Genomic DNA, 57,671 nt, shown 5'->3' on the forward strand with positions numbered 1-57,671 from the left:
CGCTTCACCCTCCGCCACCGGCAATCGCCTAAGTGCCCGAGGGAGCCGCTCATCATACAGCAGTTTTCAGGGCCGTCAACACCTTTTCACACCCCGTTTCCTGCCTCCCCGCCACCGTTCAGCTCGCACCTCACCGCCAGCGGGCCGCGCATCTTACAGCAACTCCCCAGACCGTCAACCGCCCGCTGAAAACCGCCTCCAATACGCCCCCACAACCACTCACATCCCGATGCGGGGCGCGCATTGTGCACAGCCATTCCGGCTTTGGGAAGAGGCTCAATGCGGCAGTCTCTTCTGCAGGACACGGGCGTCTTGACCTCGCCGCGACACTGGCGGATGGTCGGGCTCCATTCCCCCCCTTGAAACCGTCATGCCCATGCGCCGCGACCGATCCAACCCCCTCCCATTGCTGGCCGTTGCCGCTGTCCTTGCGGCGGGCCTGGCATTGCCCGGTTGCGCGACCGAGAACGGTGCATGGGTCGAGCTCGGCGGGGCACGCTATGAGGTCGAGATCGCCAACGACGATCAGGAGCGCGCCCGGGGATTGATGTTCCGGGACAGGCTGGCAGAAGGCAGCGGGATGCTGTTCATCCACGAGCGCGAGGAGATGCAGTCGTACTGGATGAAGAACACGCGGATCCCGCTCGACATCCTCTATTTCGACAGCGCTCGCCGGCTGGTTTCGCAGCAGCGCGACGTGCCGCCATGTTCGCTGGGCAACGGCTGCCCGCCGTATCCGAGCAGCGCGCCGGCGCGTTACGTCCTCGAGCTCAACGCGGGCGAAGCGGCGCGGCTGAAACTGGAGGATGGGGCGACGTTGCTGTTCGGACCTGCCGTCGAGCAGGAAGCCGGCGCAGACGACTGATCGGATCCGCTTGAGCGGATACGTTCCGTCGCTGCTGCAACTGCCGGCTCAGGCCGGCACCATCTCGAAGTCGTCCTTGGTGACGCCGCAGTCCGGGCAGGTCCAGGTGTCGGGCACGTCCTCCCAGCGCGTGCCGGGCGCGATGCCTTCCTCGGGGAGTCCCTCGGACTCGTCGTAGATGAAGCCGCAGACAACGCACATCCACGTGCGGTAGGGCGCGGTGACTTCGGAAACGGACATGAGCGGATAATGTATGGATGACAGAGCCGCATTGTCCCACGGATGCGGCCATGAAGAAGCCGAGCCATGAATTCGACTCCGCCAGCCTCCGTCCGCCCCCGCCGCGGCGTCTACGCAATCACGCCCGACTGCACGGACACCGTACAGCTGCTGCAGCGCGTCGAGCCCGTGCTCGATGCTGGCATCGTCTGGCTGCAGTACCGAAACAAGACGGCGTCGCCGGCGCTGCGGCGCATGCAGGCTTCGGCGTTGCAGCCCGCATGCCGCGCCCGCGGCGTCGCGCTGATCGTCAACGACGACTGGCGACTCGCAACGGAGATCGGAGCCGACGGCGTACACCTGGGCGAGGACGACGGCGACATCGCGCAGGCGCGCGCGGCACTCGGTCGCCATGCCCTGATCGGCGCGTCCTGCTACGACGATGCCGGCCGCGCGATCGCCGCGGTGAATGCCGGTGCTTCCTATGTGGCTTTCGGCGCATTCTTCCCCTCGCCGACCAAGCCCCGGGCGCGTCGCGCCGATCCGGCACTGCTGGGCCATGTCGCCGCGCTGGGCGTAGCGCGGGTGGCGATCGGTGGCATCACTCCGGACAATGCGCGCTCGATCGTCGCCGCCGGCGCCGATCTCATCGCGGTGATCAGCGGCGTGTTCGACGCTCCCGATCCCGCCCGCGCGGTGAACGCCTACCGCGCCTGCTTCGATTGAGTCACGCATTTCCCTTCGTTATTCCACGCGGACACCCCACACCATGAACCACGAACGCTCACACGCCCTGTTCACCCGCGCCCAGGCGCTGATACCCGGCGGCGTCAACTCGCCGGTACGCGCGTTCAAGTCGGTCGGCGGCGAGCCCTTCTTCGCACAACGCGCGGAGGGAGCCTACCTGTTCGACGTCGACGGCAACCGCTATGTCGACTACGTCGGCTCGTGGGGGCCGATGATCGCCGGTCACGCCCATCCCGAAGTGCTGGCGGCGGTCGAAGGCGCGATGCGCAACGGCCTGAGTTTCGGCGTGCCAAACGCGCTCGAGGTCGAGATGGCCGAGGCGATCACCCGGATCGTGCCGAGCTGCGAGATGGTGCGCATGGTCAACTCCGGTACCGAGGCGACGCTGTCGGCGATCCGGGTCGCCCGCGGTGCGACCGGGCGCAGTCGCATCGTCAAGTTCGAAGGCTGTTATCACGGCCATGGCGACAGCTTCCTGGTGAAGGCCGGCAGCGGAGTGATGACGCTTGGCCTGCCGAACTCGCCCGGGGTGCCCGACGCGCTCGCCGACCTGACGATGACGATCCCGTACAACGACTTCGATGCGGCGACGAGGCTGTTCGACGAGATCGGCGACGAGATCGCCGGCCTGATCATCGAACCGATCGTCGGCAACGCGAATTGCATCCTGCCGCGCGAAGGCTATCTGCAGCACCTGCGCGCACTGTGCACGAAGCATGGCGCCGTGCTTATCTTCGACGAGGTGATGACCGGCTTCCGCGTCGCGCTGGGCGGGGCGCAGCAGCGTTACGAGGTCACGCCCGATCTGAGCACCTTCGGCAAGATCATCGGCGGCGGCATGCCGGTCGGCGCCTACGGCGGCCGCCGCGAGCTGATGGCACAGGTCGCGCCGAGCGGGCCGATCTACCAGGCCGGAACGCTCAGCGGCAATCCGGTCGCGATGGCCGCGGGGCTGGCGACGCTCGAGCTGATCCAGGCGCCGGGCTTCCACGATGCGCTTGAACGCCGTACCCACCAGCTCTGCGACGGCCTGGAGGCAGCGGCGCGCGAGGCCGGAGTCGCCTTCCACACCACCCGCGCACCGGGCATGTTCGGCCTGTATTTCCGCGAGGGACCGGTGGAGACGTTCGAAGACGCGAAGGCGTCGGATGCCGGCAAGTTCGGACAGTTCTTCCACGCGATGCTGGAGCGCGGGGTGTACCTGGCGCCGTCGGCGTTCGAGGCCGGCTTCATGTCGGCGGCGCATGGCGACGCCGAGATCGCGCACACGATCCTGGCCGCGCGCTCGGCATTCGCCGAGGTCGCGCAGGCGGCCCGGTAACGCGGCGCGACCCGCCGACATTCGCGACGGATCTCAGCTCGCGCCACGCCCTCAAGAGTCGTCCACGCCGGCGCGTGATGCGACAAGAGCGGACTAAACCGCGAGGAACCCTCCGGCGAGAGTCCGATTGCGGCTTGCTCCACTGCTACGGCCGCTGTAGCTAAGGGGTTCAGCCGGCGGCGAAGTCGCGCAGCGCGGCGTGCAGGCGGGCCATGCCATCGGCGACATCGGCATCGCCGATGTTCAACGCCGGCACGAAGCGCAGCACGTCCGGGCCGGCCTGCAGCAGCAGCAGGCCATGGCCGACACAGCGGTCGAGAATCTCGGCCGCCCTTCCCGTGTGCTCGGCCCGCAGCTGCGCCCCGATCATCAATCCACGTCCGCGGATCTCGGCGAACAGGCCGAGTTCGGCATCGATGTCCGCCAGCGACGCGCGGATCGCCGCAGCCTGACGCCCGACATTGGCCTGCAGGGCCGTGGACGACAGTTCCCGCAGGACTGCGCGGGCGACCGCGGCCGCCATCGGATTGCCGCCGAAGGTGGTGCCATGGGCGCCGAACTGCAGTGTCTCGCTGGCCTTCGGGCCGGCCAGCATCGCGCCGATCGGCATGCCCCCGCCGAGCGCCTTGGCCAGGGTGACCACATCGGGTACCACGCCGTAGCCCTCGCACGCGAACAGATGGCCGGTACGGCCCATCCCGCACTGGATCTCGTCGAGCATCAGCAGCGCGCCGTGGCGATCGCACAGCGCACGCAGACCCTGAAGGAACGCATCCGTCGCCGGCGTCACCCCGCCCTCACCCTGGACCGGCTCGACCAGCACGGCACAGACGTCGCCGGCCGCCATCGCCGCCTCGGCCGCGGCCAGATCATTGAAGTCGCTGTAGCGGAAGCCGGCCGGCAGCGGCTCGAAACCTTCCTGGTATTTGGGCTGCGCGGTCGCGGTCACGGTCGCCAGGGTGCGGCCGTGGAAACTGCCGCGGAAGGTGAGGATCACGCGCTGTTCCGGTGGACGGCCCTGCGCCGCGGCCCAGCGACGGGCCAGCTTGATCGCCGCCTCGTTGGCTTCGGCGCCGGAGTTGCACAGGAACACGCGGCGGGCGAAGCCGCTGGCCTCGACCAGTTCCTGCGCCAGCCGCAGCGGCGGTTCGCTGACGAACACGTTGCTGGTGTGCCAGAGCCGTTGCGCCTGCGCGGTCAGCGCCTCGATCAGGACCGGATTGGCATGACCGAGCGCGTTGACCGCGATGCCGCCGCCGAAGTCGATGTACTCGCGGCCGTCGATGTCGAAGATGCGCGAACCCTGACCGTGGTCGAGGACGATCCGACGCGGCCGGTAGACCGGCACGTAGTAGTCGTCGGCGAGGGCGCAGAGGGCATCGTTGGAGGCGGACATGGGCGTGGACGGCAGGGACGGAATGCGCATTCTCGCCGATCGCGCGACCGGATGCGGCACGAGACGCCCCTCGATATGCGTCACAATCACGTGACCGGAGGATGCCGATGCGCCTGTTACTCGCCCCGCAGCTGAACCCCGCCACCGAAACCGGCTGGCGACGGACCTGGTTCGACATCATCTACCGCCACGATACGCCGCCGTCGCGGAACTTCGACTTGATCCTCGTCGTCGCGATCCTCGCCAGCGTGCTGGTGATCATGTTCGACAGTGTGCCTCGGTTCCACGAACGCCACGCCCGGGCGCTGTATCTGGTCGAATGGGCATTCACCGCGCTGTTCACCCTCGAGTACGCGCTGCGGCTGGTGGTGGTGCGCAGACCGCTGCGCTACGCGCTGAGCGCCTGGGGGCTGATCGACCTGCTGTCGATCCTGCCGACCTACCTTTCTCTGCTGCTGCCGGGCAGTCAGAGCCTGCTGGTGGTGCGGATCCTGCGCATCCTGCGGCTTTTCCGCATCCTCAAGCTGACCCAGTACGTCGAGGAAAGCGGCATCCTGATCCGGGCGCTGTGGCGCAGCCGCCGCAAGATCTTCGTTTTCCTGTGCGCGATCATGACCGTGGTCGTGATCTTCGGCGCATTGATGTACCTGATCGAGGGACCTGAGCACGGTTTCACCAGCATTCCGACCGGGATGTACTGGGCGATCGTGACGATGGCGACGGTCGGCTACGGCGACATTTCGCCGGCGACGGTCCCCGGCCGCTTCTTCGCGTCGATCCTGATCCTGATCGGCTACAGCGTGATCGCGGTTCCGACCGGCATCTACACCGCCGAGCTCGCCAGCAGCCTGCGCGAGGCCTCCGGCATGCCCGGCCACCACGACGCGCGCGGCTGCCCCGAATGCGGCCTGGAAGGCCACGACCCCGACGCACTGCACTGCCGGGGCTGCGGCGTCAGACTTCCAGCACCGATGGGGTGAGTCGGAGGCGTTCGCGAACCACCGGCTCGCAGTTTGGTGAACGCCCCGGTCGCGACGCGACTCCGGCCGCACAACGACCACGCGGCCCAGGCGAACGCCCAGCGGCGCGGCACCAGGCCCTGAATCCACTACCAGCTTCCGGTGTTCGGCATCGACGCCCACGGCTCGGCCGGCGTCAGCGGCTCGCCCTTCTGCAGCAGTTCGATCGAAATGCCATCGGGCGAGCGCACGAAGGCCATGTGGCCGTCGCGCGGCGGGCGGTTGATGGTGACGTCCATACCCTGCAGGTGCGCGCACAACGCATAGATGTCGTCGACCGCGAAGGCCAGATGGCCGAAGTTGCGCGCGTCGCCGTAGTCCTCATCGTCATAGTTCCAGGTCAGCTCGACCTCGGCCTCCGGGTTCTCGGGTGCACCGAGATAGACCAGGGTGAAGCGGCCCTGCGGCACGTCCTTGCGCCGGGTCTCGCGCAAGCCCAGGCCGTCGCGGAAGAACTTCAGGGAGGCGTCGAGGTCGCGGACGCGGACCATCGCGTGCAGATATTTCATCGTGTCGTCCGGAATCGTGGGAAATGTTGATGCGTTGATCAGAGGAACAGATCGGGCAGCAGCGGATGCCCTGGTTCGACCGCGTAGGCGTCGAGATCGGCGCCCCCGGCCTCGCCCAGCACCTCGTCGTCGATCAGGAAGCGGCCGAAGAAGCCCGCCGCCGGTCGAACCAGTACCGCGTGCGCCGCGTCGCCCATGATCTCGGGGCGTCGGCAGGCCCTGGGCTCTACGCCGGGAATCATCCGGATTGCATCGGTGGCGATCACCGTGCGCGGCCACAGTGCGTTGATCGCGATGCCCTGTGGACCGAACTCGGCGGCCAGGCCGATCGTCAGCAGGCTCATGCCCATCTTCGCGTAGGTGTAGGCCACGTGCGGCCCCCACCACTTCGGATCCAGGCTCGGTGGCGGCGACAGCGTCAGCACGTGGGGGTTGGCCGCTTCGCGCAGGTGCGGCAGGCAGGTCTGGGTGCACAGGAAGGTGCCGCGCGCGTTGACCTCCTGCATCAGGTCGTAGCGCTTCATCGGCGTGTCCAGCGCGCCGCGCAGCCAGATCGCGCTGGCATTGTTCACCAGGATGTCGAGGCCGCCAAAGGCATCGACGGTCGCGGCCACCGCCGCGCGGACCTGCTCCTCGTCGCGGATGTCGCACTGCACCGGCAGCGCGCGACCGCCGGCGGCCTCGACCTCGGCCGCGACACTGTGGATGGTGCCCGGCAGCTTGGGATTGGGCACGCCTGACTTGGCGACGATCGCGACGTTGGCGCCGTCGCGGGCGGCGCGCAGGGCGATTGCGCGGCCGATCCCGCGCGAGGCGCCGGTGATGAACAGGGTCTTGCCTTGAAGGGAGGACATCGGACACCAGACGGTGGGGGACCGCCAAGAGCCTAACGCGTCAACGCGTCCGCGGCAGCCGTCTATCCCGGATCCTCAAGGCTTGGGCCCCTGCCCCTCGTTGTCCTCCCACTTCAGCAGGCGCCGGGTGACGAAGCGGTAGACCGGCTTGCCGGTCGCGAACCAGGCCTCGCGGACCCAGGAGTGCCGCTTGAGTACGCGCCGCTCGACCGGGGTCAGTGCCTCGGGACAATAGGTGCGCTTGTGCTTGAGCAGATGGCGCAGGTCCTCGCGGGCAAGCAGGCGCATCCAGCGCGAACGCGGATCGCCGCGCACCGCAAGCTGGAAATCGATGATGCCGGGGCGACCATCGGCCAGCACCAGCCAGTTGGCCTCCTTGGCCAGATCGTTGTGGGCGACGCCCCGCCGGTGCAGCGCCTGCAACAGGCGCCGCGCCTCGCGGAAATAGGCGAGGTCGCCCCGCGGCGGGCGCTGGTACATCGCCGCGCCATCCATGTAGCTGCGATCGAGCCGGCGCCCGTCCCAACCCAACAGCTGCGGCACCGCCTCGAGCCCGGTCACGGCCTGCAGGCCGCGCGCCTCGCGCCGGGCCAGCCACCAGGCAGGCAGCCGCAGCCACAGCGGCACGTGAGCCAGGTCGCGGCGGACGAACAGCCCACGTTCGCCGCGCATCAGGGCGATGCGGCCGAAACTGTCGGACTTGAGCGCGGAAACTTCGATCGACATGACCAAAGTCTAAGCCCGGCGGCGCCCGGCCGGAGCCTGCCGCGGTCATCCGGGCGCGAGCGACCACTTTCCGCCGCCCCTTCCGGCGGGCCCGGCGCGTCGCAGCGCCGCTTCAGGTCCTGCGGCCGCATGCATCGGCATTCCGTGGCGTCCGCCGGCTGCGCACGGTATCAAGTGTGGCGCGGCGTGCCTCGATCGGATCGAAGACCCTAGGGCATTGCCAGGTCCGTCCCCCATAATCCGTAGATGGACTCGGCCTGGATCGAAAGCGCGACCGCCTGGATCGCGGCACACCCCATTGCAGCGGGCGCGGTGATCTTCCTGATCGCGTTCTGCGACGCCCTGGTGATCCTGGGCATCTTCGTGCCGGCGCTGCCGCTGCTGTTCGCGGTCGGCGCCCTGGTCGGACTGGGTCACATCAATGGACCGTATGCGCTGGCTGCCGCCTCTGCCGGCGCCTTTCTCGGCGATGCGCTGAGCTACTGGATCGGCCGCAACTGGGGGCCGCAACTGCGGCAGACCTGGCCGTTCTCGCGCTATCCGCAGTGGCTGGATCGCGGCGAAGGCATGTTCCGCCGGCGCGGCGCGATGAGCATCGTGATCGCCCGCTTCGTTGGCGCGGTACGGCCGTTCGTGCCGGCGATCGCGGGGATGCTGCGGATGCCCTTCCCACGCTACCTGGTTCCCAGCCTCGCCGCTTCGATCGCCTGGGCGGCGCTGTTCCTGGCGCCCGGCTGGGTGCTGGGCGCGTCCTACGACGCGGTGGCGGCGGTCGCGGACCGGCTCGCGATCGTGCTCGGCACCCTGGCGATCGTGCTGGCGCTGGTCTGGGCGGCGGTGCTCTACACCTGGCGATGGTTCGCGGCCCACGCCGACAACCTGCTCGCCCGCGGCCTGTCCTGGACCCGCACGCACCCGCGACTGGGCCGCTATGCGGCAGCACTGGTCGACCCCAATCGCCCGGAGTCGCCATCCCTGGTGATGTTGGCGGTATGCCTGTTGGCGATCAGCTGGGCGTGGTTCACGTTCCTCGCGGCCCTGCTCGCCAGCGGCGGCCCGCTGGCGCTGGACCAGGCCGTACATGGGCTGATGTGGAGCCTGCGCAACCCGCTCGCCGATCATCTGATGGCGGGCCTGGCCAGCCTTGGCGACACGCCGGTGCTGGGCACCGCGGCCGCGGTCACCCTGGTCTACCTGCTGTGGCGGCGACGCTGGATGGCGGCGGCGCACTGGATCGCGGCGATCGTCTTCGGCCTGGTGCTGACCGCGCTGCTGGAGACCGCGATCGAGATGCCGCGCCCGCCGACCGCGCCGGCAGGCTTCGGCTTCCCGTCGGTCGCGGTGACGATGACGACGGTGGTGTTCGGCTTCTTCGCGGTGCTGATCTCACGCGAGCTGCCCGGGCGCAAGCGGGTCTGGCCGTATCTGGTCGCCGGCGTCGCCACCACCCTGGTCGGCTTCGCCCGTCTGTACCTGGGGGCGCACTGGCTCAGCGACCTGATCGGCGGCAGCCTGTTCGGCATTCTCTGGCTGCTGGCGCTGGGGCTGGCCTACCGCAGCCACGTCGCGCGCTCGTTCTGGATGCGGCCGCTGGCGTGGATGTTCTATGGCAGCTTCCTCGCCGCCGCGTTGTGGCACGCGCCGCGCGCGGCGGACGGCCTGCTGGCGAAATTCGAGACCGCCGCACCGCTGCGGATCATCGATGCCCGGCAATGGTGGAACGACGGCTGGAGCGAACTGCCCGGCCGTCGCGACGAAAGCGACGCCCGCCGGCGCTGGCTGCTCGACCTGCAGGTCGCCGGTCCGCTGGAACCGCTGCGGGCGGCGCTGGAGGCCGAGGGCTGGCGTGTGCAGCCGCAGGCGGACTGGACCGCGACGATCGGCCTGCTCGACGACGACATTCCACCGATCCGGCAACCGGTGCTGCCGGCGACCCTGGATGCGCGGGCCGAGACGCTGCTGATGCTGCGCGACGCGCCGCCCGGTCCGGACGGCACCGAACGCCTGTACGCGCTGCGCCTGTGGCCGGCGCCGGCCGCACTCGACGACGGCTCGCCGCTGTGGCTGGGTTCGACGCAGCGGCTGCACCTGGCGCGGCCGCTCGACGCGGCCGCGCTGTGGCGCCCCGAACCCGACGACGGCGAATCCTTCACGCAGGTGCGCGAGGCGCTGTCGGGCTTCTCGCCGGTCGAGGAAGCGCATCCCGCCACCGGCCTGCCGGTGCTGCGGCTGCGGACGGCGCCGGACCCGCGGTAACGCCAGCCGCGCCAGCACGGCGTTCGCACGGATCGGGGCCGCGACGTCAGGGCAGCAGCGACAGCACCTGCTGCAGGCGCTCGTGCGGATCTTCCATCTGCAGCAGGGCCTGGCGCTGGGTGTTGTGCAGCGGCAACATCTCGGCCAACCGCCAACCGACCCAGGCCGCGTCGTCGAAACGGTCCTCCGGAGCTGCGGCGTGCTCGCCACCGAACTTGTCGATCACCTCGTGCAGGAGGGTCGCAAGCAGTCCGTGCTCCGGGCGCAGCGGCTCGACCGCGTCGGCGCCGCACCAGCTGACCTCGGCGACCTGCAGGCCGCTGTCGCGCACCCGCACCCGGTGTACGTGGAAACGTCGCCGGCCGCGCACCTGCAGGGTCAGCAGGCCGTCGTCGCCGGTGCCGAAGTCCTCGATCGCCGCCTCGGTGCCGTAGGCCGCGGCCGAGGTGACGGTGCCGACCTCCTCGCCTTCCAGGATCATGCAGATGCCGAAGCCCTTGCCGGTCCGGCTGCAGTCGCGAACCAGGTCGAGATAACGCGGTTCGAACACGCGCAGACCCAGCGCCGCCCCCGGCAGCAGCACCGCGTGCAGGGGGAACAATCCGATCGTCTCGACGGGCGGGCCGGTCTCCGACATCGGCTCCAGTGTACGCGCGATGTCCGCCGCGTCACCTCCTGGCACGGTCATCCGCCACGCGCAGCGGCGGCGCATCCCGCGCCACCGGCCGCATCGCCATTCGGCTCAGCCGGTCTCCCGCAACGCCGCCAGGAAGCGCCGCGGCGCGCCGTCGAAACCGCCGTTGGACATGAACACCACGTGGTCGCCGTCGCGTACCCGCTCGCACAGGCGCGCGATCAACGCATCGACGTCCGGCACTGCGATACCCTCGCCGCGCAGCGCGGCCACAACCCCGCCCGCATCCCAGGCCAGTTCCGGACGATGCAGGAACACCACCGCGTCGGCCGCGTCCAGCGACGGCGCCAGCGCCTCGGCATGCGCGCCCAGGCGCATCGAATTGCTGCGCGGTTCCATCGCCACCACGACGCGCGCATCGCCTACCCTGGCGCGCAAGCCGGCCAGGGTGGTGCGGATCGCGGTCGGATGATGGGCAAAGTCGTCGTAGACGGTCACGCCACGCGCCTCGCCGAGCAACTCCATCCGCCGTTTGACGCTGCGGAACCGCGCCAGCGCCGGCAGCACGTCCTCCACGTCGACGCCGACCGCCGCGCAGGCGGCGAGCGCGGCCAGTGCGTTCATCACGTTGTGTCGGCCGAGCAGGGGCCAGCGCACCTCGCCAAGTTCGACGCCGCGGTGCACGACCACGAACGCGCTGCCATCCTCGCGCAGCAGGCGCGCGGTCCAGTCGAACACGGCGCGCGCGGCGGCCGCCGGGTCGGCGCGGTCGCCGTGCGGCGGCGGCACCGCCAGCGCGGCATCGAGCCCGAACGTTTCCACCGGCGTCCAGCAGCCCATCGCCAGCACCTCGGCCAGGCGCGCGTCCTCGCCGTTGACGATCAACCGGCCGCGCCGCGGCACGGTACGCACCAGATGGTGGAACTGGCGCTGGATCGCGGCCACGTCGGGAAAGATGTCGGCGTGGTCGTACTCCAGATTGTTGAGAATCGCGACCAGTGGCCGGTAGTGGACGAACTTGCTGCGCTTGTCGAAGAACGCGGTGTCGTATTCGTCCGCCTCGACCACGAACTCGCGTCCGGTCCCGATCCGCGCCGACACTCCGAAGTCCTCGGCGACGCCGCCGATCAGGAAGCCCGGCTCGCGCCCGGCCGCCTGCAGCAGCCAGGTCAGGATGGTGGTGGTCGTGGTCTTGCCGTGGGTACCGGCCACCGCAAGGGTGTCGCGTCCGGGCAGGACCCGCTCGCTGAGCCACTGCGCACCGGAGATGTAGCGCCGGCCTTCGTCGAGCACCTGTTCGACCGCGGCGTTGCCGCGCGAGAGCGCGTTGCCGATCACGACTTCGTCGCAGTCGGCCGAGATGTTCTCCGGCAGGTAGCCCTGCCTCAACGCGATGCCGAGCCGCTCGAGCTGGGTCGACATCGGCGGGTAGACGGCCTGGTCGCTGCCTTCGACCTGGTGCCCGAGTTCGCGTGCCAGCGCGGCGACACCGCCCATGAACGTGCCGGCGATGCCGAGGATGTGGAGTTTCAAGCGAAGGGTTCCCGATCAATGGAGACAGAACCGCTCTAGGGTACCCCCGAAGTCCGTTCCCGGCCGCGTCGCGACGCTCCCGGCTGACGGTCGTGCCGACCGCCTTCGTCACCGGGGTGGATCGACGGCGGAACCACAACGGCAAACGCCCCGGACCTGCCAGGGCGTTTGCCGTCGGAATCCCGGGCGCCGCAGCGACCGCGTCAGCCGACCTCGCGGACCGGCTCGATCGCCTCGACGATGCGGGTGAACACCTCGTCCATCGTGCCGACGCCGTCGACCACGGTCAGCTGGCCATGCTGGCGGTAGAACTCGATCACCGGCGCGGTCGAGGTCTCGTAGACGTGCAGACGCTTGCGCACCGACTCGGGATTGTCATCGGCGCGGCCTTCGGCCTGGGCACGGCCGGCGATGCGCTCGACCAGCAGTTCGGTCGCGACTTCCAGCTGTACCGCGAAGTCCATCGGCTGGCCGATGCGGTTCAACAGTGCGTCAAGCGCATCGGCCTGGGCCAGGTTGCGCGGATAGCCGTCGAGGATGAACCCGCCGGCCGTGTCCGGGCGAGAGAAACGGTCCTCGAGCATGCCCAGCAGGATCGCGTCGCTGACCAGCTCGCCGCGCGCCATCACTTCCTTGGCCTCCAGCCCCAGCTTCGAACCCGCCGCCACCTCCGCCCGCAGCAGATCGCCGGTGGAGATGTGGGGTACCTGCAGGTGATCCTTGAGGCGGGCGGCCTGGGTTCCCTTGCCGGAACCCGGCGCGCCTAGAAGTACCAATCGCATCGACATCGCTCCACAAAGAAGAAAACCGGGCCCGCATGTCCCGGCACGGCGGCGCTACACTGGCGCAGACCGTGGCCCGACGGGCGAAACGGCGTCCAGCTTACCCTATCGACGGCCCGTCCACGGCCATCTGCGGCATGATCGGACGCCATTTCCGGGCAAACGCCCGCGAATGTCGACCATCGGACCGGTACAACCCCCATTCACGACCTCCGAGAGGAGCCGACATGGCCCAGGGAACCCTGCTCTACGCCCAGTCCGGCGGCGTCACCGCCGTCATCAACGCCACCGCCTCGGCAGTCGTCCAGGCGGCCCGCGCGAAAAAGGTCCGGGTGCTGGCGGCGCGCAACGGCATTCTGGGCGCACTGCGCGAGGAGCTGATCGACACCTCCAGGGAAAGCATCGCCGCGATCCGGGCGCTGGCGCACACCCCGGGCGGCGCGTTCGGCTCGTGCCGGGTCAAGCTGAAGTCGCTGCAGGAGGACCGCGCCCGCTACGAGCGGCTGCTCGACGTGCTGCGCGCCCACGACGTGCGCTATTTCCTCTACAACGGCGGCAACGATTCCGCCGACACCGCGCTCAAGGTATCGCGGCTCGCGGCCGAGTTCGGCTATCCGCTGACCTGCGTCGGCGTGCCGAAGACGGTCGACAACGACCTCGCCGTCACCGACTGTTGCCCCGGCTTCGGCTCGGCGGCCAAGTACACCGCGGTGTCGGTGCGCGAAGCCGCGCTGGATGTCGCCGCGATGGCGGATACCTCGACCAAGGTGTTCGTCTACGAAGCGATGGGCCGCCACGCCGGCTGGCTGGCCGCGGCCGCGGGCCTGGCCGGCGACGGCCGCGATGCCGCCCCGCACCTGATCCTGTTTCCCGAGCGTCCGTACGTGGAGGCCGATTTCTTCGAGAAGGTGAAGGCGACCGTCGAGCGCGTCGGCTGGTGCGTCGTCGTCGCCAGCGAGGGCATCCAGACCCCGGACGGTCGCTTTGTCGCCGACGCAGGCGGCGGCAAGGACTCGTTCGGCCATACCCAGCTGGGCGGCGTCGCATCCCACCTCGCCGGGCGGGTCAAGGACGCGCTCGGCTACAAGGTCCACTGGACCCTGCCCGACTACCTGCAACGTTCGGCCCGCCACATCGCCAGCAAGACCGACCTCGACCAGGCCCAGGCGGTCGGCCGCAAGGCGGTCGAGTACGCGCTTGCGGGCATGAACGCGGTGATGCCGGTGATCGTGCGCACCGCCGACACGCCCTACCGCTGGAAGATCGAGCCGGCCCCGCTGGAAAAGATCGCCAACCACGAGAAGAAGATGCCGTCCGGCTTCATCCGCCGCGACGGCTACGGCATCACCCCGGCCGCGCGGCGCTACCTCGAACCGCTGATCCGCGGCGAGACCCCGCCTCCGTACGGCCGCGATGGGCTGCCGAAGTACGTCGCGCTGAAGAACGTGATGGTGCGGAAGAAGCTGGCGCCCGGCCACGGCTGATGTGATCCGGTTTCCGGGAACCTGACAGGCGGCCTTCCCATGAGTCGGACGAACGACGAGTGCGGGGCCGCTTCGCTCCATCCAGTTACTGGTTCCCCTGTCGCACGGTCGATCCTGCCCTCATAATGGGCCATGGACACGGAGCTGGGGAGCTCCTGTCCGTCGCCGGTCGTCCCCGACCTGTCGCCTCCATCACCAGAACTGCATGGGGAATTGCGAATGAAGCGAGCCGCGCTCCTGTGCGCAGCGTTGCTGTGTGCCTCGACGGCCATGGCCAGGAACAAGATGACTCCGCTGTCGGAAGACGATGCCGCGCTTCTGCAGGGGAAGAAGGTGGCGGTAGCGCTGCACCAACGCCCGTCCTTCGGTGCGATGACTGCCGGCAAGGCGTCGTTCGGGCTGATCGGCGCGGGTGCGATGTACGCGGCGGGCAACAAGCTGGTTGACGAGAACAATGTCGCCGACCCGGCCACGCTGATTCGTGAACAACTGGCAAGCAGCCTGCGGACATCCTTTGGAGCCGAGGTTCTGAATGTCGATGCCGAGCCCACGGACGCCAAGAAGCCGCGTCAAATCGCGGCCACGCATCCCGAGGCGGATTACGTCCTCGACGTTCGCTCCACCGGCTGGGGGTACGCCTACTACCCGATGGACTGGAACTCCTACTGGGTCAACTACGGCGTCCAGGTGCAGTTGGTGGAGACCGCCACTGCCCGTCAGGTCTCGAACATGGCCTGCAATGCGAGCACCCGCGATCATGCCAACCGCCCGTCGCGCGATCAGATGCATGCGAACGGCGCTCAGCTGCTCAAGGACGTCACCGCCCACCTGGGGTGGACCTGCGTCCAGCTGCTTTCGCGCGAGCAGTTCAAACTGCCTGAAGAGAACATCGCGACGATACCGGGGGCCTACGCGGATCCGCTTGCCCTCGCATCGTCAGGGACAGATGCCGGCGAACGGATGACCACCGCCGCTTCCGTGAACGCGCAGAGCGATTCCTCTACCGAAGTACGCCATACCCCGGAAGGAGACGATGCCTCACCAGCTCCGGAAGATGTCACGGAAACCGCTCCGGAGATCATCCCGGATGCCATGGTTCCCGAGACCGGCGGGACTGCAACCAGCGACGCGGGATCTCGGCAGGCCTGAGCAGGAAAGGACCGCGCCCGCGGCCCTTTTCGTTCGTGGATTTCAGCGGCAGGCTTCGCCCTCGACCGTCATCACCGCGGCGAACATCGGTACCCGGTTCATTGCCGAGCCCGCGGCCTGCCTGGAATCCTGCAGGTAGATCCGCGAGCGGCCCTGGGCATCGAGGTCCGGCGGTGCGCTCGCCGCCGGCTTGCGCCACACCCGCACCACTGCCTGCCGGCGCGGGCAGGCGGCGCTGGGCACCCGGATGAGGTCGTTGAAGATCCAGCCCTTGGTCGTGTCCGGATCGGCCTTGGCGGCATCGACGAAACGCGCGCGCGGCTGGCAGTTCGCGCTGGTGCGGACGACCGCGAACCGGTATGGCTCGGCCGCATCGCCGGTGAACGCCCCTTCGATGCGGGCGCAGGCCTCGGGGATCGTGCGCAGCGAATGCACCACGCCCGTCTCCTGTGGCGGCGCAACCGGACGCTCGATCTCCGGCGTCGGGCCGGTGGCCCGGGCCCCGAGGGCGACGGCCAGCATCGGTGGCAGAACCAGGATCGGCATCGAAATCGAACGCATCACAACGCTCCGGCGACAGTGGACTGCCGGGAGGCTGGCATGGCGTGGCTGAACCCCGGGCCACGCCGGCCGCCCGCCTGCGCCGCCGCCCGAGCCGCGCGAAACCCGGGCGCGGCACCCAGCAGAACGGCCGCATCCTGTGCGATAGTCAGGCCCGTTGCCCCCACCGGCCGCCGCGAGGCGCTCCCGCAACGCATACAAACGAGAAGGCTCGAAATCCGAAATTCCACGTAGTCCACTCCTGGGAGGGGTTCATGCTGGAGCAGTACGGTTTGACCATGGCGCTGGTCTGCGCCGTCATCGCGATCCTGTACGGGATCATCTCGGCGCGCTGGATCGGCGCGCAGCCCGCCGGCAACGAACGCATGCAGCAGATCGCAGCGGCGATCCAGGAAGGCGCGCGCGCCTACCTCAACCGGCAGTACCTGACGATCGCCATCGCCGGCGCGGCGTTGTTCCTGGTGATCGGCCTGTTCCTGAACTGGCATACGGCGATCGGCTTCCTGATCGGCGCGGTGCTGTCGGGCGCGGCCGGCTACATCGGCATGAACGTCTCGGTCCGCGCGAACGTGCGCACCGCCGAGGCCGCGCGCCAGGGCATCGGCCCGGCGATGGACGTCGCGTTCCGTGGTGGCGCGATCACCGGCATGCTGGTGGTCGGACTCGGCCTGCTCGGGGTGGCCGGCTATTGGGCGGTGCTGAACATCGGCTTCAAGCTGCCGACCGAGGACGTGCTGCACGCGCTGGTCGGGGTAGCGTTCGGTTCGTCGCTGATCTCGATCTTCGCCCGCCTCGGCGGCGGTATATTCACCAAGGGCGCGGACGTCGGCGCCGACCTGGTCGGCAAGGTCGAGGCCGGCATTCCCGAGGACGATCCGCGCAACCCGGCGGTGATCGCCGACAACGTCGGCGACAACGTCGGCGACTGCGCCGGCATGGCGGCCGACCTGTTCGAGACCTATGCGGTCACGGTGATAGCAACGATGCTGCTGGGCTTCCTGATGGTGTCGGAGGTCGGCAGCAACGGCGTGCTGTACCCGCTGGTGCTGGGCGGCGCGTCGATCATCGCCTCGATCATCGGCGCGTTCTTCGTCAAGGTGAAGGCGGGCGGCTCGATCATGGGCGCGCTGTACAAGGGCGTGATCGTGTCGGCCGTGCTGGCGGCGATCGCGTTCTACCCGATCACCATCGAACTGATGGCCGATGCCAGCCACGGCGCGATGAACATCTACTTCTGCGCGTTGATCGGCCTGGTGCTGACCGGGGCCATCGTCTGGATCACCGAGTACTACACCGGCACCCAGTACGGTCCGGTCAGGCACGTCGCGTCGGCCTCGACCACCGGCCACGGCACCAACATCATCGCCGGCCTCGGCGTATCGATGAAGTCGACCGCGCTGCCGGTGATCGCGGTATGCGCGGCGATCTGGACCTGCCATGCGCTCGGCGGCCTGTACGGCATCGCGATCGCGGCGACCGCGATGCTTTCGATGGCCGGCATGATCGTCGCGCTGGACGCGTACGGGCCGATCACCGACAACGCCGGCGGCATCGCCGAGATGGCCGAACTGCCGCCCGAGGTCCGCGACGTCACCGATCCGCTCGACGCCGTCGGCAACACCACCAAGGCGGTCACCAAGGGCTACGCGATCGGATCGGCCGCACTGGCCGCGCTGGTGCTGTTCGCCGACTACACCCACAACCTGTCGGCCAACAACGATGGCGCGACGCTCGCATTCGACCTCAGCGACCATGTGGTGCTGATCGGTCTGCTCATCGGCGGCCTGATCCCGTACCTGTTCGGTGCGATGGCGATGGAAGCGGTCGGCCGCGCGGCCGGTGCGGTGGTCGAGGAGGTGCGCCGCCAGTTCCGCGAGATCCCCGGCATCATGGAGGGCACCGGCAAGCCGGACTACAGCAAGGCGGTCGACATGCTGACCAAGTCGGCGATCAAGGAGATGATCGTGCCGTCGCTGCTGCCGGTCGCGGTTCCCGTCGTCGTTGGCCTGCTGCTGGGTCCGAAGGCGCTGGGCGGCCTGCTGATCGGCACGATCGTGACCGGCCTGTTCGTCGCGATCTCGATGACCACCGGCGGCGGCGCCTGGGACAACGCAAAGAAGTACATCGAGGACGGCAACTTCGGCGGCAAGGGCAGCGAGGCGCACAAGGCCGCGGTCACCGGCGACACCGTCGGCGATCCGTACAAGGACACGGCCGGCCCCGCGATCAATCCGCTGATCAAGATCATCAACATCGTCGCGTTGCTGATGGTGCCGCTGCTGTAGCGATCCGCCGCGACGCCCGTTGGAATGGCACAGACGCCTTCCCTCCTGCAACGGGGGGGGAAGGACTGCAAATGAGCTGCGACCAGACCCCGCCTCGGCGGGGTCTTTCCGTTGTCCGCTCCGGATCGTGCAGCCGCCGACAGCAACGCCGCGTAGACGGATCGTTTACATCCGCCCGGTATGGTGATTGCAGTGAATGCAGAACTGTGACGCGGTTCGCTTCCACCTTTCTCGATACCAAAGGGGGAATCTCATGGACTCGATGACCTGGCTGTCCTCGTTGCAAGACTCACTGGGCGGGTACCTGCCTTCGATACTCGGCGCGCTCGCGATCCTGCTGGTCGGATGGATCGTCGCGCTTGCCGCCAGTGCCGCGACCCGCAAGGGACTCGGCAGGCTCGGGACCAACCGGCGGCTGTCGGCGCAGACCGAGAGCACGCTCGATTTCGAGCGCATCGCGGGCCGCATCGTGTTCTGGACGATCCTGCTGCTGGCCGTGATCGGCATGTTCGGCGTGCTGCACGTCGACGGCGTATCCGGCCCGCTGTCGACGCTCGCCAACACGGTGATGATGTACCTGCCGCGCCTGCTGCTGGCGATCGCGCTGGCAGTGATCGCGTGGCTGGTCGCGACCATCGTGCGCACCGTCGTCAACAAGGCGCTGGGCGCGACGCGGGTCGACGAGAAGCTGTCCGAAGGCGCGGACATGCGTCCGATCTCCGACACCATGGGCAACGTCGCGTACTGGCTGGTGCTGCTGCTGTTCCTGCCCGCGATCGTCGGCGCCCTGCAGATCGAAGGGCTGATGGTGCCGCTGTCGTCGATGACCACCGAACTGGTCGGAATGCTGCCGAACCTGTTCGCCGCCGCGATGATCGGCCTGGCCGGCTGGATCATCGCCAAGGCGCTGCGCGGGCTGGTCAGCAACCTGCTGGCCGCGACCGGGGTCGACCGCTTCAGCCAGCAGACCGAGGCCACCCGCGACCTCAAGCTGTCGCAGCTCGGCGGCACCCTGGTGTTCATCCTGGTGATCGTGCCGACCCTGATTGCCGCGCTCGACGCGCTGCGCATCGAGGCGATCTCCGGGCCGCTGACCGACATGCTCGACATGTTCCTGGCCGCGGTGCCGCACATCATCGCCGCCGCCGCGATCCTGATCATCGCGTGGTTCGTCGGCCGCTTCGTCGCCGACCTGGCGACCCGCCTGCTCGCCAACCTCGGCTTCGATCGCCTGCCCGAGCGCCTCGGCCTCGGCCATGCGCTGGCACCGGCACCGCGCGAAGGCGAGTTCGAGCCCGCGGCCGGAGCCCCGGCCGCCGAAGACGACACCCGGTGGACCCTCTCCGAGTTCGGCGGCCAGGTGGTGCTGTTCTTCATCATGCTGTTCGCGACGGTCGAGGCGGCCCACCAGGTCGGCTTCACCGGCGTGCGGGAGCTGCTGGAGACCTTCATCGCGTTCGGCGCCAACGTCCTGCTGGGACTGGTGATCTTCGTGGTCGGCTACTGGCTCGCCAACCTGGCCGCGACCGCGATCGAACGCGCCAATCCCGACAAGGGCGTCGGGCTGTCGCGGATCGCGCGGGTCGCGATCCTCGGCCTGGTGCTGGCGATGGGCCTGCGCGCGATGGGCATCGCCGACGAAATCGTCAACCTGGCGTTCGGGCTGGTGCTGGGTGCGGTCGCGGTTGCGATCGCGCTGGCCTTCGGCCTCGGCGGCCGCGAGGCGGCCGGCAGGATCGCCAACGACTGGGCCGAGAAGCATCTGCGCAGGTAGAAGCGCCGGCGCAAGGATCGGAAACGAAAGGGCCCCGCAATCGCGGGGCCTAACGCGGGGAGGAGGTCAGGGATCTTTTTTGAGTAGCTAGTTCCTACGCAGGCCGAACAAGGCTCCCCTTTGAAAGGAGGCTTACCCTCTACATAAATGGGTTCCGGAGAAATGTGCTCTTTATAGCCGCTCTGAATAACAACCTAATATCGATACGGTGTTGCGGCACAGAAACCCATCCCACCACCTAGCCCAAACAGCAAGCCCACCGAATGGAGGCTTATGCGTATGAAATTAGCTGAATTGCCTCCCACCGTCGATTCTTACCTTATCCAGGGAGATGTAAGAAACTTCTCTAAGATGACGTTACGCGAATCCAAGACATACACGACACCAACATCATCTACGTACAGGAGATCAAAAACAAAGTATTGTCTTCCGCTACCCTCTCCGTCTCTAAAGACGCGCAACAGGGTCAGTTCTGAGTAGTCGCTGTCCTTAGGGGCCTTCTTGTAATCCTCGATCAGCCGATCGACGAGTATTTGATCCACCGAACTCGCGCTCACAGCATGGAGCTTCGTAGCGTCAAAAGTACTTACCCGCCATTCGCCACTAATATCTGCAGACACTGATTGACATCCAGTCAAAACAAGAGCCGAAATCAACATCGCAAGGCTAACACTGCGAGTGACAATTGCGCCTAGATTCGCCAACCGCATCCTTGTACTCATTCTCTGCACCCATAGCCCTTTCTTCACTTTTACGCTCCCCTGTTTCTGGATTTATGCTCCGATCCATAACGCCTTTATCTTTGTCCCCACCATGCCCAAGGAGCTCATGAGCCAACACTGTTTCACCGCTAGAAATTACCGGTGTCCCGTCACTGTTGACCGTTGTTATCGACGCCGTAGGATCAACAATTGTCTCACTTCCAGTACCGACACCATTGCTTTCGTTGGCTCTGATACCGGTTGTCTTATTCTCCGGAATTTCTCCCGGCTGCGGATATCTAATCGTGTGCACGTTCGCCGAAGCCCGCATTGCTTGCATTCTTGCCTTTGAAGCCGGATTCGATCTCTCAATTCTTTTCAAGGCACGCTTTATCGCCCTGATTTCAGCCCTAGTCCCAACTGGCTTTATTTCGCGCCCATCTGGATCTGTAAAGGTGTAGGGCGCATTCGTAGCATAGCTGTAGCGATTGAAGAACCGCAGGTCGCCATCGTCGTATGCGGTAACCGGATCGGCACTCAGGAACCGCCCAATATCATCGTCGTAGTAGCGCTGCTGAGCGTAGATCAGCCCGGTCGCCGCATCCTCGACGTGTCCGGTATAGCCAAGCCCGTCCTTCAGCGGGCGATTCAACACCTTGCCGTAGGGCTCGTATTCGCTGCGCTCGATCACGTTGCGGCTGGCATCGGTCACCACCACCGGACTGCCCAGCGCGTCGGTATGCTGGTACTTGGTCGTATAGGTGTTGGTGGGCGTATAACGCTCGCGGGTCGCAATCAGGCTGCCGGCCAGGTAGATGTACTCGCTGATCACGCTCTTGCGCTGGTCGACGGTCATCGCCAGTTCGCCCGATTGCGTGTACTGGCTGTACTTGTTGTGACTGGTGTAGTCCCAGACCCGGCGGCCCAGCCCGTCATACGCGTATTGGCTGGTCACCGCGCCCACCGTGGCGCTGCGCAGGCGGTTGCCATAGTCGAACTCGAATGTCTGGCCGCTCTTGTCGCTCAGGTTGCCCTGCACATCCCAAGTCAGGGCCTGCACCGCGGGGCTGGCCGAGCTGCCGGTGCAGACTGGACCGCTGCGAATGAACGCCAATCGGTTGGCGCTGCCATAGCAATAGTAGTGATCGCGCGCGGCCGTGCCGCCGCTGAGCTTGACCCGGGTCAGGTTGTCCAGCACGTCGTAGGCATAGGTCGCGGTGCCGAACATCGGCGAGGTCGTGCCGGTCAGCCGGTCGAGACCGTCATACGTCATCGTCCGGTTGCCGCGCTGGTTGCGACCGGTGGCGCCGTCGGTGATCGCCGCCACGTTGCCGTTCTGGTCGTAGTCGTAACCGTCGCTCAGGAACTTCGTGCTGCCGTAGGCATCGGTACTGGTGTCCGGCAAGCCGCGTGCGTTCTGGGTCAGCGTGTGGACGATGCCGTTGCCGTAGGTGAACTGCTTGATCGCCCCGTTCGGGAAGTAGCTGACGTTGCTGGCGTAACCCCCTGCCCTGGTCGGCTGGCCGAGCGCATTGGGCGCGTAGTCGACGGTGATGCCGTGCCAGGACTGGGCCGAGCGGTGGCCGTTGGCGTTGTAGGAATGGCTGATCGCCCAGTCGATGCTGTTCCACTGCATCCGTTCCCGGACCGGCAGGCGGCGATGGTTGTAGCCGTAGCTGGTCGTGACCAGATTGCCGTCGCCATTGTCGGCGGTGATCGTGTGCGGCTGCCCGTCCGGCCAATAGGTGTGGGTGGTATTGCCGCGCCCATCCGGGAAGGTCAACGTGATGATCCGGTTGCGGGCGTCGTAGCTGCGAGCCACCACGCGCCCGGACGACAGCGCCTGGGCTTTCGCATCCGCACAGGAGGTCCCGGCGGCGACGTTCAGCCCCGCCGCCGAGCGGATCAGGTTGTCTGCACCGTCGTACCACACCACCTCCGATCCCGTTTCAGGTTCGGTCACCATGCACAGGCGCTGTGCACCGCCGTACAGGTAGTGCCGATCGAGAATCGTCGTGCCGCCCGTCGGACTGGTACTGTTGCTGCGTCGGATCCGGGTCGGTTTGCCGAACACGTCGCGGGTGATATAGGTCACCGCACCTTCGCCATGCCAGATGGCGACCGGATTGTCATAGCTGGGCTGGTCGAACGCCTGATACCAGGTATGGGTAATCTTCTGGCGCGGATTGGTGACTTTGGTGTAGTAGCCGCTGGCATTGCTCAGGTACTCGGTGCGCGTGAGCAACTGGTCCGGCGTCCCGTTCTGGTCCAGGTCCAGTTCCGAGTCCTGCCTGACATGGGTCGTGCGCCCCAGAGCATCGTAGGTCGTACGGATGCCAGTGACCGGATTGCTGCCCGTGGCAGGATACGAGGCGAATGTGGTGCGACCCTCGTGATCGTAGGCGAAGCGGGTGAAACGCTCGGTCGCGGCAACATTACCGGCATCGTATTCGCGCACGAGCAACGGTCGCCATAGCGCATCGAAGTAGGTCTTCCTGCGCCCGTTGCCGGTGGCAACATCCTGGCGCCAGTGGCCTGCGGGAATACCGTACTCACTGACACCGATCGGGACGAACGACTGGGTGGTCGCGTTCCACGTCGTATCGCAGATACCGGTAGAGGTCTCCGACGGATAGGTGATCTTGCTCAGCCGTCCCATCGCATCGTAGGCGTAGCAGGTCTTGTAGCCGTTCTCGTCGATGACCGATGCGATCGTGCCGTCGGCGTTGACCACTGCCGACTGGCTGGTCGCGTCCGCATAAGCGATCGCCTGCGGGATGCCACGCTTCCAACTGCTCAACGTCGTCGTATTGCCGGCCCCATCCTTGACGTAGGACACGGTGCCGTCACTGGTGTTGTAGCCGATTTCCTGAACCAGCCGCCCGAAGCTGTAGCGCTTGCGGGGCATGCTGTTCCAGCCATAGTCGGTCTGCGAGACCACTCCGCCGGTTTCGACGTTGGTGACCGACTTGATCTGTCCCAGCACCCACAGCGTGGTGTCGTCGTGATAGGCGCTGACGTCTGTGCGCGAGTTGCCCTGGGTGTTGGAGCGGCTGACGCTCAGTGGCCGGGCATAGGTGTCGAAGCTGTTGTTGATCAGGCTGAAAGTGACACCATCCTGCACTACCGTACTGCTGACCACCGGACGCACCTTGTTGACGCTGGGATCGCTGCCGTCATAGCCAATACCGTAGCGCGGGGCGAAGCTCTGGTTGGCCGCCTCCGCGTCGCTCATATAGGTCGTTGTTTCGCTGCGCAGCACGCCGCCCTGCGCGTCGAGCACCGAGCTGCCCAACAGCTTTCCCTCGTTCGCGGCGTAGAGAAAGCCGTAGCGATACCGGGTCTTGGTGTTGTCGGGGTTGGTGACGACGACGGTTTTCTCGACATCGCACTGTGTGCACGGGTAGATGGCCGCGGAACCTCGCGTTCCCCACAGCGGCTGATAACCGCCACCGTATGAGTAGCTCCACACCTGCGGCGCAAGGCCCACCCCCTCGATACGCTTGCCATACAGCGTCATCACATCGAAGAAGTTGGGCGTATTCAGCTCGTAGTAGTAGGTCCCGCTGGATATCCGCTGCAGGCACGCACTCATATGCACGCCACTGCGGTAGTGGCGCGCATTCGAGAAGTTGAACGTGCCCTGCGCGCCACTGGGGTGCTTGGCGGTCAGGATGAAGGAAGCGGTGACCTCCGGCGGCTGTTCCGCGCAGTTCGAGGTCGAGTTGCCATCCCACGCGACGTACGACGGCATCAGCGCGTTGGAGTACGTATAGGCCCACTGGCTGTTGTCGGGGCGCGTCACCGTTGAGAGCCGCATCTGCCCTTCTACCGTTGTGTACCCATAATTCCAGGTCCGTCCGGCGGCAGTAGCCGTCTGCAGCTGTCCGCCGCTATAGGTCAGCCATATTTCGCGGCCATCGGACGACCATACCCGGGTCGGATGGCCGTTCGCGTCATACTGGTATTGGACGGTATTGCCGAAACGATCGACGACCTTGCTGGCCAATAGGAAAACGCGGGAGCGATTGGCCTTGTAACCAACCAGTGGCGGCTGAAGCGGTTTGTTCATCCAGCCTGCATATCGGGTCGTGGCGATATCGAAGTGGTACTGGACGCCTTCCGTGGTGGTGATTCGGAACCCTTCTCCACTTAGTCCGGACTGCATCGGGATGCAGTCGATCGCATCGCGCGACGCCGTCGTCCACAGACGGTTCACGCCATCGGACGGACGCGGGGTATTCGCCTCCAGCCTGAGCATCGTCCGATCCCCGCCACCCGGGATATGAATGGTGTTGCCCTGCCAGATTTCGTTGACGCTGAAGCCATTGGTCACCGTCGGCATCATCGATACCGAGCAGCGCTGATCGCTCCATCCCGAGACGGGCGAGAACATGCCCGAGATGTACGGCACCTCCACATCCCAGCCACCGGCGCCCCCTAGATTGGAGTTGAAGCCGGTGCTTGATCCGGACAAGTGGATTTCGACATTGAAGCGACGCTGCAATTGCACCGGCAGAGCACTGTTGCCCGGGATGTCGATGTCGGTGACAACGAATTCGGTCTTGCCGTTGTAGAGGCTGACGCTGTCGCCGAACAGGTCGCTCTTCAGCGCCGTGAGGTTCTGCGCCGCCTCGACGCGCTTGCGGTACTCCTGGTACGGCTCGATCGCAAGTGCCGAACCGCTGACGGCAACAAGTGCTGCCACCGCACCCAGCCGGGCCATCCAGCCCTGACCAATCCCTTCTGCCATTCCTTTACCCCTGTCGACTTCATGCCCGGCAAGACTGCCGTCATCCCTAAAAAAAGACGAAAAACCACCACGCCGAAACGGCTTGCAGCATAGCACTGCAACTGACTGTTACAGCTGTCCTTCTTTGCCTTTTTCTCGCCCATACCTGCTGCCAGATCATGCTTCGCCTCATGCCGGCGCAGGCCAGTCGATGTCCTGACGGACGGCGTCAGCAGCGCTGGCCATTTTCCTCCGCCACCCCCGCTGCAACACAACAGCAACCCGGGTAAAATGCGCGCCTTCCCTCACCTCCCCCGCCACGGCCTGCCCGCGGCGGGGCCTGCAGTCGGAGCATCAGCATGGGTCTGGACCTCGTCTCCACCGGCAAGAACCCGCCGGACGAGATCAATGTCGTCATCGAAATCCCGAAGGACGCCGAACCGGTCAAGTACGAGGTCGACAAGGCCTCCGGCGCGATCTTCGTCGACCGCATCCTGTCCACGCCGATGCGCTACCCGTGCAACTACGGCTACGTCCCGCACACCCTGTGCGGCGACGGCGACCCGGCCGACGTGCTGGTGATCCTGCCGCTGCCGCTGGTGCCGGGTTCGGTGATCCGCTGCAAGCCGGTCGGCGTGCTGAAGATGAGCGACGAGGCCGGCAGCGACGAGAAGCTGCTCGCGATCCCGGTGCCGAAGATCTTCGGCGGCTATGCCCACATCGAGGACATCGACCAGGTCTCCCAGCACTGGCTCGAGCGCATCGGCCACTTCTTCGAGCACTACAAGGACCTGGAGAAGGGCAAGTGGGTCAAGCTCGAGGGCTGGGGCAACGCCACCGAGGCCAAGGCGATCCTGAACGACGCGATCAAGCGCTACAACGACACCGCCGAGGCCGACAAGCCGAAGTTCTGATCGGGGCCGACAGCCACGATTCTCACTGTCGAAGGTCGCCCCCGGGCGGCCTTCGCCGTTTGGCTCCCGGCGCTCGCGAGCTTCGGCTCAGGCGTTGTCGCCCATCGCCCGCTGGCGGACCGCGTCGGCCTGCACCGGTTCGGGCGCGGCCACCGCGACCCGCCCGATCATCATCGTCATCGCGCCGTACCAGTCCAGGTGGTTGTTCATCCGGATCGCCTGCGCAGGCATCCGCACCTCCTCCAGGTATTGCTGCAGCCGCGCCCGATAGGCATCCAAGCTGGGGTCGGCGTCGCCGAAACGGGCCCACAGCGCGCGCCAGGCGCGGATGAAGCGCAACGTGATCTGCTGCACCTGGGCCACCGCCGGACCCGGTGCCGCATCGGCGAACAGGATGCCGAACAGCGCATTGAGTTCCCATGGGCTCATCACCCGCGGCACGTTCAGCTGTTCGCAGGCGATCTCGTCCACCTCGTCGCCACCGACGGCGACGTGCCGTGGCTGCCAGGGCGCCGATGACGGATGTCCCGGCGCCCGCCCGCGCGCGACCAGCTCCCAGAACCCCTCCCCGCCGACGGTATCGACGACCAGGTGGATCCGCGATGCGGTTGCATCGTTGAGCACGCGGTGCTGGCGCCAGGTATCGAAGATCCAGCATTCGCCGGCGGCCATGTTGACCACGGCATCGCCGCATTCGAAGCGGACGGTCGGCTGGGTCACGATCGGCACGTGCACGCGCACGCGCTCGGCCCAGTAATAGCCCTGGTCGACATGACGGGTGACCTCGGCATTGCCGGCCAGCCGCATCAGCCGGGAACGGCCGACGGTGGCTCCCAGGCTCGCGATCACCTGCTTCAGGTGGCCGCAGGCCTGCAGCGCCGGGGTCGGCCGCATCGGACCGGCGAAGGCCTCGTTGGCCGGATCGCCGTCGGCCGCGACCAGCGGCAGCATCGAATTGCCGGGGAAGCCCTGCGGATGCGGCCGCCACGGCGTCTCGCCCAGTGCGGCGACCTCCTCCGCGAGCGCGGCGGCATCGAAGCTGATCGGCAACTGGATGAAGGGAACCTGCAGTTTCATGGCGGCGACGACGGCATCTGGACCGCGTCATGCTACCGGCTGTCGCGTCCCGCTCCCAGCGCCCAAAAAAACTACGGCCCCTTGCGGGGCCGTAGGTGCTGCACAGCGTTCGGGGGTGATCAGAAGCGCTGCTGGTAACGCACGTACATCATGCGACCGATGTCGAACCCGCCGTAGTAGGCGAAGTTGCTGCTCGGCTGGCTGAACATCACCGGACCACGATGGTCGAACACGTTGCTCGCGCCGATGCCGATGGTCGCGTTCCACGGCGCCTTCCAGCTGAACTGCACGTCGTGGAAGGTGTTGCTGCCGACGCGGCGGACCGCATCCGGCTCGCCGTTGGCGTAGCGGTCCGGATCGGTGCACGGACGGTTCGGGATGCAGCCTTCCTTCATGCCCGAGTAGTAACGGGCCAGGTAGGAGACGGTGAAGTCGCCGAAGCTGTAGTCCACGCCGATGTTCGAACGCAGGCGGAAGAAGCCCGGCTCGCCGACGCGGCCGACAGTGATGCTGTCGCCATTACGGTTCTGTCCCTCTTCGTCGTACCTGCTGACGTAGGTGCTCTGCCAGTCGATGACGAATTGGCCGAACGAGAACTCCGGCAGGCGGTACTTGACGCCCAGGTCGTAGCCCTCGGTCTCCATCGAGCCCAGGTTGGCGAGGCCGAAGAACATGTTGGTGATATGGCCATCGGCGGCGCGCTCAATGCCCTCGCAGCGGCTGGCGTTGCCCAGGACATAGCAGTCGCGCAGGATGCGGTCGACGCTGTCCTCGATGATCATGTTCTCCAGCTCGTACTTGTACCAGTCGAGCGAGATGTCCAGGCCTTCCACCCAACGCGGGCTCCAGACCAGGCCGACGGTCTGGCTCTCGGAAGTCTCGGGCACCAGGTTCGCGTTGGAACCGGTGATGAACTGGTCCGGGGTCTGGCACGGGTATTGGGTGCAGGGCACCAGGCCCTGGCCGAGCTGCACGTATCCGATCGGCACGCCGGCAGCGTTACAGGCGGCATTGCCGTTCACGCTGTTCCGCGCGCCCACGCCGCACGGATCGATGTAGTCCTCGAAGCTGCTGCCGATGCCGCCGTACAGGTCGTCGATGGTCGGCGCGCGGAAGCCCTCGGCCCAGGTGCCGCGGACCAACAGGTCATCGACCGGACGCCAGGTGAAGCCGAACTTGCTGTTGGTGGTGTCGCCGAAGTTGCTGTAGTCCGAGTAGCGGCTGGCGACGTTGAAGGTCAGTTCCTTCGCGAGCGCCATGTCGGCCAGCACCGGGATGTTCAGCTCGGCGTAGAACTCGTCGAGATCGTACTCGCCCTCGGTGGTGCTCGCGGCGAGGCCGGTGCTGTTGCCGGTCTGGCGGAACGCGTCCGGCACGAAGCGGCCCGACTCCTTGCGGTGCTCGTAGCCGACCGCCAGGCCGACCTCGCCCGCCGGCAGCTCGAACAGCGAGCCGGTCAGGTTGGCGGTGTAGCTGGTGGTCTTGGTCTCGCCGGTGTCGGTGTAGTACGGGAACATCAGCGCCTGCAGGGCCGGGTCGGCCAGCGAGCCCTGGCCGTCGACGCCGTAGGGCAGCAGCGGGTTCCACGGACGGCAGACGTCCAGGCCGATCGGATTGGCAGCGGAGCCGCACTGGGCAATGCCGTCGGCGTTGATGAACGACGGGCCCAGCGCGTCGGCAGCGGCGAACAGGTTGGCATCGCCGTGGCCGACCTTGGTCACGCGGTTGGTGTTCAGCAGCGCGCCGACGTCCCAGTCCCACGGCTTGCCGGCCAGCTCGAAGTAGCCGTTGAAGCCACCGGCGAAGCGGTAGGTCTCCAGATCGCTCTTGGTGGTGCGCGGCACCTCCCACAGGCGGCGACGGAACTGGACGTCGGTGCCCGGGGTCGGATTGAACACGCTGTCGCCCGACAGCGGGGTACCGAACCTGTCCGACCCGTACGGGTAACCGGCGATCAGCTGGTCGGTCGAGCGGTGGTTGTACAGGACATCGGCGTTGAAGAAGATCTTGTCGCTGATGTCGTAGTTGGCATTGGCGAAGACGCTCTTGCGCTCGATGCCGGTCTGCACCAGCATCTGCTGGTTGGCATTGGTGTACTCGGCCGGAGTGATCGGATGGTAGTCGGCGCGGTTGGTCGGGTCGCCGCCGTCGTTCAGTGTCCACCACACGGCATCCTGGGTCGGCACGCACGGGTCGCAGAACGAGCCACGGTGGGTGATCGGGCTCCAACCGGCGCCCGGGTAGTCCGGACCGGCGCTGCCGTCCTTCGCGAACCAGCGGTCGGTGCTGAGCACCGGCTCTTCCTTGTCGTACTGCACCGACAGGGTCACGCCACCGCGGTCACCGGCCGAGCCGATGGTGAACGAGTACTGCTGCACCTCGCCGTCGCCTTCGCTGTACTGGCCGATGCGGGCCTCGGCCTCGGCGCCGTCGAAGCGCTTGCGGGTGATGACGTTGACCACACCGGCGATCGCGTCGGAACCGTAGATGGCCGAGGCGCCGTCCTTCAGGATCTCGATGCGATCGATCGCCGAGGTCGGGATCTGGCTCAGGTCCTGGTAGCCGGAGGTGGTCGCACCCAGGCGCTTGCCGTTGACCAGGATCAGGGTGCGCTGGGCGCCGAGGTTGCGCAGGTCGATGTAGTAGCCGCCGACGGCCTCGCCCGAGGACAGGGCGCTGGCGCGGGAGATGGCCGGAGAGCCCGCCGAGGTCAGGTTCTGCAGGATGTCGGCGACCGAGGTCTTGCCCTGCAGCTCGATCTCTTCACGACCGATGGTGATGATCGGCTGCTGGGTCTCCATGTCCGCGCCACGGATGCGCGAACCGGTCACTTCGATGCGGTCGAGCGTGGTGGCCTCGGAGCCGGTCTCGGCTTCCTGGGCACCGGCGATGACCGGGGTCAGTGCGAGAGCAATGCTGGCCGGCAGCAGGCCGACGCGCACCGCGGAACGCAAGTGGTTCATCTATCTCTCTCCAAAAATATCGTTATGGGCGTGTTAAAACGCCCAGCCACGTTACGTCCCGGTCCGCCAGCTTGCTTTGCCTGCAACGACGGGAGAGTTTGCCGAATCGGGCCGCGCGGCCTCGGCGCGGTAGCGGCTCGCGGAGATGCCGTAGCGCGCGCGGAATGCGCGGGCGAAGCTGCAGCAGTTGTCGAAGCCGCAGGCGGCGGCCACCTCGCCCACCATCATTTCGGTGCCGACCAGCAGCTCGGCGGCCTGCTCCAGTCGCATGCGCGCGGCCGCGGCCTGCGGGCTTTCGTCGTACAGGCCGTGGAAGGTCTTGGAGAAGTACCAGCTGGAGAAGCTGGTCAGCTCGGCGAGCTCGCTGATGCGGACGACGCGGTCGCAGTTGCCTTCCAGATAGAGATGGGCGCGCTGCAGACGGCTGAACACCTGGCGCTTGCGCACGCGGGAGCGGCCCGGGCAGCGGGCGGCGCGGGCGGCGATGTCGCGCTGGAAGCCGACCAGCTGCAGCAGCATCGGACGCAGCACGGCCATGTCGATGCCGTGGCCGTCACCGGCGCGCAGGCAGATCTCGCGCCACAGGCGCAGCGCGGTGCGGGCGTCGCGCAGGGAAATCTGGCCACGGCCCGCGTACAGACCGCAGTCGGTGAAGCGGATGATCGCCTGCAGCGCCTCGGCGGACAGGCTCAGGCCGATGCACAGGCCATGGTGATCGGCCTGGACGTTCGGGCGGGAGTCCTTCTCGAACGCAATCCAGCGGCCGCGACGCAACCGGAACTTGCCTTCCTTCGCCTCGACCCAGGAGCTGCCGCGCAGCTGGATCCAGATCGAGAACTGGTTGCCGGCCAACTGCACGCTGCCCAGCCGGGACACGCCTACGCAGCTGCTGGAAGTGCCCTCGAGGGCTTCCGGTTGCACGGACTGTTGCAGGGACTGGCCACGATCGGCCCAAAGTACTTGCTCCATTGGCTCATCTCGATTGCAGGGGATGGCCAATGGATTTGCCTGAAGCGGGCGGATCCCGCCTGACGAACGGCGTAGAACTATGCGAATTCTGTCCGGCAGCGCAGCCGAAAGAGTTCCGAAAGACTTTTTTTCTTATGGATCATTCACTTGATCCACCCCGGCACCTCGACCCGGATCTCCTCCGAAGGCCCCGGCTGGATTGCCATCAGGCCTATGTCGGTGCCGTCGTCGACCGCCTGTGCGGTGAACACCGCGTCCAGTTGCGAGGAACTGCTGAACGAGGTCGTCGCGCTGAGCCGATCCGGATTCAGACAGCGCGTCGCCACTGGCGTGGACGGCGACCCGGCTGACCGCCGCCCGAGTGGACGCAGGCTGCTGAGGCAGTCCGGGCGCGGCTCCAGGTAATCGATGCTGCCATCTTCGGCGACCGTCCAGGTCTGGTAGCGCCAGCGGGTCGGCCTGTCCGGGTCGACGATCCGGATGCTGTCCGGCGCCAGCGACAGGTCGGCCTCCCAGAGCCCGTCCGCGGACAGCCGGGTGAACAGCACGCGATCGTTCGCGGAATCCACCCGCGCATGCGAGACATCCTCGATCCTGCCCAGCACCTTCCACGGCATCCGGCTGCGGTCGAGCAGAGCCAGGCACAGCATGCCGTCCGGGTCGCGGACCGTCATGAGAACGCGGTCAGGAGCCGGCGTGTACATCGCCTGCAGCGTCCTGAAACGGGGGCCGGGCATCGGCAGGAACGTGACCTGCCCGCTCGCCGGCACGACCTCGAACACGCCCGAACGTCCCTCGTCGTCGTGCCCGACCACCAGCATCCGGCGGCTGTCCGGCGACCACTCCGGGCGACTGTGCGTGTCCGGGTGCACGTCCTCGATCTGGCGCAGGCTCTGCGGATCCTCCAGGTCGGTCCACCACAGGTGGAAATGTCCGGAGCGGTCCGAACTGAAGACCAGCTGGCGACCATCCGGTGCCAGTGACGGCATCGTATCGCGCCCCGACGAGGCGAACAGATGTTCGCGCCGCACCGGCCCGGAGGCCTCGCTGCGGTTGACCCGGAACAGTCCGAACTGCGGCCGCCGGCGCACGAATGCGAGCACGCCGGCACGGGCGGCGACCGCCGGGGCCTGGGCGTCGTCCAGACCGAGATCGTGGATGCGCCGGGTGGACAGGTCGAGCTGGTAGAGCCGGGTCTCGCTGTCGATCCGGCGTGCGAACACGATGCCACGGCCGTCCGGCAACCAGTCCCAGCCACGGAATTCGCCGCCGATGCTGGTGAGCCGCTCGGGCGTGCCGCCCGCGGCCGGAATCCGCCACAGGTCGCCGAGCTGCGGATTGCGTACGAACCCGACCCACTTTCCATCCGGCGAGAACCGCGGCGCGTGGTCGAGCGCGGTGCCGCGGCTGGGATAGTCCAGATCGCGCCACTGGCCGCTCTGCAGGTCGAGCACCCGCAGGCCGGTCGCATCCTGATCGCTGCTCATGCTGCCGAACACCAGCGCGCGATTGTCGGGCGCCCAGCCGAAGCTGAGCAGATCGTCGCCGTTGCAACTGGCGACGCTGCGCTCGCCGCCGCTGCCGCTCGCCGCCATCACCAGCACCTCGCAGGCTTGGCCCGGACCGTAACGGATCCATGCGATCTCGCGCCCGTCCGGCGACCACGACGGAACCCGGTCGGAGACGCCGTTGTCCGGAAAGCTGATCTGGCGCGGCTGCGACGAGTTGGTCGTCTGCATCATGATCACCGTGCCGCGGCGATCGGGCAAGGTCGCGGCATAGGCGATCATCGAGGCATCGGGCGACAGGGTCGGCGACAGCTCGAACCCGGGCGCCGAGGTCAGCAGGCGGTACGGACGATCCGGCACGGTGCCTACGATCTCCGTCGCCACGCCGTCGGACGATGCTTCCGGCGTACGCAGCAGCAGGATGGCGACCAGGGCAATCGCCATCGCCGCCGCCGCGAGACTGACCAGCACGCGCTCGCGCAACCACCAGCGCGCCGGCACCTGCCCCTGCGGTGCCGGTACGGGAACCCGGGCGGCCGCCGCCGTCAACGCTGTGCCGGCATCCTCCTCCACATCGTCCGTACCGGTTTCCAGCGCGACCGCGGGGCCGCCGTCGCCGCCGGTGGGGTCCAGCCAGGTCACCGGCGCCAGCAGGCGGTAACCGGTCTTGGCGATCGTCTCGATGTATTGCGTGTCGCCGCGCTTCTCGCCGAAGGCCTTGCGCAACTGGGTCACGGCCTGGGTGATCACATCGTCGGTCGGCAGCGTGTCCGGCCATACCTCGGCCAACAAGGTGTCGCGGCTGACAACGCGGCCGCCATGTCCGACGAGGACGCGCAACACGCCCATCGCCTTGGGCGTGATCCTGTGCGGACGCCGGGCGTCGGGCGCGAGCACCTCGCGCAGCGGTACGTCGACCACGCAGTCGCCTATGCGCAGCCGATCGGACGGCAACGAGCTTGGTTCGATGGGGGGAGACATCTCACCTGCAATACTGAACAGGGTGGTTCAGTCCGGCATGTGCCAAAAGGTCCTGTCACCTGCCAAGGGTTTGGGCAGATATGGCAAAGGACCCGGGCGTTCACGGACTAACCCACCGCGGCCGTTCATTCTAGCCTGTCGCGGCAGGCCCGCAGCGCGGGCACTGGCTACAGGCCCTCTCTCGCCGACGTCTCATTACGCTGAGGTTCAACATTGGCGCCGCACGGCGCCATTCTTTTGCGCGCCGGCCAGCGGGGCCGTGCGAGGCTCACGCATCCCGCACGACGCCCCGACGCGGCCGCCGTCAGGCCTTGCGATAGACCTCGGCGCCCTGCTCGCGGAACTCGGCCGCCTTCTCGGCCATGCCTTCGGCCAGCGCGGCGTGCTCGTCGACTCCGTGCTCGGCTGCGTATTCCCGCACGTCCTGGGTGATCTTCATCGAACAGAAGTGCGGGCCGCACATCGAACAGAAGTGGGCGACCTTGTGCGCCTCCTTCGGCAATGTCTCGTCGTGATACTCGCGGGCACGCTCGGGATCGAGACCGAGATTGAACTGGTCTTCCCAGCGGAACTCGAAGCGCGCCTTGCTCATCGCGTTGTCGCGCGCCTGCGCGCCGGGATGACCCTTCGCGAGATCGGCGGCGTGCGCGGCGATCTTGTACGCCATCAACCCCTCGCGCACATCGTGCTTGTTCGGCAGACCGAGATGCTCCTTCGGCGTCACGTAGCAGAGCATCGCGGTGCCGTACCAGCCGATCATCGCCGCGCCGATCGCGGAGGTGATGTGGTCGTAGCCGGGCGCGATGTCGGTGGTCAGCGGGCCGAGCGTGTAGAACGGCGCCTCGCCGCACTCGCGGAGCTGCTTGTCCATGTTCTCCTTGATCAGCTGCATCGGCACGTGGCCGGGGCCTTCGATCATCGTCTGCACGTCGTGCTTCCACGCGATCTTCGTCAGCTCGCCCAGGGTCTCCAGTTCGCCGAACTGCGCGGCATCGTTGGCATCGGCGATCGAGCCCGGACGCAGGCCGTCGCCGAGCGAGAAGGCTACGTCGTAGGCCTTCATGATTTCGCAGATCTCCTCGAAGTGCTCGTAGAGGAAGCTCTCGCGGTGATGCGCGAGGCACCACTTGGCCATGATCGAGCCGCCGCGCGAGACGATGCCGGTCACCCGCTTCGCGGTCAGCGGCACGTAGCGCAGCAGCACGCCGGCATGGATCGTGAAGTAGTCGACGCCCTGCTCGGCCTGCTCGATCAGGGTGTCGCGGAAGATCTCCCAGTTGAGCTCCTCGGCGCGGCCGTCGACCTTCTCCAGCGCCTGGTAGATCGGCACGGTACCGATGGGAACCGGCGAGTTGCGGATGATCCACTCGCGGGTCTCGTGGATGTGCTTGCCAGTCGACAGGTCCATGACCGTGTCGGCGCCCCAGCGGATCGACCAGACCAGCTTCTCGACCTCCTCGGCGATGCCGGAGGACACCGCAGAGTTGCCGATGTTGGCGTTGACCTTGGTCAGGAAGTTGCGGCCGATGATCATCGGCTCGCTTTCGGGGTGGTTGACGTTGTTGGGGATGATCGCGCGACCGCGGGCGACCTCGTCGCGGACGAACTCGGGCGTGATGATCTTCTGGATGCTGGCGCCGAAACTTTCGCCCGGATGCTGGTCCAGCAGGTGCGCCTCGCGGATCGCCTCCATCCGCTGGTTCTCGCGGATCGCGATGAACTCCATCTCCGGGGTGACGATGCCGCGGCGCGCGTAGTGCATCTGTGTCACGTTGGCGCGGGCAAGCGCGCGGCGTGGCGGCCGCCGGTTGCCGAAGCGGACCGCATCGAGCCTGGGATCGTTCTCGCGACGGCGGCCGAACTCGGAGCTCAGGCCTTCGAGCACCGCGGTGTCGCCGCGCTCGGCGATCCACTGCGCGCGCAGCGGCGCCAGGCCGGCGGCGAGATCGATCTTCGCGTCGGGATCGGTGTACGGACCGGAGGTGTCGTAGACCGCCAACGGTGCGTTGTCCTCGCCTCCGAACATCGTCGGCGTGCGCTGCAGCGCGATCTCGCGCATCGGCACGCGCAGGTCGGTGCGCGAGCCCTCGACATGGATCTTGCGGGAGCCCGGAATCGGGCGGACGACGTCGGCCGACAGCTTGTCGGCCTGCTCGAGGAGCTGGGAGGGAACCGCGTTCATCTGTTCGTCCTGTGGCGCGCCCAAGCGGGCAGGGACGAAGCGGGCGGCGTCGCGTCGGCCACTGGCCGCTGCGGCGAAGCTTCCCTACGGCGGTCTCAACCGCATCAGGTTCGAAGGGTCTGTCTCAACCGGCGGCTTCATCACGACATGTCGGGCCGGTACCCCCGCTTCGGGACGCATTTCAACATGGGGCCGCACGAACGACAACTCGCCCAGCCCGTTGCGGGCGGGTTCTCAGCCCTCGCCGAGGACGAAAGGCACGATGTCCGCCAGGATATGGGCGAACACCACCGGCCACAGGCGCCCGCTGCGCAGGTAATAGGCCGTCAGGATCAGACCGAAGACCAGGACCGAGACCACCCCAGCCGGCCCCTGGTACAGGTGGTACAGGATGCGCACCAGCAACGGCAACCCCACCGCGACGGACAGCCCATGGTGCCGCAGGCCCCGGGCCATGACGCCGAGCAGGAATATCTCCTCGAACGCGCCGTTGACCATCGCGAAGAGCACGATCAGGGCCAGCGACGACCCGCTGTAGGAGAAGGCCACCACCTCGGGCGCGCCGTCCTCGCGCGCGAACAGCGGCATGACCGCGGCCCAGGCGACCCAGATCGCCGCGTAGAGCGCGAGGCCGACCAGCGCCCCGCCCAGACCGGGCCTTGGATACAACGCGCCGACGTCGAAATCGCGCATGCGCAGATACAGCAGCGCGAACCCGCCGAGCGCGAGCTCCAGGCCGATGCCGATGACGTTGCTGGCGTCGGAGAACTCCGCGTCAGGGAAGCCGTCCAGCACCGCCTGGACAGACCAGAGGGTGAACAGGCCGAAGCAGATCGTCGCGACGACAAGCGCTTCCCGAATGGACAATGTCGTCCTGGGCGCAGCGTTGTTCAACCTGTTGTCCCCCTGTCATGCGGCCGCCGCACCGACCCGGGTGCGGTGAAGAATCCGGAGCGTCGGCCACAGCCGACGCCGGTCGTCCGGGGCCGAAGATCCCACGTTGCGGCCGGGCATGCTACGCCGCGCGGCTTCACCGCAGAAGCGGCTGGCCGTTTCACAGGCAACTGTTGACAGCCTGGAAACGGCATGCTCTGCTCGCCGCATGACGCAGCGCAACAACCGCCATCCGATCATCCTGCGCCCGACTGCCGATGCGGCCGGCGCGGCGATCGCGGGTCGCGTGTTGCCGCCGTCGCCCCCCTGCTTCACCTCGATCATTACCACCACCGGTACCGGTACCAGCCGTCCGGGGTGCGATCGCGCGTGAACTGAAGAACCCACGCCGCTCCGCCCCCCGAACCGGGTGCGGAGGTCAGGCACCGGGTTCGAGGGCGGGGCTTCACAAGGAAGCCCGCCCGATGTCCAGTCCCAACCCGTCCGCACACCCCACGCCGCCCGCCGCCGCGCTCGTCGCCACCGCGCGGCTGCGTCGCCATGCCCACAAGTTCGGCGGCAGCAGTCTCGCCGACGCCGACCGCCAGCGCGCCGCGGCCGCGCTCGTCGCCGATGGCGCCGACGGTGCCGATTCGCGCATCGTCGTGGTCTCGGCGATGCAGGGCGTGACCGACGCGCTGGTTGCGCTGGCCGACGCCGCCCGCGATGGCCGCGACTGGCAGACCGACTGGGACGCCCTCGCCCAGCGCCACCTCGCCGCCGCCGACGCGCTGCTCGCCGATGGATCCGGCGATTCCCCCGGACTGAAGGTCGCGCTCGCGCGTGAACTCGACGCGCTGTGCGGACGCCTGGCCGGACTGGCCGCGGGTGCTGGCGACGAGGCCGACGTGGCCTGGGTCCATGGCCTCGGCGAGGTGCTGTCCTCGCATCTGCTGCACGCCGCGCTCGGCGGCGAGGCCGCTGGCTGGGCCCGGCTGGACGCGCGTGAGGTGCTGTGCGTGCATCCCGGCGAGCTTGGCGTCGCGGTCGACTGGACGGCATCGCGGGAACAACTGGCGCAGTGGCGCCAACGCCATCTGCAGCCGAACATCGTCGTCACCGGCTTCGTCGCGAGCGACGCGCAGGGCCGTCCTACCACGCTGGGACGCAACGGCAGCGATCATTCCGGTGCGATCTTCGCGGTGCTGTTCGAGGCCGACGAACTGACCATATGGACCGACGTCGACGGCGTGCTGTCGGCCGATCCGCGGCTGGTACCGGACGCGGTCTGCCTGCCGATGCTGTCGTATGCCGAGGCATGCGAGCTGGCCTACTTCGGCGCCAAGGTGCTGCATCCGCAGACGATGGCCCCGGCGATCCGGCACGAGCTGCCGATCCGGATCCGCAACTCGCGCGCCCCGCAGGCACCGGGCACCTTGATCAGCGCCGTCTCGCGCGGTCCCGACGGCCTGCACGGAACGCCGGTCAAGGGCCTGAGCCTGGCCGAAGGGCTGGCCCTGCTGGAGCTGTCGGGCGCCGGTCTGATCGGCGTGCCCGGTACCGCCGAACGCATGTTCGCGGCGCTGCGCCAGGCGGACGTGTCGGTGATCATGATTTCGCAGGGCTCGTCCGAGCACTCGATCTGCTGCGTGGTCCGGCAGGCCCAGGCCGACGCGGCGCGCGAAGCGGTGGAGGCCGCCTTCGCCGAGGCGATCGGCGACGGCCAGGCCCAGGGCGTCGGCCTGACTCCCGGCATCGCGGTGCTCGCCGCGGTCGGCGACGGCATGGTCGGCACCCCTGGCGTTGCCGCGCGCCTGCTCGGCGGACTGGCGCAGGCGCGGGTCAATGTCCGCGCGATCGCGCAGGGCGCGGGCGAGCGCAACATCTCGGTCGCGATCGCCGCCGGCGACGCCCAGCGCGGGCTGCGCGCTGCACATGCGGCGTTCTGGTTGTCGCCGCAGACGCTGTCCGTCGGCCTGATCGGTCCCGGCAATGTCGGCCGCACCCTCCTTCGTCAACTGGCCGAGGCCGCGCCCCGCTTCGCCGCCGGCGCCCTGCACGGGCAGAACCTCGACCTGCGCCTGCGCGCGATCGCCAACAGCCGCCGGATGCGGCTGCACCCGAAGGCGCTGGACCCGGCCACCGCCGCCGGTGCCCTGCTCGAGGACGCGGAGGCACTCGACCTCGACCGTTTCGCCGCCCACATCCGCGCCGAACACCTGCCGCACGCGATGATCGTCGACTGCAGCGGCAGCGACGCGGTCGCCGCACGCTACGCCGAGTGGCTGGCCGCAGGCATCCACGTGGTGACGCCGAACAAGCAGGCCGGCAGCGGTCCGCTGACGCGCTTCCAGGCGATCCGCAAGGCCAGTCGCAGCGGCGGCCAGTTCCGCTACGAGGCCACCGTCGGCGCCGGCCTGCCGGTGATCCGCACCCTGCGCGACCTGATCGACACCGGCGACGTGCTGTACGAGATCGAAGGCCTGTTCTCCGGCACCCTGGCATGGCTGTTCAACCGCTTCGGCGGCAGCGGGCCCGACGACGGCCTGCCATTCTCGGAACTGGTGCTGGAAGCGCGCCGGCTCGGCTACACCGAGCCCGATCCGCGCGACGACCTGTCGGGAATGGACGTCGCCCGCAAGCTGGTGATCCTCGCCCGCGAGGCCGGGCGCGAACTCTCGCTCGACGACGTCGAGATCGAGAATCTGGTCCCCGAGCCGTTGCGCGAAATCGCACTGGACGCTTTCCTGGAGCGCATCGGCGAACTTGACGCGCCGATGCAGGCGCGGCTGGATGCGGCCGGCACCAGCGGCGGCAAGCTGCGCTACCTCGCCCGGCTCGACCGCGACGGCCGCGCGAGCGTGTCGCTGGTGGTGCCGCCGGCCGGCCACGCCAGCCTGTACGGCCGCCTGACCGACAACCTGATCCAGTTCCGCACCCTGCGCTACCCCGACAACCCGCTGGTCGTGCAGGGACCCGGCGCCGGACCCGAGGTGACCGCCGCCGGCGTGTTCGGCGACATCCTCGCGATCGCGCAGAACCTCGGCTGAGCCGGCGCTCCGGAGCCCATCGACATGACGACGGCAGACACTGCATTGGACGATACGATCATCGAACACCGGATTTCCCCAGGAGAAGCCCGCTTGCCCGCCCAGACGACTCCACCGCTGCTGGCCCGTGCCTTCGCGCCCGCCAGCGTCGGCAACATCGGCGTCGGCTTCGACCTGCTCGGTCACAGCATCGACGGCCCGCGCGACATCGCCGCGGTCCGCCGCATCGAGACCCGCGAAGTCCGCATCGCCGCGATCGGCGGCGACGTGCCAGGCGCCGACCGGCTGCCGCTGCAAGCGGAACGCAACACCGCGGGCCAGGCCCTGATCAGCCTGCGCGAGGCGCTCGGGCTGGAGCACGGCTTCGAACTGTCGCTGCAGAAGGGCATCGCGCTCGGCTCCGGGCTCGGCGGATCGGCCGCCTCCTGCGTGGCCGCGTTGGTCGCCGCGAACGCGTTGCTGGAAACCCCGTTGAGTCGCGAGGCGCTGTACGGATTCGCGCTCGACGGCGAATCGGTGTCCAGCGGCAGCCGTCACGGCGACAACGTCGCGCCGATGCTGCTCGGCGGCGTGGTGATGGCGACCCACGAGCGCATGATCGCGCTGCCGGCGCCGGACTGGCTGCACGTGGTGGTCGTCCATCCCGACCAGGAGCTGGAGACGCGGCGCGCCCGCGAGGTGCTGTCCGAGCCCTATCCGCTGCCGCTGGTGGTGCGGCAAAGCGCGCACCTGGCGCTGTTCCTGACCGGCCTGCAGCGCGGCGACGCGGCGATGCTGCGCGAAGGCCTGATCGATCTTCTGGTCGAACCGCGACGCGCACCGCTGATCCCCGGCTTCGCCGCCGCCAAGGCGGCCGCGCTCGACCACGATGCGCTTGGCGCGAGCATCTCCGGTGCCGGGCCGAGCACCTTTGCCTGGTTCGCATCGCGCTCCGCCGCCGAGGCCGCGGCACCGGCGATGCGCGCGGCCTTCGTCGACGCCGGTTTCGACGCGCGCGCCTACGTCTCGCCGGTCGCGGGACCGCGCGCCGAAGTGCTGTCCACGTCGGGAGAAGCGGCATGACCGCGGTGCCACTGGGCTATGTCAGCACGCGCGGACACGGCGCGACGACCGGCATCGATGCCGCATTGATCGCCGGGCTCGCCGCCGACGGCGGGCTGTTCGTCCCCGAGCGGATTCCCACCGTCGATATCGCCACGCCCGGGACGACGCTGGCCGACACCGCAGTCGCGGTGCTGGCACCGTACTTCGTCGGCTCGCGGCTGCAGGAAGAACTCGCCGCCATCTGCGCGCAGGCCTTCGCGTTCGACGCACCGCTGCGGCCGCTTGCCGGCCGCAACGACCGTCTGCTCGAGCTGTTCCATGGCCCGACCGCCGCGTTCAAGGACTATGCCGCGCGCTTCCTCGCCGAAGCGCTGTCGAGATTGCGCGGGCATTCGGAACCACGGGACGATGTCCGGCCGACCACGATCGTCGTTGCGACCTCGGGCGACACCGGCGCCGCGGTCGCGGCCGCCTTCCACCATCGCGACGGCTTCGAGGTCGCGATCCTCTACCCCGATGGCCGCGTGTCGCCACGCCAGGCGCACGGTCTGGGCTGCTGGGGTGACAACGTCCGCGCGTTCCGGGTCGATGGCAGCTTCGACGACTGCCAGCGGCTGGCCAAGCAGGCGCTGGCCGACCAGGACCTGCGCGAACGTTGCCCGCTCGGCTCGGCCAACAGCATCAGCCTCGGCCGGCTGCTGCCACAGGCGGCCTACTACGCGCATGCCGCGCTTCTTCACCACGCCATGCATGGCGAGGCGCTGAACTTCATCGTGCCCACCGGCAACCTGGGCAATGCCTGCGCAGCGGTGCTGGCGCAGCGGATGGGACTGCCGGTCGGCGAAGTGCGGCTGGCGAGCAATGCCAACGACACCCTGCCGCGGTACTTCGCGGGTGAGGACTACGCCCCGCACCCCACCGTCGCGACGCTGGCCAACGCGATGGACGTGAGCGCTCCGAGCAACTTCGAGCGTCTGCGCCATTGGCATCGCGACGACGCGGCGCTGCGTGCGGCGACGACGGCGATCGCGGTCGACGACGCAACGATCCGTGCGACGATCGCAACCGCGCCGCAACGGCACGGTGTCGTGCCCTGCCCGCATACCGCGACCGGCCTGCACCTGCTCGAGCGCTTGCGCGAATCCGGCGACACCCGTGCCTGGGCGGTGGTGGCGACCGCGCACCCGGCCAAGTTCGAGTCGATCGTCGAGCCGTTGATCGGCGGCACCGTCGAGCCGCCGCCGGCACTGGCCGAGTCCCTGGCCCGCCCTGCGCATGCCGAGCCGATGCCGGCGACCTATTCGACCTTGGTCGAAACGTTGACCGTGCGATGACGCATCGAAGCGGGCAACGGGTCACGGCTCGTCGCCGTTTCACAGGAAACTGTTGACACTCTGGATCGAGCCGTGTTTACCTCAGCTCCATGACGCAGCGCAGCAACCATCCGCAGACCGCCGCCGCCCGGGCCCACGACCCGGCCGACGCCCTGCACGCCGCGCTTCCGCCCGCGATCGCGGCGGCCATCGCCAGCGCGCTCATTCTCGTACTCGTACTTATTACCGGGCCAACAAGCGCGGGGTACGGGATTGCGTAGCTGACACAGGCAAACCCGAAAAGTACCAGGACCCCGCGCCAGAGATGGCGCGGGGTTTTTCGTTTCAGTCCTCCGAAAACCCATCTTCCCGATACCGCCAAGGAATTCCCGACAGTGAGAAGCAACGCGATCAAGCAGGGCCCCGCACACGCACCGGCGCGGGCGATGCTGCGCGCGACCGGCCGCGACGACGAGGCGATCGCACGGCCGTTCGTCGGCGTGATCCATACCTGGACCGACGTGTCGCCGTGCAACCTGACCCTGCGCGATCTTGCCGCCGACGTGCGCGCCGGCATCGAGGACAACGGCGGCACCGCGGTCGAGTTCAACACCATCGCGATCACCGACGGGATCGCGATGGGCACCGACGGCATGCGTGCGTCGCTGGCCTCGCGCGAGACCATCGCCGATTCGATCGAACTGGCGGTCACCGGCCACAGCCTCGATGCGATGGTGCTGTTGGTCGGCTGCGACAAGACCATCCCGGCGGCGGCGATGGCGGCCGCGCGCCTGGACGTGCCGACCGTGATCCTCTACGGCGGCACGATCATGCCGGGCAAGTGCCCTTCCAGGAGCGACGACAAACCGCTGACCGTGCAGGACGTGTTCGAGGCGGTCGGAGCGCACGCTGCCGGACGCATCGACGACGCCGAGCTGCACCGGGTCGAGTCGCATGCCTGTCCCGGCGCCGGCGCCTGTGGCGGCCAGTTCACCGCCAACACGATGGCGATGGTGCTGACCTTCCTCGGGCTGTCGCCGCTGCAGTTCAACGACATCCCGGCAGTGCACGCCGACAAACCCGCCGCCGCCCGCCGTTGCGGGGCGCTGGTGATGCAGCAGTTGCGCAACAGCGGCCCGACACCGCGCACCCTTCTCTCCCCCGCCGCGCTGCGCAACGCGGCACGCGCGGTGTCGGCCACCGCCGGCTCCACCAACGCCGCGCTGCACCTGCTGGCGATCGCGCATGAGGCGGGCATCGCCTTCGACCTGGAGGAATTCGAGGCGGCGGCGTCCACGCCGGTCATCGCCGATCTGAAGCCCGGCGGCCGCTATACCGCGGCCGAGATGTTCGAGCAGGGCGGCACCGCCCTGGTCGCCCGCGAACTGCGTACGGCAGGACTGATCGAGGACGTACCGACGGTCACCGGCCGCGGGTTCTTCGCCGAGCTGGACGAGGCGGCCGTACCGGCGGGCCAGGACGTGGTGCGTCCTGTCGACGACCCGATCAAGCCGCGCGGCGGCTACTCGATCCTCTATGGCGACCTGGCGCCGGAAGGCTGCATCGTCAAGCTGGCCGGCCATGGCCGCGACCGCTTCGAAGGCCCCGCGCGGGTGTTCGACTCCGAGGAGGCGGCATTCGCCGCGGTGCAGGCGCGCGACATCCGCGCCGGCGACGTGGTGGTGATCCGCTTCGAGGGTCCGACCGGCGGTCCCGGCATGCGCGAAATGCTGGCGGTGACCGCGGCCCTGGTCGGCCAGGGCCTGGGCAACGACGTCGCGTTGATCACCGACGGCCGCTTCAGCGGCGCGACCCACGGTTTCATGGTCGGCCACATCGCGCCCGAGGCCGCGCACGGCGGCCCGATCGCATGCCTGCGCGACGGCGACACCGTGCGCATCGACGTGACCACGCGCCGCATCGACGTGGATGCCGACCTGGCCGCGCGGGCGCCGGCACGGTTCCAGCCGCGCATCCGTACCGGCGCGCTGGCGAAGTACGCACGCATCGTCAGCTCCGCGTCGAAGGGAGCGGTAACCGCGCCGGGACCTCTGGATGCGACGTCTCCGCGGGAGATCCCGGCTTCCATCGTACCTGCCACAACCCACGAACCGATCCTCGTCTAGCACGCCTTCGCCCGAATCCAGATCGCGGCTGATGCCGCTCCTACACACCCACCAAGGAACCCGCAATGTCTTCCAGCAAACCCCGCATCGCGATCGTCGGCTACGGCAGCCAGGGTCGCGCGCACGCGCTCAACCTTCGCGATTCCGGTTTCGACGTGACTGTCGGCCTGCGCCCGGGCGGCCCGACCGAGATCAAGGCCAAAGCCGACGGCTTCACCGTGAAGACGCCCGCCGACGCAGTTAGGGAGGCCGAGCTGGTCGCGGTGCTGACGCCCGACATGGTCCAGCCGCAGCTGTACGGCGAAGTGATCGAGCCGAACATCGCCCAGGGCGCGTGCCTGCTGTTCGCGCACGGCTTCAACGTGCATTACCAGCAGATCAACCCGCGTGAGGACCTGGACGTGGTGCTGGTCGCCCCGAAGGGGCCGGGCGCGCTGGTCCGCCGCGAATACGAGATCGGCCGCGGCGTGCCGTCGGTCTACGCGGTCCACCAGGATCGCAGCGGCGGTGCCGAGCAACTGGCGCTGGCCTACTGCGCCGGCATCGGTGGCGCGCGCCAGAATGCGATCAAGACCACGTTCAAGGAAGAGACCGAGACCGACCTGTTCGGCGAACAGGCGGTGCTGTGCGGCGGCGCGACCAAACTGGTGCAGGCCGGCTGGGAAACCCTGGTCGAGGCGGGCTACCAGCCCGAGGTCGCCTACTACGAGTGCCTGCACGAACTGAAGCTGATCGTCGATCTGTTCTACGAGGGCGGCATCACCCGCATGCACGAGTTCATCAGCGAGACCGCCCAGTACGGCGCGCTGACCCGGGGTCCCTACGTCGTCGACGACAACACCCGCGCGCAGATGAAGAAGGTGCTGGAGGAAATCCAGGACGGCACCTTCGCGCGTCAGTGGATCGCCGAGTACGCGGCCGGCAACGCGCAGTACAAGGCGATGAAGCAGGCCGATCTCGAGCATCCGATCGAGGCGGTCGGCAGGAAGCTGCGCGCGAACATGAAGTGGCTCGGCAATGCGCCGGCCACCGCGGCCAAGGCGGCCTGAACGCTCCGCTCCCCGTTGTCCCCGCAATGGCGGGGACGACGGGGAGCCAAACCAACAGGATGTCCATGAGCACCCAAACCGCCAGCAGCACCCCGAGAACCGCGAGCCCCTGCAACGGAGCTTCGTGGCTCGCGCAGGCCCTGATCGCCGAAGGCGTCGACACGCTGTTCGGCTATCCCGGCGGCGCGATCATGCCGTTCTACGATGCCCTGCACGGCTCGGACCTGAAACACGTCCTGGTCCGTCACGAGCAGGGTGCGGCGTTCGCAGCCAATGGCTATGCGCGAGCCAGCGGGCGCGTCGGCGTATGCGTCGCCACTTCCGGTCCCGGTGCATCGAACCTTGTCACCGGCATCGCCGATGCGATGCTGGATTCGGTGCCGATGGTCGTGATCACCGGCCAGGTCGCCACCCCGTTGATGGGCACGGACGCATTCCAGGAGCTGGACGTGTTCGGCATGACGATGCCGATCGTCAAGCACAGCTTCCTCGTGCGCCGGGTCGAGGATCTTCCGAGGGTGGTCGCCGAGGCTTTCCGCATCGCCCGCTCGGGGCGTCCGGGTCCGGTGCTGATCGATTTCCCCAAGGACGTGCAGGTCGGCGATGCCAGCGGCCTCGCCCCGCACGTGCCGCTGGACATCGACGACGTGCCGCGTGCGGCCGACGCCTCGCTGCACGCAGCGCTGGCGCTGGTGTCGCAGGCGCAGCGGCCGGTCGTCTATGCCGGCGGCGGCGTCGCGCTGGGGAATGCGGTGGACGTGTTCCGCGATTTCGTCAACGCGACCCGCATTCCCGCGGTGCTGACCCTCAAGGGGCTCGGCGCGCTGCCGCCGGACAATCCGCTGAACCTTGGCATGCTCGGCATGCACGGCACCCGTGCGGCCAACCTGGCGGTGCAGGAATGCGATCTGCTGATCGTGGTCGGCGCCCGCTTCGACGACCGCGCGACCGGCAAGCTGTCCGAGTTCGCCCCCCATGCGCGGGTGATCCACATGGACCCGGACGCCTGCGAGATCGGCAAGCTGCGGCATGCCGACGCGGCGATAAACGGCGACATCGTCGGTGCATTGAAGGCGCTGACCCTGCCCTGTGCCGCGCATGTGCATGGGCGCCATGCGGTCGCGCGGCGGCAGTGGCTGGAAACCTGCCAGCAGCGCGCGCGCGATCATGCAGCCCGCTACGACGCGCCGGGCGACGGCGTCTATGCGCCCGCCCTGCTGAAACGGCTATCTGAAATAGTGCCCGGAGCGGTCGTGTCCTGCGACGTCGGCCAGCACCAGATGTGGGTCGCGCAGCACTGGCGCTTCAGCCATCCGCGCCAGCACCTGACCAGCGGCGCCCTCGGCGCGATGGGCTTCGGCCTGCCGGCGGCGATCGGCGCGCAGCTGGCGTTGCGGGAACAGGCCCCGCACGACCCGCAGGAGCCGGAGGCCTGCGTGGTCTGCGTCAGCGGCGACGGCTCGTTCCTGATGAACGTGCAGGAGCTGGCCACCGTCGCCCGCTACCGGCTGCCGGTGAAGATCGTCCTGCTCGACAACCAGGCGCTGGGCATGGTCCGGCAGTGGCAGGAACTGTTCTTCGAGCAGCGCTATTCCGAGATCGACCTGTCCGACAACCCCGACTTCGCGACGCTGGCCTCCGCGTTCGGCATCCCGGCTACCCGTATCGACCGCGCCGACGATGTCGAGGACGCACTGCAGGCGCTGGTGCACGCGCCAGGCCCGGCGCTGCTGCACGTGGCGATCGACCAGAAGGCCAACGTCTGGCCGCTGGTGCCGCCGAACCGCAACAACGCGGAAATGCTGGACGGCGACGAGGTCCCCGGGCCGGCAGCCCAAGCATCCAATTCCCCCACTCCGGAGAACCCCAGCCATGCGTTACCAGCTTGATCTCACCCTAAGGCAGGCCGAAGGCGCGCTGGCACGCGTGCTGGGCGCGGCCGAACGTCGCGGCTTCCGGCCGCTGGCCGTCGACGGCGAGGCCCAGCCCGACGGCGACCGCTGGCACCTGCGCCTGATGGTCGAAGGCGAACGTGCCGACACGTCCCTGCAGTCGCAGCTGGCGAAGCTCTACGACTGCCTCGCGGTGGAGGTGTCGCCGTGCAGTTGAACGACGCGACACCGGCGGCGGAAGCCGCCGAAACCGCCCGCGACAGCGCCTCCGTGCCCGCCGCCAGCCCGCAGGTGTGGTTCGACGGCCGCATGGTCGCGATCGACTCGCCCCAGGCGCCGTTGACCACCCACGCGATGCACTACGGCAGTGGCGTGTTCGAAGGCATCCGCGCCTACGCCACCGCCGACGGTGGCGCGGCGGTGTTCCGCCTGCCCGAGCACCTGGAGCGCATGCGCAAGGGCTGCGAGCTGCTCGGCATCGACTTCGACGTCGACGCCGCCGGCGAGGCGGTGCTGCAGACACTGCGCGCGAACGGCCACCGCGACGCCTACATCCGTCCATTGGCCTGGCTGGGCAGCGGCACGATCGGGCTGGACGTCGCGCCGCTGAGCCAGCACCTGATGGTCGCGACGATGGCCACCGCAGTGCACCTGGCCGGCAAGGCGGCGCGCCTGGGCGTGTCGGGCTGGCGACGCAATCCGGCCAGCTCGCTGCCGCCGCTGAAACTGTGCGGCGGCTACGTCAATTCCGTGCTGGCCAAGCGCGAAGCCAAGCAGCGCGGTTTCGACGAGGCCCTGTTCGTCGACGGCGACGGCTACGCGGTCGAGTGCACCGGTGCGAACGTGTTCATGGTCAAGGGCGGCGAGATCACCGCGGTCAGCCACGCGGATGCGCTCGACGGCATCACCCGCGCGACCCTGGTCGAACTGTCCGGCGCGCAGTCGCGGCCGGTCGCACTGGAGGAGCTGAAGCAGGCCGACGAGGTGTTCGTCTGCGGTACCGCCGCCGAAGTCGCGCCGATCGCATCGCTCGACGGGCACGAGTATGGCGACAACCCGGTGACCCGCGATTTCCAGCAACGCTACGCGCGCATCGTCCGTGGCCAGGATCCCGCCTTCGCCCACTGGCTGACCCGGGTCTGACGATGGACGGCACCCGCGCCCGCGGCAAGGACATGCGCAGCTCCGGCGAGCAGATCGACGAGGGCGACGTAGCCGTCGGCGTCGCCGACGTGCTTGCGGCACAGGCCCGCCTGCGCCGCTACCTGACCGCGACGCCGCTGCATCACGCCGAGCGTTTCGGCTGCTGGCTGAAGCTGGAGAACCTGCAACGCACCGGCTCGTACAAGGTGCGCGGCGCGCTCAATGCGCTGTTGGCCGCACGCGAGCGCGGCGACGAACGTCCGGTGATCGCGGCCTCCGCCGGCAATCACGCCCAGGGCCTGGCCTGGGCCGCCTACCGCCTCGGCATGCAGGCGATCACGGTGATGCCGCGCGGCGCGCCGGACACCAAGGTCGCGGGCGTTTCCCACTGGGGTGCGACGGTTCGCCTGCACGGCGACAGCTACGACGAAGCGAAGGCCTTCGCCCACGAGCTGGCGCGGCAGCACGGCTACCGGCTGCTGTCGGCGTTCGACGACCCCGACGTGATCGCCGGTCAGGGCACGGTCGGCCTGGAGCTGGCGGCGCTGGCGCCGGATGTGGTGCTGGTGCCGATCGGTGGAGGCGGACTGGCGTCCGGCGTCGCACTGGCGCTCAAGTCGCAGGGCATCCGGATCGTCGGCGCCCAGGTCGAAGGCGTCGACTCGATGGCACGAGCCCTCGAAGGCGACGAGCGTCCGATCGAGCCGGCGACCAGCCTGGCCGACGGTGTCCGCGTCAAGGTGCCGGGCATGCTGACCCGGCGCCTGCTTGCCGAGCTGCTCGACGACATCGTGATCGTCCGCGAAGCCGAGTTGCGCGAGACCCTGGTGCGGTTGGCGCTGGAAGAGCACGTGATCGCCGAAGGTGCCGGTGCGCTGGCGCTGGCCGCCGGCCGTCGCGTCGCCGGCAGGCGCAAGTGCGCAGTGGTGTCCGGCGGCAACGTCGACGCGGGCGTGCTCGCGACCCTGCTGTCGGAAGTCCGTCCGCGCGCACCGCGCCGACCGCGCCGCCGCAGCCGCGAGACCGCCTTGCCGGTGTCGGCGCAGGAGCCGGCCATTCCGACACTCACGCCCCTCAGACCGGACACCGGTGCTGGCCGCGGATTCCCACGGATGGACGCGAACTGGGCCAAAGCAGGAGTGGAGCTGGCATGAATCGGGAATCGAACATCGCCGCCCCATCCACCTGCCACGCGGCTTCGACCCGCACCCATCCGCGGCCGACAACAACCTCGACGGAGCACAACGAATGAACGACCCCGCCGCCCGAGTACGCATCTTCGACACCAGCCTGCGCGATGGCGAACAGTCGCCGGGCTGCAGCATGACCGCCGCGCAGAAGCTCCGCTTCGCCCACGCGCTCGCGGAACTCGGCGTCGATGCACTCGAGGCCGGCTTTCCGGCCAGTTCCCAGGCCGACCGGGATGCGGTGCGGGCGATCGCGCGCGAGGTCCGCGGCAGTACCATCGCCACCCTGGCCCGCTGCCACGACGACGACATCGATGCCTGCGCGTCCGCGCTGGACGGCGCCGCGCATCCGCGCATCCACGTGTTCATATCGACCAGCCCGTTGCATCGCGAGCACAAGCTGGGACTGAGCCGGGAACAGGTGCTCGAGCGCGCGGTGAAGGGCGTGCAGCGCGCGCGCCGCCTCGTCGACGACGTCGAGTTCTCGGCCGAGGACGCGCTGCGAACGGAACCTGAGTTCCTCGCCGAGATATGCAGCGCCGCGGTCGCCGCCGGCGCAAGGACGCTCAACATTCCCGATACCGTCGGCTACACCACCCCGAGCGAGATCCGCGCATTGTTCGAATACCTGCGCGCCGCCGTGGAGGCCAGCGGCGTCGCCGGCGCCGGCGAGGTGGTGTTCAGCGCGCATTGCCACAACGACCTCGGCCTGGCGGTCGCCAACTCGCTGGCCGCGATCGAGGGTGGCGCGCGCCAGGTCGAGTGCACGGTGAACGGCATCGGAGAACGCGCCGGCAACTGCGCGCTTGAAGAACTGGTGATGGCGCTGCGGGTGCGCAGCGGCTACTACGGCGCCCATACCCGAATCGATACCCGCCGGCTGGTGCCGACGTCGCGGCTGCTGTCGCGGATCACCGGCATGGCGGTCCAGCGCAACAAGGCGGTGGTCGGACAGAACGCGTTCGCGCACGAGTCCGGCATCCACCAGCACGGCATGCTCAAGCACCGCGGCACCTACGAGATCATGCGGCCGGAAGATGTCGGCTGGGCGCAGTCGCAGATGGTGATGGGACGCCACAGCGGCCGCGCCGCGCTGGCCGACCGACTGCAGGCGCTGGGCTTCCAGCTGCCGGAGCCGGCACTGAACCAGGTGTTTGCCGCATTCAAGACGCTGGCCGAGAAGAAGCGCGAGGTGTTCGACGCCGACCTGGAGGCGCTGGCCCTGGGGACCGATTCGGCGACGACCCGCGGCTGGCGCCTGACCCGGCTGCACGTCAGCACCGGCTCGGGCAATGGCGACGTCCTGCCCACCGCCAGCGTGCAGCTGCACGATGCCGATGGCGGGGCCGTCAGCGAGGCCGCGGTCGGCGATGGCCCCGTGCACGCGCTGTTCGCCGCGCTCGCGCGCGCCACCGGCATCGAACTGGACATCGACAGCTATCAGGTGTCCAGCGTGACCACCGGCGACGACGCCCAGGGCCAGGCGCAGGTGATCGCACGGGTCGACGGCAGCGAGCTGACCGGCTCGGGCACCAGCACCGACATTCTCGAGGCGAGCGCGCACGCCTGGCTCGACATCGCCAACCGGCTGTTGCGCGGCGGCGTCGATGTCGCGCAAAGCACGCCCCGACCCACCCCGACGGCGCGCGTCGCCGCCACCGCATGAGTGCCTCCATGTCATCGCATCCACCGTCCCGTCCCCGCACCCTGTTCGACAAGCTGTGGGACGCCCATCTCGTCACCCCCGAAACGGAGGCCGCGCCGGCGGTCCTCTACATCGACCTGCACCTGATCCATGAGGTCACCTCGCCACAGGCGTTCGCCGAGCTCGAATCGCGCGGACTCGCTCCGCGCCGCCCGGATCGCACCAAGGCGACGATGGACCACTCGACGCCGACCCTGCCGGCCGGCGCGGACGGCCGCCTGCCCTTCGCCAGCGACGAGGCGCGCGCGCAGGTGCAGCGCCTGCGCGACAACTGTGCGCGACACGACATCGAGTTGTTCGACATCGACAGCCCGCAACGCGGCATCGTCCACGTGATCGGCCCCGAGCTCGGCCTGACCCAGCCCGGCATGACGATCGTCTGCGGCGACAGTCACACCGCCACCCACGGCGCCTTCGGAGCCCTGGCGTTCGGCATCGGCACCAGCGAGGTCGGCCACGTGCTGGCCACGCAATGCCTGCTGCAGCGCAGGCCGAAGACGCTGGCGATCACGATCGACGGCGCGCTGCGGCCGGGCGTGACCGCCAAGGACCTGATCCTGCACGTGATCGGCGTGATCGGCGTCAACGGCGGCACCGGCCACGTGATCGAGTATCGCGGCAGTGCGATCCGCGCGTTGTCCATGGAGGAGCGGATGACGGTCTGCAACATGTCGATCGAGGCCGGCGCACGTGCCGGCCTGATCGCGCCCGACGAGATCACCTTCGAGTATCTACGCGGCCGGCCGCGTGTGCCGTCCGGCGCCGCCTTCGACGCCGCGGTCGGGCGCTGGGAGCAGTTCCGCAGCGACCCAGGTGCGCGCTTCGATCGCGAGGTGGTGATCGACGCCACCGGAATCGAGCCCACCATCACCTGGGGCACCCATCCGGGCCAGGTGGCGGCGGTCGGCGCCCGCCTGCCTGCCGACGCCGGCGCTGACGCGGGCAAGGCACGCGACTACATGGGCTGGAAGTCGGAAGCGGCGCTTGCAGGTCGGCCGGTCGATGTCGTCTTCGTCGGCAGTTGCACCAACTCGCGCCTGTCCGACCTGCGCGACGCCGCGCGCGTGCTGCGTGGCCGCAAGGTGCACCCGCGGGTGCGCATGCTGGTCGTACCCGGCTCGGAACAGGTCAAGCGCGAAGCCGAGGCCGAGGGCATCGACGCGATCGTGCGCTCCGCCGGTGCCGAATGGCGCGAGCCGGGCTGCTCGATGTGCATCGCGATGAACGGCGACCTGGTCGGCCCCGGCCAGCTCGCGGTCTCGACCAGCAACCGCAATTTCGAAGGCCGCCAGGGCAAGGGCGCGCGGACCGTGCTGGCCTCGCCGCTGACCGCCGCGGCCTGTGCGGTCGCCGGCGAGATCGCCGACCCCCGTGCCTTCCTCGACGGCGAGACCGTCGCCGTCGAGCTGGAGACCGCCTGATGACCGCCTTCACCACCCTGACCTCGAGAACCGTCGTGCTGCGCGAGCGCAACATCGACACCGACCAGATCATCCCCGCCCGTTTCCTGACCACGACCGAACGCGCCGGCCTCGGCCGCCACGCGTTCAGCGACTGGCGACACCTGCCGGACGGCTCGCCGGATCCGGACTTTCCGTTCAATCGCGCCGAAAGCGCCGGCGCGCGCATCCTGGTCGCGGGCCGCAACTTCGGCTGCGGATCCTCGCGCGAGCATGCGCCGTGGGCATTGGCCGACCTCGGGATCCGTGCGGTGATCAGCGCCGAGATCGCCGACATCTTCCGCAGCAACGCGCTCAAGAACGGATTGCTGCCGGTGGTGCTGGACGAAGCCGTCGTCGACGAACTGCTCGACCGTCCGGGCATCGAGCTGAGCATCGACGTCGCCAGGCGCCGCGTCGCCCTGCCCGGCGGCGCCGAGGTCGAGTTCCCGCTCGATGCGTTCGCCCGCACCTGCCTGCTGGAGGGCGTCGACCAGCTCGGCTATCTGCTGCGCCAGCAGCCCGCCATCCAGCGCTACGAACAGACACATCACGAGGGCGTCCACCATGCACGCTGACATCGTCGTACTGCCCGGGGACGGCATCGGTCCCGAGGTCACCGCCGCCGCGGTCGAGGTCCTGCGCGCAGTCGGTCGCCGCTACGGCCATGCATTCGGCTTCCACGAACACCTGATCGGCGGCGCCGCGATCGACGCCACCGGCGAACCGCTGCCGGCCGCCACCCTGGAGGCCGCCCGGCGCGCCGACGCGGTCCTGCTCGGCGCGGTCGGCGGACCGAAGTGGTCGGATCCGAAGGCGGCGGTGCGCCCGGAACAGGGCCTGCTGGCGATCCGCAAGGCGCTTGGCCTGTATGCGAACCTGCGGCCGGTGGCACCGCATCCGGCCGCGCTCGGTGCATCGCCGGTGAAACCGCACCTGCTGACCGGCGTCGACCTGATGGTCGTGCGCGAACTGACCGGCGGTATCTATTTCGGCGAGAAGACGCGCACCGCCACCACCGCCAGCGATCTGTGCGAGTACGACGTCGGGGAGATCGAGCGCGTCGTGCGTCGTGCCTGCACGCTCGCGCGCAGCCGTCGCGGCAAGCTGACCTCGGTCGACAAGGCCAATGTGCTGGAGACTTCGCGGCTGTGGCGCGAGACCACGACCCGCGTGGTCGCCCGGGAGTTCCCCGACATCCAGCTCGAGCACCAGCTGGTCGACTCGATGGCGATGCACCTGCTGTCGCGGCCGCGCGAGTACGACGTGATCGTCACCGAGAACATGTTCGGCGACATCCTCACCGATGAGGCCTCGATGCTGGCCGGCTCGCTAGGCCTGCTGCCGTCGGCGTCGCTGGGCGAGGTCGCGCGTCATGCGGGCGCTGCCCGCGACGCCACGGACGGAAGCCGTTCTGCGACCATCGGCCTGTACGAGCCGATCCACGGCTCGGCGCCCGACATCGCCGGTCGCGGCATCGCCAACCCGTATGCGGCGATCCTCAGCGGCGCGCTGCTGCTGCGTCACTCGCTGGGCCTGGAAGACGAAGCGGACTGCATCGAGAAGGCGGTCTCGGCCGTTCTCGACGCCGGCGTGTTCACCGCCGACCTCGCCGCCAGCGGCCGTGCAGTCAGCACCCGCGAAGCGACCGAAGCGGTGATCGAGCAGCTGCAGCTGGAGTGCCAGCCGGTGCCGATGCGCGACTAGGGATGCGCGACCAGGATCGTCACCGCCCCGCGCAGCGACTCTCGCGGCAACGGCGGAAAGCTCCCCGTAGCAGCGGCGTCAGCCGCGATGGAGCGCCCCCCGGGCCTGGTCGCGGCTTGCGCCGCTCCCACGGGCGGCCGAGGATGCGGTGGCGCATGGCATGCAGCCGGAGGCCGGTCGCGATTGCGCCGCGCACACGGCACCGGCTAGGGTGCTGCGATGAACCCAACCCATCGCAGCACTGCAGCCGCCGCGCTGCTGGTCCTGGCCGCCTGCGGCACCAGCCCGCCCCCCAGATCCGCCGCCGACGTCGCGCATCAACCCGGTATTCCCGCAACGGAAACCGCACCGGCCGACCGGTTCATGGAACGGGTGCGGACGTTGTGTGGCCAGGCCTTCGCGGGGCGGATCGTCGCCAACCAGCCTCCGCCTGCGGGCGAAGACCCGTTCACCGGCCAGCCGCTGGTCATGCATGTGCGCGACTGCGACCGGAACACCATCCGTATTCCCCTCCACGTGGGCGCGGACCGTTCGCGGACCTGGGTGCTGGACCGGACCGCCGACGGCCTGCGGCTGAAGCACGACCATCGCCATGAGGACGGCAGCGAGGACGTGTTGACGATGTACGGCGGCCTCAGCGCCGGCGAGGGCGGTACCGGCGCCCGCCAGGAGTTTCCGGTCGATGCGGAATCGCGGGAACTGTTCGCTCGGGAGGGACTCGCCGCATCCATCCGCAACACGTGGGCGATGGAGATCGAACCCGGCAGTACCTTCGTATACGAACTGTCGCGTCCCGGGCGCCTGTTCCGGATCGAGTTCGACCTCGGCCGGCCGGTGGATGTCCCGCCCGCACCGTGGGGCCAGGAGGACTGATTCCGCAGCCGGGCCCGATCATGCAACGGCATCGGGTCGGATGCCGACATTCATCGCAGGCCTTCCATGACAACCCGTGCGATGATCCGGTATCCATCCGTGGTGGAAGGGACCATTGACGGAGAAGCGTTACATCCTGGCCATCGACCAGGGAACGACCAGTTCGCGGGCGATCCTGTTCGACCGTCGCGGCACGGTGGCCGGAATCGCCCAACGCGAGTTCGCGCAGTTGTTCCCGCAGCCCGGCTGGGTCGAACACGATCCGCGAGAGATCCTGGCCAGCGTGCAGTCGACCATCGTCGAGGCGATGACACGGGCGCAGGTCGACGCTTCGCAGGTCGCAGGCATCGGCATCAGCAACCAGCGCGAAACCACGGTGGTCTGGGACCGCCACACCGGACAGGCCATCCACAACGCCGTGGTGTGGCAGTCGCGACAGACCGCCGGCATCTGCGAGCAGCTCAGGCGCGACGGCCATGACGCGATCGTGCGGGAACGCACCGGACTGCTGATCGACGCCTATTTCTCCGGCACCAAGCTCAAGTGGATCCTCGACCACGTGCCCGGCGCGCGTGCGCGCGCGGCGCGCGGCGAACTGCTGTTCGGCACCATCGACAGCTGGCTGCTCTGGAACCTGTCCGGGGACCGCAGCCACCTGACCGACTGCGGCAATGCCGCGCGCACGCTGATGTACGACATCCATCGGCGGCGCTGGTGCCCGGACCTGCTGGAAATCCTCGACGTGCCGGCGGCGATGCTGCCCGAGGTCCGTTCCAACAGCGAGATCCATGCGCACACCGCGCCCGACGGCGTGTTCGCGCGGCGCATCCCGATCTGCGGCATCGCCGGCGACCAGCAGGCGGCGCTGTTCGGCCACGCCTGCTTCGAGCCGGGCATGGCCAAGAACACCTACGGCACCGGCTGTTTCGTGCTGATGAACACGGGCGAGCGGGCGGTACGTTCGGACAATGGCCTGCTGACCACCATCGCCTGGGACGTGGACGGGCGGGTGGAGTACGCGCTGGAGGGCAGCATCTTCGTTGCCGGCTCCGCGATCCAGTGGCTGCGCGACGGCCTGCGCATGCTGGGCAAGGCCAGCGACAGCCAGTCCTACGCCGAGCGTGCGCATTCCAGCGAAGGCGTCTATTTCGTTCCAGCCTTCGTCGGCCTCGGCGCGCCGTACTGGCGCAGCGACGTACGCGGGGCGATGTTCGGCCTCACCCGCGGCACCAGCAAGGAAGTCTTCATCCGCGCGGTGCTCGAATCGCTGGCCTACCAGACGCGCGACGTGCTGGAAGCGATGCAGGCGGATTCCGGAATCGCGCTCAGGGTCCTCAGCGCCGACGGCGGCGCGATCGGCAACGATTTCGCCGCGCAGTTCCAGGCCGACATCCTCGACGCGGCGCTGGAACGCCCGCGCAACAGCGAAGCCACCGCCTGGGGCGCGGCCTGCCTGGCCGGGCTGGCGGTGGGCTTCTGGGAAGACCGTGGGGAGCTGGCCGCGCAACGGCAGGTCGAGCGCCGTTTCGAGCCGCGGATGGACGCGCAGCGACGCGAGGCGCTGTACGCCGGCTGGAAGCGCGCGGTACAGGCGACGCTGGCCTTCAGCGTCGAAGACTGACCCGGCCTTCCAGACCGGGGCTTCAACCGCCTCCCTCCGGCTGCGGCACCTTCACCCGGAACCACGCCGCGTACAGTGCTGGCAGGAACAGCAGTGTCAGCACGGTCGCGACCAGCAGGCCGCCCATGATCGCCACTGCCATCGGTCCGAAGAAGGCACTGCGCGACAACGGAATCATCGCCAGGATCGCCGCCAGCGCGGTCAGCACGATCGGGCGGAAGCGGCGCACTGTCGCCTCCACGATCGCCTTCCAGGTCTCCTCGCCTGCACTGCGGTCCTGTTCGATCTGGTCGACCAGGATCACCGAGTTGCGCATGATCATGCCGGCCAGCGCGATCGTGCCCAGCATCGCCACGAATCCGAACGGCACCCGGAACACCAGCAGGAACAGGGTCACGCCGATCAGTCCCAGCGGTGCGGTCAGCAGCACCATCACGCTGCGCGAGAAGCTGCGCAGCTGCAGCATCAGCAGGGTGAACACGACGAACAGGAACAGCGGCATGCCGGC

The 57,671-nt window shown here is 68.3% G+C and carries 43 protein-coding genes and 1 riboswitch (1 of these 44 running past the window's edge); of the genes, 26 read left to right on the forward strand and 17 right to left on the reverse strand.

The window, feature by feature from the left end; translation table 11 throughout:
• Positions 1–370 precede the first annotated feature (370 nt).
• Complete coding sequence (locus L3V18_RS15650; protein WP_237056129.1) at positions 371–865, forward strand: DUF192 domain-containing protein; 495 nt, start codon at positions 371–373, stop codon at positions 863–865.
• Positions 866–913: 48 nt separating this feature from the next.
• On the opposite strand, the gene L3V18_RS15655 is transcribed toward L3V18_RS15650, so the two are convergent.
• Positions 914–1,105: a rubredoxin gene (locus tag L3V18_RS15655; RefSeq protein ID WP_237056130.1), complete on the reverse strand. Its 192-nt coding sequence runs from the start codon at positions 1,103–1,105 to the stop codon at positions 914–916.
• A 66-nt stretch (positions 1,106–1,171) separates the two neighbouring features.
• Between L3V18_RS15655 and thiE the strand changes: the two genes are divergently transcribed.
• On the forward strand, positions 1,172–1,810 hold the full coding sequence (thiE, locus tag L3V18_RS15660; protein WP_237056131.1) for a thiamine phosphate synthase: 639 nt from the start codon (positions 1,172–1,174) through the stop codon (positions 1,808–1,810).
• Between the two features lie 43 nt (positions 1,811–1,853).
• Positions 1,854–3,152, forward strand: coding sequence for a glutamate-1-semialdehyde 2,1-aminomutase (hemL, locus tag L3V18_RS15665; RefSeq protein WP_237056132.1), 1,299 nt, complete (start codon positions 1,854–1,856; stop codon positions 3,150–3,152).
• A 169-nt stretch (positions 3,153–3,321) separates the two neighbouring features.
• Here the strand turns inward: hemL and L3V18_RS15670 are convergent, their stop codons facing one another.
• On the reverse strand, positions 3,322–4,548 hold the full coding sequence (locus L3V18_RS15670) for an acetylornithine/succinylornithine family transaminase (protein WP_237056133.1): 1,227 nt from the start codon (positions 4,546–4,548) through the stop codon (positions 3,322–3,324).
• Between the two features lie 107 nt (positions 4,549–4,655).
• Between L3V18_RS15670 and L3V18_RS15675 the strand changes: the two genes are divergently transcribed.
• Positions 4,656–5,528 (forward strand): ion transporter, encoded by an 873-nt coding sequence (locus tag L3V18_RS15675; RefSeq protein ID WP_237056134.1) that lies wholly within the window; start codon positions 4,656–4,658, stop codon positions 5,526–5,528.
• A gap of 128 nt (positions 5,529–5,656) precedes the next feature.
• On the opposite strand, the gene L3V18_RS15680 is transcribed toward L3V18_RS15675, so the two are convergent.
• The 3 genes from L3V18_RS15680 to L3V18_RS15690 all read right to left on the reverse strand — a co-directional run bounded on the left by L3V18_RS15680 (position 5,657) and on the right by L3V18_RS15690 (position 7,656).
• Positions 5,657–6,076 (reverse strand): VOC family protein, encoded by a 420-nt coding sequence (locus L3V18_RS15680; protein WP_237056136.1) that lies wholly within the window; start codon positions 6,074–6,076, stop codon positions 5,657–5,659.
• A 38-nt stretch (positions 6,077–6,114) separates the two neighbouring features.
• On the reverse strand, positions 6,115–6,930 hold the full coding sequence (locus L3V18_RS15685) for an SDR family oxidoreductase (RefSeq protein ID WP_237056138.1): 816 nt from the start codon (positions 6,928–6,930) through the stop codon (positions 6,115–6,117).
• 75 nt (positions 6,931–7,005) lie between these two features.
• Positions 7,006–7,656, reverse strand: coding sequence for a protein kinase family protein (locus L3V18_RS15690; protein ID WP_237056139.1), 651 nt, complete (start codon positions 7,654–7,656; stop codon positions 7,006–7,008).
• 246 nt (positions 7,657–7,902) lie between these two features.
• Between L3V18_RS15690 and L3V18_RS15695 the strand changes: the two genes are divergently transcribed.
• Entirely contained in the window at positions 7,903–9,912 is a 2,010-nt protein-coding gene (locus L3V18_RS15695; protein ID WP_237056141.1) for a bifunctional DedA family/phosphatase PAP2 family protein, read from the forward strand.
• Between the two features lie 46 nt (positions 9,913–9,958).
• Here the strand turns inward: L3V18_RS15695 and L3V18_RS15700 are convergent, their stop codons facing one another.
• From L3V18_RS15700 to L3V18_RS15710, 3 genes are all read right to left on the reverse strand, one after another.
• Complete coding sequence (locus L3V18_RS15700; RefSeq protein WP_425493546.1) at positions 9,959–10,558, reverse strand: LON peptidase substrate-binding domain-containing protein; 600 nt, start codon at positions 10,556–10,558, stop codon at positions 9,959–9,961.
• 96 nt (positions 10,559–10,654) lie between these two features.
• Complete coding sequence (locus L3V18_RS15705) at positions 10,655–12,079, reverse strand: Mur ligase family protein (protein ID WP_255784052.1); 1,425 nt, start codon at positions 12,077–12,079, stop codon at positions 10,655–10,657.
• Positions 12,080–12,282: 203 nt separating this feature from the next.
• The gene (locus L3V18_RS15710; protein WP_237056144.1) at positions 12,283–12,861 is read right to left on the reverse strand and encodes an adenylate kinase; all 579 of its coding nucleotides are present in this window, start codon (positions 12,859–12,861) and stop codon (positions 12,283–12,285) included.
• Between the two features lie 227 nt (positions 12,862–13,088).
• On the opposite strand from L3V18_RS15710, the gene L3V18_RS15715 reads away from it, so the two are divergent.
• Both L3V18_RS15715 and L3V18_RS15720 read left to right on the forward strand, forming a co-directional pair.
• Complete coding sequence (locus L3V18_RS15715; protein WP_237056146.1) at positions 13,089–14,345, forward strand: 6-phosphofructokinase; 1,257 nt, start codon at positions 13,089–13,091, stop codon at positions 14,343–14,345.
• 219 nt (positions 14,346–14,564) lie between these two features.
• Positions 14,565–15,494: a hypothetical protein gene (locus tag L3V18_RS15720; RefSeq protein WP_237056148.1), complete on the forward strand. Its 930-nt coding sequence runs from the start codon at positions 14,565–14,567 to the stop codon at positions 15,492–15,494.
• 42 nt (positions 15,495–15,536) lie between these two features.
• On the opposite strand, the gene L3V18_RS15725 is transcribed toward L3V18_RS15720, so the two are convergent.
• Positions 15,537–16,055 carry a hypothetical protein gene (locus L3V18_RS15725; protein WP_425493544.1) on the reverse strand — a complete coding sequence of 173 codons (519 nt, stop codon included), beginning with the start codon at positions 16,053–16,055 and terminating at the stop codon, positions 15,537–15,539.
• Between the two features lie 254 nt (positions 16,056–16,309).
• On the opposite strand from L3V18_RS15725, the gene L3V18_RS15730 reads away from it, so the two are divergent.
• A complete protein-coding gene (locus tag L3V18_RS15730) occupies positions 16,310–18,340 on the forward strand; it encodes a sodium-translocating pyrophosphatase (RefSeq protein WP_237056150.1) in 2,031 nt (676 codons plus the stop codon).
• Between the two features lie 253 nt (positions 18,341–18,593).
• Positions 18,594–20,114, forward strand: a complete 1,521-nt coding sequence (locus tag L3V18_RS15735) for a mechanosensitive ion channel (RefSeq protein WP_237056152.1) — start codon at positions 18,594–18,596, stop codon at positions 20,112–20,114.
• Positions 20,115–20,780: 666 nt separating this feature from the next.
• On the opposite strand, the gene L3V18_RS15740 is transcribed toward L3V18_RS15735, so the two are convergent.
• Positions 20,781–25,568: an RHS repeat domain-containing protein gene (locus tag L3V18_RS15740; RefSeq protein WP_237056154.1), complete on the reverse strand. Its 4,788-nt coding sequence runs from the start codon at positions 25,566–25,568 to the stop codon at positions 20,781–20,783.
• A gap of 338 nt (positions 25,569–25,906) precedes the next feature.
• Between L3V18_RS15740 and ppa the strand changes: the two genes are divergently transcribed.
• Positions 25,907–26,461, forward strand: a complete 555-nt coding sequence (gene ppa, locus L3V18_RS15745; protein WP_237056155.1) for an inorganic diphosphatase — start codon at positions 25,907–25,909, stop codon at positions 26,459–26,461.
• Positions 26,462–26,548: 87 nt separating this feature from the next.
• Here ppa and L3V18_RS15750 read toward each other — a convergent pair whose 3' ends face one another.
• The 6 genes from L3V18_RS15750 to L3V18_RS15775 form a co-directional block, all read right to left on the reverse strand.
• Positions 26,549–27,538, reverse strand: coding sequence for an aspartyl/asparaginyl beta-hydroxylase domain-containing protein (locus tag L3V18_RS15750; protein WP_237056156.1), 990 nt, complete (start codon positions 27,536–27,538; stop codon positions 26,549–26,551).
• Between the two features lie 119 nt (positions 27,539–27,657).
• Positions 27,658–30,501 carry a TonB-dependent receptor plug domain-containing protein gene (locus L3V18_RS15755; protein ID WP_237056157.1) on the reverse strand — a complete coding sequence of 948 codons (2,844 nt, stop codon included), beginning with the start codon at positions 30,499–30,501 and terminating at the stop codon, positions 27,658–27,660.
• 51 nt (positions 30,502–30,552) lie between these two features.
• Entirely contained in the window at positions 30,553–31,470 is a 918-nt protein-coding gene (locus tag L3V18_RS15760; protein WP_237056158.1) for a helix-turn-helix domain-containing protein, read from the reverse strand.
• 143 nt (positions 31,471–31,613) lie between these two features.
• Complete coding sequence (locus L3V18_RS15765; protein ID WP_237056159.1) at positions 31,614–33,959, reverse strand: winged helix-turn-helix domain-containing protein; 2,346 nt, start codon at positions 33,957–33,959, stop codon at positions 31,614–31,616.
• A 304-nt stretch (positions 33,960–34,263) separates the two neighbouring features.
• Entirely contained in the window at positions 34,264–36,141 is a 1,878-nt protein-coding gene (gene thiC, locus L3V18_RS15770; protein ID WP_237056160.1) for a phosphomethylpyrimidine synthase ThiC, read from the reverse strand.
• 63 nt (positions 36,142–36,204) lie between these two features.
• Positions 36,205–36,317, reverse strand: a riboswitch (TPP riboswitch).
• 58 nt (positions 36,318–36,375) lie between these two features.
• Positions 36,376–37,008 carry a CPBP family intramembrane glutamic endopeptidase gene (locus tag L3V18_RS15775; RefSeq protein ID WP_237056162.1) on the reverse strand — a complete coding sequence of 211 codons (633 nt, stop codon included), beginning with the start codon at positions 37,006–37,008 and terminating at the stop codon, positions 36,376–36,378.
• A 235-nt stretch (positions 37,009–37,243) separates the two neighbouring features.
• Here L3V18_RS15775 and L3V18_RS15780 point away from each other — a divergent pair, with 235 nt between their 5' ends.
• From L3V18_RS15780 to glpK, 16 genes are all read left to right on the forward strand, one after another.
• Positions 37,244–37,408 carry a hypothetical protein gene (locus tag L3V18_RS15780; protein WP_237056163.1) on the forward strand — a complete coding sequence of 55 codons (165 nt, stop codon included), beginning with the start codon at positions 37,244–37,246 and terminating at the stop codon, positions 37,406–37,408.
• A gap of 91 nt (positions 37,409–37,499) precedes the next feature.
• Complete coding sequence (gene thrA, locus L3V18_RS15785; protein WP_237056165.1) at positions 37,500–40,064, forward strand: bifunctional aspartate kinase/homoserine dehydrogenase I; 2,565 nt, start codon at positions 37,500–37,502, stop codon at positions 40,062–40,064.
• Between the two features lie 93 nt (positions 40,065–40,157).
• The gene (locus L3V18_RS15790) at positions 40,158–41,126 is read left to right on the forward strand and encodes a homoserine kinase (protein ID WP_237056167.1); all 969 of its coding nucleotides are present in this window, start codon (positions 40,158–40,160) and stop codon (positions 41,124–41,126) included.
• Positions 41,123–42,442, forward strand: coding sequence for a threonine synthase (gene thrC, locus L3V18_RS15795; RefSeq protein ID WP_425493545.1), 1,320 nt, complete (start codon positions 41,123–41,125; stop codon positions 42,440–42,442). Before L3V18_RS15790 ends, thrC begins: the two co-directional genes overlap by 4 nt.
• 374 nt (positions 42,443–42,816) lie before the next feature.
• A complete protein-coding gene (ilvD, locus tag L3V18_RS15800; protein WP_237056169.1) occupies positions 42,817–44,547 on the forward strand; it encodes a dihydroxy-acid dehydratase in 1,731 nt (576 codons plus the stop codon).
• 65 nt (positions 44,548–44,612) lie between these two features.
• Complete coding sequence (gene ilvC / locus L3V18_RS15805; RefSeq protein ID WP_237056172.1) at positions 44,613–45,596, forward strand: ketol-acid reductoisomerase; 984 nt, start codon at positions 44,613–44,615, stop codon at positions 45,594–45,596.
• A 65-nt stretch (positions 45,597–45,661) separates the two neighbouring features.
• A complete protein-coding gene (ilvG, locus tag L3V18_RS15810; RefSeq protein WP_237056174.1) occupies positions 45,662–47,485 on the forward strand; it encodes an acetolactate synthase 2 catalytic subunit in 1,824 nt (607 codons plus the stop codon).
• Positions 47,469–47,705 (forward strand): ACT domain-containing protein, encoded by a 237-nt coding sequence (locus L3V18_RS15815; RefSeq protein ID WP_237056175.1) that lies wholly within the window; start codon positions 47,469–47,471, stop codon positions 47,703–47,705. The genes ilvG and L3V18_RS15815 overlap by 17 nt, the downstream gene beginning before the upstream one ends.
• Complete coding sequence (locus L3V18_RS15820) at positions 47,696–48,631, forward strand: aminotransferase class IV (protein ID WP_237056176.1); 936 nt, start codon at positions 47,696–47,698, stop codon at positions 48,629–48,631. The genes L3V18_RS15815 and L3V18_RS15820 overlap by 10 nt, the downstream gene beginning before the upstream one ends.
• A 32-nt stretch (positions 48,632–48,663) precedes the next feature.
• The gene (locus tag L3V18_RS15825) at positions 48,664–49,785 is read left to right on the forward strand and encodes a threonine dehydratase (protein WP_255784057.1); all 1,122 of its coding nucleotides are present in this window, start codon (positions 48,664–48,666) and stop codon (positions 49,783–49,785) included.
• A 94-nt stretch (positions 49,786–49,879) separates the two neighbouring features.
• The gene (locus tag L3V18_RS15830) at positions 49,880–51,484 is read left to right on the forward strand and encodes a 2-isopropylmalate synthase (RefSeq protein WP_237056177.1); all 1,605 of its coding nucleotides are present in this window, start codon (positions 49,880–49,882) and stop codon (positions 51,482–51,484) included.
• Positions 51,485–51,492: 8 nt separating this feature from the next.
• Complete coding sequence (gene leuC, locus L3V18_RS15835) at positions 51,493–52,944, forward strand: 3-isopropylmalate dehydratase large subunit (RefSeq protein WP_237056178.1); 1,452 nt, start codon at positions 51,493–51,495, stop codon at positions 52,942–52,944.
• A complete protein-coding gene (leuD, locus tag L3V18_RS15840; protein WP_237056179.1) occupies positions 52,944–53,540 on the forward strand; it encodes a 3-isopropylmalate dehydratase small subunit in 597 nt (198 codons plus the stop codon). The genes leuC and leuD overlap by 1 nt, the downstream gene beginning before the upstream one ends.
• On the forward strand, positions 53,530–54,669 hold the full coding sequence (gene leuB / locus L3V18_RS15845) for a 3-isopropylmalate dehydrogenase (protein ID WP_237056180.1): 1,140 nt from the start codon (positions 53,530–53,532) through the stop codon (positions 54,667–54,669). The genes leuD and leuB overlap by 11 nt, the downstream gene beginning before the upstream one ends.
• Before the next feature lie 219 nt (positions 54,670–54,888).
• Entirely contained in the window at positions 54,889–55,542 is a 654-nt protein-coding gene (locus L3V18_RS15850) for a hypothetical protein (protein ID WP_237056181.1), read from the forward strand.
• A 115-nt stretch (positions 55,543–55,657) separates the two neighbouring features.
• Positions 55,658–57,163, forward strand: coding sequence for a glycerol kinase GlpK (glpK, locus tag L3V18_RS15855; protein WP_237056182.1), 1,506 nt, complete (start codon positions 55,658–55,660; stop codon positions 57,161–57,163).
• Positions 57,164–57,185: 22 nt separating this feature from the next.
• Here glpK and L3V18_RS15860 read toward each other — a convergent pair whose 3' ends face one another.
• A protein-coding gene (locus tag L3V18_RS15860) for an efflux RND transporter permease subunit (RefSeq protein WP_237056184.1) crosses the window boundary here: on the reverse strand, positions 57,186–57,671 show its end. Its footprint extends 2,682 nt past the window's final position; only the last 486 of its 3,168 coding nucleotides appear in the window; the start codon falls outside the window, past its right edge; the stop codon is at positions 57,186–57,188.

The organism is Marilutibacter chinensis (genome assembly GCF_021725675.1).
In the GTDB taxonomy this organism is placed as follows: domain Bacteria; phylum Pseudomonadota; class Gammaproteobacteria; order Xanthomonadales; family Xanthomonadaceae; genus Marilutibacter; species Marilutibacter chinensis.

Bases quoted from the DNA above. Each gene is read 5' to 3' on its own strand.
- L3V18_RS15650 (WP_237056129.1), top strand. From the start codon at position 371: ATGCCCATGCGCCGCGACCGATCCAACCCCCTCCCATTGCTGGCCGTT.
- L3V18_RS15655 (WP_237056130.1), bottom strand. From the start codon at position 1,105: ATGTCCGTTTCCGAAGTCACCGCGCCCTACCGCACGTGGATGTGCGTT.
- thiE (WP_237056131.1), top strand. From the start codon at position 1,172: ATGAATTCGACTCCGCCAGCCTCCGTCCGCCCCCGCCGCGGCGTCTAC.
- hemL (WP_237056132.1), top strand. From the start codon at position 1,854: ATGAACCACGAACGCTCACACGCCCTGTTCACCCGCGCCCAGGCGCTG.
- L3V18_RS15670 (WP_237056133.1), bottom strand. From the start codon at position 4,548: ATGTCCGCCTCCAACGATGCCCTCTGCGCCCTCGCCGACGACTACTAC.
- L3V18_RS15675 (WP_237056134.1), top strand. From the start codon at position 4,656: ATGCGCCTGTTACTCGCCCCGCAGCTGAACCCCGCCACCGAAACCGGC.
- L3V18_RS15680 (WP_237056136.1), bottom strand. From the start codon at position 6,076: ATGAAATATCTGCACGCGATGGTCCGCGTCCGCGACCTCGACGCCTCC.
- L3V18_RS15685 (WP_237056138.1), bottom strand. From the start codon at position 6,930: ATGTCCTCCCTTCAAGGCAAGACCCTGTTCATCACCGGCGCCTCGCGC.
- L3V18_RS15690 (WP_237056139.1), bottom strand. From the start codon at position 7,656: ATGTCGATCGAAGTTTCCGCGCTCAAGTCCGACAGTTTCGGCCGCATC.
- L3V18_RS15695 (WP_237056141.1), top strand. From the start codon at position 7,903: ATGGACTCGGCCTGGATCGAAAGCGCGACCGCCTGGATCGCGGCACAC.
- L3V18_RS15710 (WP_237056144.1), bottom strand. From the start codon at position 12,861: ATGCGATTGGTACTTCTAGGCGCGCCGGGTTCCGGCAAGGGAACCCAG.
- L3V18_RS15715 (WP_237056146.1), top strand. From the start codon at position 13,089: ATGGCCCAGGGAACCCTGCTCTACGCCCAGTCCGGCGGCGTCACCGCC.
- L3V18_RS15720 (WP_237056148.1), top strand. From the start codon at position 14,565: ATGAAGCGAGCCGCGCTCCTGTGCGCAGCGTTGCTGTGTGCCTCGACG.
- L3V18_RS15725 (WP_425493544.1), bottom strand. From the start codon at position 16,055: ATGCGTTCGATTTCGATGCCGATCCTGGTTCTGCCACCGATGCTGGCC.
- L3V18_RS15730 (WP_237056150.1), top strand. From the start codon at position 16,310: ATGCTGGAGCAGTACGGTTTGACCATGGCGCTGGTCTGCGCCGTCATC.
- L3V18_RS15735 (WP_237056152.1), top strand. From the start codon at position 18,594: ATGGACTCGATGACCTGGCTGTCCTCGTTGCAAGACTCACTGGGCGGG.
- L3V18_RS15740 (WP_237056154.1), bottom strand. From the start codon at position 25,568: ATGGCAGAAGGGATTGGTCAGGGCTGGATGGCCCGGCTGGGTGCGGTG.
- ppa (WP_237056155.1), top strand. From the start codon at position 25,907: ATGGGTCTGGACCTCGTCTCCACCGGCAAGAACCCGCCGGACGAGATC.
- L3V18_RS15750 (WP_237056156.1), bottom strand. From the start codon at position 27,538: ATGAAACTGCAGGTTCCCTTCATCCAGTTGCCGATCAGCTTCGATGCC.
- L3V18_RS15755 (WP_237056157.1), bottom strand. From the start codon at position 30,501: ATGAACCACTTGCGTTCCGCGGTGCGCGTCGGCCTGCTGCCGGCCAGC.
- L3V18_RS15760 (WP_237056158.1), bottom strand. From the start codon at position 31,470: ATGGAGCAAGTACTTTGGGCCGATCGTGGCCAGTCCCTGCAACAGTCC.
- L3V18_RS15765 (WP_237056159.1), bottom strand. From the start codon at position 33,959: ATGTCTCCCCCCATCGAACCAAGCTCGTTGCCGTCCGATCGGCTGCGC.
- thiC (WP_237056160.1), bottom strand. From the start codon at position 36,141: ATGAACGCGGTTCCCTCCCAGCTCCTCGAGCAGGCCGACAAGCTGTCG.
- L3V18_RS15780 (WP_237056163.1), top strand. From the start codon at position 37,244: ATGACGCAGCGCAACAACCGCCATCCGATCATCCTGCGCCCGACTGCC.
- thrA (WP_237056165.1), top strand. From the start codon at position 37,500: ATGTCCAGTCCCAACCCGTCCGCACACCCCACGCCGCCCGCCGCCGCG.
- thrC (WP_425493545.1), top strand. From the start codon at position 41,123: ATGACCGCGGTGCCACTGGGCTATGTCAGCACGCGCGGACACGGCGCG.
- ilvC (WP_237056172.1), top strand. From the start codon at position 44,613: ATGTCTTCCAGCAAACCCCGCATCGCGATCGTCGGCTACGGCAGCCAG.
- ilvG (WP_237056174.1), top strand. From the start codon at position 45,662: ATGAGCACCCAAACCGCCAGCAGCACCCCGAGAACCGCGAGCCCCTGC.
- L3V18_RS15815 (WP_237056175.1), top strand. From the start codon at position 47,469: ATGCGTTACCAGCTTGATCTCACCCTAAGGCAGGCCGAAGGCGCGCTG.
- L3V18_RS15825 (WP_255784057.1), top strand. From the start codon at position 48,664: ATGCGCAGCTCCGGCGAGCAGATCGACGAGGGCGACGTAGCCGTCGGC.
- L3V18_RS15830 (WP_237056177.1), top strand. From the start codon at position 49,880: ATGAACGACCCCGCCGCCCGAGTACGCATCTTCGACACCAGCCTGCGC.
- leuC (WP_237056178.1), top strand. From the start codon at position 51,493: ATGTCATCGCATCCACCGTCCCGTCCCCGCACCCTGTTCGACAAGCTG.
- leuD (WP_237056179.1), top strand. From the start codon at position 52,944: ATGACCGCCTTCACCACCCTGACCTCGAGAACCGTCGTGCTGCGCGAG.
- leuB (WP_237056180.1), top strand. From the start codon at position 53,530: ATGCACGCTGACATCGTCGTACTGCCCGGGGACGGCATCGGTCCCGAG.
- L3V18_RS15850 (WP_237056181.1), top strand. From the start codon at position 54,889: ATGAACCCAACCCATCGCAGCACTGCAGCCGCCGCGCTGCTGGTCCTG.